Consider the following 43,146-nt stretch of genomic DNA (forward strand, 5'->3'; position numbering starts at 1 on the left):
CCCCCGCCGCCGTACAATCCCGGGCGGTCCCCCGAGGGCCCGTGGGTGGGAGTGGCACGGCCACCTGGTCCACCCGCTTCCCGCCTAACCTCAAGGCATGGACACGGACCACCGGCTCGGCCGGCACGTGAGAGCCAGGCCCGAGCCGGTCCCGCCGGGCGGCATCGCCCCCGGCCGTCCGAAGACCCGCTGACCGACCTGTGCCCCACGTGGCCGGCGATCGCCGGCCCGCCATTCCGCCATGCCCGGGAACCGGCCACGCCGTCCCGGCGTGCCGGAAACCTTCGAGGAGAACGCATGACCAGCAAAGTCGTCCTGATCACCGGCGCGAGCAGCGGCATCGGCGAGGCCACCGCGCGGCGGCTGGCCGCCGAAGGACACCGGGTGGTGATGGGCGCCCGCCGCGAGGACCGGCTCACCGCGACCGCCAAGGAGATCGAGTCGGCCGGCGGCTCGGCGGACGTCCGCCGCCTGGACGTTACCGACCGGCGCGACGTCGCGGCGTTCGTGGACGCCGCCGTCGAGCGGCACGGCCGCGTGGACGTGATCGTCGCCAACGCCGGCGTGATGCCGCTGTCCCGGCTCGACGCGCTGCTCGTCGACGAGTGGGACCGGATGATCGACGTCAACGTCCGCGGCCTGCTGCACGGCATCGCCGCGGCCCTGCCGCACTTCCAGCGTCAGGGCTCGGGCCACTTCGTCACCGTCGCGTCGATCGGCGCGCACCAGGTGTCGCCGACGGCCGCGGTCTACTGCGGCACGAAGTACGCCGCCTGGGCGATCACCGAGGGCCTGCGTCAGGAGCTCGACCCGGGCATCCGCGTCACCACCGTCTCTCCCGGCGTCGTGGAGTCGGAGCTGGCCGACTCGATCAGCGACCCGGCCGCGCGGGAGGCGATGCGGACGTACCGGGCGAACACCATCCCGCCGAGCAGCATCGCCGACGCCATCGCGTACGCGATCGGCCGGCCTCCCGCCGAGGACGTCAACGAGATCATCGTCCGTCCCGCCCGGCAGCGCTGAGGTCACCGCAGCAGCACCGGCAGCTCCGTCGGCCCCTCGGTCGAGATCGACGAGGTGTAGTCGAGGTCGCCCGCGTCCACGGCCAGGCGCAGCCCGGGAAACCGGGTGAACAGCATGGACAGGGCGATCCCGACCTCCAGCCGGGCCAGCGGCGCGCCCAGGCAGAAGTGCTCGCCGCGGCCGAACCCGAGGTGCGCCTCGGGCGCCCGCGAGACGTCGAACCGCTCGGCGTCCTCACCGAACCTGGCCGGGTCGGTCCCCGTCGCGCCGAACCCGATGACCAGGGCCTGCCCCGCCGGCACGCTCACCCCGCCGATCCGCACGTCGCGCAGCGGATAGCGGCACAGGGCGTTGACCACCGAGCCGCGGCTGCGCAGCGTCTCCTCGACCACCTCGGCCCAGCCGTCCCCGGCGATGGCCGCGTCGAGCTGCGCCCGGTCGGAGCACAGGGCGACGACCGCGTTGGTGATCAGGTGGACCGTGGTCTCGTGACCGCTCATCATCATGGCCCAGAGGACCCACACCAGCTCGTCGTCGATGAGCCGGTCGCCGTCCTCGTCCCGCGCGAGGCAGAGGGCGGTGGTGAGGTCGTCGCCGGGCTCCCGGCGGCGCCACCGCACGTGCGCGCTCAGGTACGCCCCCAGCTCCGCGCCCGTCTTCGCCAGCTCCGGAGAGGCGGTGCCGAACGCGACGAGCGTCTTGATCCAGTCGCGGACCTGGCCGCGGTCCTGCGCGGGGACGCCGAAGAGCTCGCAGATCACCGTGACCGGCAGCGGCTCGGTGTAGTGGCGGACGAGGTCGACCCGGCCGCCCTCGGCCGCCATCCGGTCGAGCAGCTCCCCGGCCAGCGTGCGGATGCGGGGTTCGAGCGCGTGCACGAGGGCGGGGGTGAAGGCCCGGTTGATCAGGCCGCGCAGCCGCCGGTGCTCGGCGCCGTCCTTCATCAGCAGATGGTCGGCCTGGACCATGTACCGCAGGGGCCAGTCGGCCGCGATGGTGCCGTCGTGCAGGGCCGTGAAGTTGCGCGGGTCGTTGCTGTAGAGATCGCTGTCATGGGCCAGGATCTCGTTGACCGCGTCGTAGCTGGCGACGAGCCAGGCCGCGACCCCGCCCGGCAGCTCGACCGGCACCACCGGCCCGGCCTCCTCGCGCAGCCGGCGCACGGTCTGCGACAGCCGCTCGCCGGGCGACGGCAATGGGTGCATGTCCAACGAAGTCTCCTGGGTAAGGGGATTCCCATTGTCGCGTACGCGTTCGAGACGGCGACGCCGTCACCGCGCCCGCCCCCTCCACCACGTGTGTCTAGACGAGCGGGCCGCCGTCCGGCAGCAACCCCTCTCCCTCCGGCCGCAGCGCGTACGCGATGCCGGCGTCGACGTCGCCGTCGAACCCGGTGCGGTACGCCACCCGGTAGGCGTCGTCGCCGAGCGCGTCGCGGGCCTGCCGTTCGCACGCCCGCCTGGCCGCCACCCACGCGGGCACGCCGGCCTGCGCCTCGCCGTGAGCGCTCCACAACCGCTGCGCCAGCCCGAGCAGCCGGGCCGCCCGCAGCGCCCGCCCCGCCGCGCCGGCCGCGAGGGCGAGCAGGTCGACGGCCAGGCAGACACCGAAGCTGTCGTGCAGCCGCCACTTGGTCCGCAGCGCCGCCTGCCCGTGGGCGGTGGCCGCGTCCGGGCGTCCCGAGCAGAGCTCGGCCTGCCCGCGCATGAGGTCGCCGTGGGAGCGCATCGACTGCTCGCCCCGCGCGTCGCAGAGCATGCGAAGCTCCTCCAGTACGGCGATGGCCTCGCCGACGCGCCCGCCGACGGTGAGCGCGTGGGCGCGGCACAACGACGTCACCAGCTCGGCGATGGTGGGATCGCCGTCGCCGCGGGCCTGGCAGACGGCCTCGGACGCCGCCATGACCTGCGCCAGGTCCCCGCGGACCGCCCCGGCCAGGGCCCGCAGGGCGGCGACGCACGTCCGCGCGTACGCGTCGCCGCTCCCGGCCGCCGCCTCGCACTGGGCGGCCCTGGTCTCGGCGCCGTCGGCGTCGCCCTGGGTGGCCGCCAGCAGGCCGTCGGCCCACAGCGCCTGCACGAGAGCCGGGCCGGGCGTCGCGTCGAGTGCGAGGGCCTGGCCCAGGTAGTGGCGGCCCTCCTTGACGTAGCCGCAGCCGTACCAGAAGAAGGCCAGGGTGCCGGCCAGCTCCAGCGCGGGGACGGCGTCCTGCGCGGCCAGGGCGTTCTCCAGGGCGGCGCGCAGGTTGTCGTGCTCGCCGATCATGCGGTCGTACCAGGCGATCTGGCCGGGCCCGAGCCAGCCGTCGGCGCCGCGGCGGGCCAGCGCCAGGAAGTGGTCGCGGTGGCGGCGCCGGACGAGCTCCTGCTCACCGAGGTCGCGCAGCCAGCCGGCGCCGTATTCGCGCAGCGTGTCGAGCATGCGGTAGCGCTCGCCCGCGCCGGCCGGCAGCCACGTCAGGATCGACTCCTCGGCCAGCGCGTCGAGCAGCAGCCCGATGCCGGCCTCCGGCAGCCGCTCGTCGGCGCACACCGCGCGGGCGGCCTCCACGTCGAAGTCGCCGCAGAACACCGACAGCCGCGCCCACAGCAGCCGCTCGGCCGGCTCGCACAATTCGTGACTCCACCCGACGGTGGTACGCAGCGCGCGATGCCACGGCGGCTCGGCCTCGTGCGGCGCGCCGGCGTCGTCGTCGCCGAGCGCGGCGAACCGGTCGTCGAGCCGGTCGACCAGGTGCCGGACCGGCAGCTCCCGCAGCCGGGCCGCGGCCAGCTCGATGGCCAGCGGGATGCCCTCCAGCCTGCGGCACAGGCGGACGACGGCCTCCCGGTCGTCGGCCGGCTCGAAGCCGGGCACCGTGTCGGCGGCCCGCAGGGCCAGGCGCGACTTGCCGACGCCGCCGACGCCGGTGAGCGTCACCAGCCGCGACCGCCGGCAGGCCCGGCGCACCTCGTCGAGCTCCGCACGGCGGCCGACCAGACTCGTCGGCTCGGACGGGAGGTTTCCTGCATGCCACTGCCTTGACATCGTGATCACCACCCATCGAGTACCGGCGTGACAGCAGCTTGCCGGATTCCCCGGGGGTCGGTCCCGAAAAATGAGAAAGTCACGAGTCACTACCGGAACATCGTTCACCTGCGTGTTCCGGCCGGTTCGCGGCGTCGCGGGGCGGTGCCGCGCATCCGTCGGCGGGATCGAGGAACCACCCGGCTCTTCACGAACGTGCCACCGCGCACAAAGATCCGGCCAAAGCCGCAGGTCACCTCGTATTTCGTCCCATGGTCGCGCGCACGGTCTTCGTAGCATCGGCGACATCCCCGTGGTTCCCCGGAGAAGGAGCGCTGTGGGACACGATCACGAAGGTCAGCGGGTCAGCAGGCGCCGGCTGATCACCGGCGTCAGCTCGATCGGGCTCGGCGGCCTGCTGGCCGCGTGCGCCAAGGCCGAGGGCACGACGACGGTCGCCACCGCCGCCATCACGCCGCGGGCGGCCACGGCCGGCGACGTGACCGCCCTGTTCGCCGAGGCCCGTACGTGCCGGATGACCGCCGACGTCACCCAGGGCCCGTTCTACTTCGACGCCGACCTCGTCCGCAGCGACATCCGCGAGGGAAGGCCGGGCGTACGGCTGCGGGTGGCGATCAAGGTGCAGGACGGCCGGACGTGCCGGCCGCTGCCGAACGCGGTGGTGGAGATCTGGCACTGCGACGCGAACGGGCTCTACTCCGGCGCCGAGGCGCTGTCCGCCGCCGGCCCCCTGAGCGCCGGCTTCAAACCCTTGGACAACGGCGAGTTCGCCGACATGAAGCCCGCCGACGGCACCCGCTACCTGCGCGGCGCCCAGGTCACGAACGCCGACGGCATCGTGGAGTTCACCACCGTCTGGCCAGGCTGGTACCACGGCCGCACGATCCACATCCACGCCATGGTGCACATCGCCGACCAGCGGGCCCTGACCACGCAACTGATGTTCGACGAGACGCTCAACCGCGAGGTCATGGCGACCCGGCCGTACGCGCGGCGCACCGGCCGCACGGTCTTCAACGAGGCGGACGAGGACTTCGACCCGAGCATGCTCATGAAGACCGTCCCCGACGGCGACGGTTACCTCTCCGCCATCACCCTCTCCACCTGAGGGTCAGGCCGCCGAATCCTCCTCCTCGCACTCCTCCGCGTCACCCCGGTCCAGCGCCAGCTTGGCGATCCGGAAACGGGCGCAGCGCGCCTCCAGCTCGTGTTCGTCCTCCAGGACCCACTGCTCGATCATGGGCACCAAAGTGATCACACGCGGGCCGGCGGACGGGCGGACTTGGCGCAGACTTTTCACCCCGGCGACTCGACCGTGCCCCGCTCGCCGTCCACCCTGATCAGGTCGCCGTCGCGGATGCGCATCGTGGCGTTGCCGGTGCCGACCACGGCGGGGATGCCGAGCTCCCTGGCCACGATCGAGGCGTGCGACAGCGGCGCCCCCAGGTCGGTCACGACGGCGGCGGCCCTCGGGAACAACGGTGTCCAGCCGACGTTCGTCAGCGTGGTCACCAGGATCTCGCCCGGTTGGAGGCGTTCGCCCTCCTCGGGCCCGGAGAGCACCCGGGCGACGCCCTCGACCACGCCGGGCGCCCCGGGGAAACCGGTCACGGTGTCGCTCACCGGCACGCCGGTGCCGCGCGCGTCGTAGAGGTCGGAGCGCCGATCGGGATCGGCCGCCCAGCGCGCGGGGTCGAAAGGGCCGACGATCAGCGTCGGGTATGGCGGCAGGGCGGCGTACCGCTCGTACGCGGCCCGCCGGGCCGGCACCTTCTCCAGCACGCCCGCGTCGCCGCGCAGCAGCGCGAGCAGCTCCTCCACGTACAGGTGGAACACGTCGTCGCCGCGGCCGGTCAGCTCGCCCGCCCGCACGGCGAACGCCCGCAGCGCCCAGAACGCCCGGACGACCTCGGAGCGCGCCTGCTCCCGGTCGCGTACGACCGCGTTCCAGCGCCGGACGCGGTCGCGCATCCTGGCCTCCTTGCGCGGGTGGCGCCGGGCGAAGCGCGCCCACGCCTCCTCACGGGCCCGGCGCTGGCGTTCGAGCAGCGCCTCGGTGCCGGCCGTGATGTCGCGCAGGCCGGCTAGCTGCGCGTCGATCCACGCCGGGTCCTCGCCGGGCCGCGGGATCGACACCTCGAACTCGTGGGGGCCGCGGTGACCGTACGCGCGGGCGAACTCGTCCCTGGTGATCTCGCCGCGCGACAACCGGGCCAGGCCCATCACCGGCCCCAGGCTGGCCAGCTCGCCGTCGCCGTTGACGCCGGTCAGCATGGCCTCGGCGTCGATGTCGCCCATCAGCCTGCGCAGCCGGTCGCGGGTGAAGACCAGCGTGGAGCCGCCCTGGCGGCCCGCGGCCTCCAGCATGCGGCTCGCGGTGACGAGGTACGGCAGCAGCTTCCGTTCGCACACCTCGGCCAGCTCGGGGGCGGAGCCGGCGGCCTCGACGCGCCCGCGCACGTCCTCGAAGGTCTGCCTGGCCGTGGCCAGGAAGGCGGGCAGGCCCTTGGCGTGGCGGCGGACGCGGCGCAGCATGCCGACGGCCACCGGCGTCACGCGCCTGATGACCTGCCGGCGCGTCAGTCCCACCAGCGGCACGTCGAGGCCGGGCGGCAGTTTGCCGAAGACCTGCTCGATCGCGCCGATCCTGCTGCGCATGCCGAGCGCCCCGGCGATGGTGTAGACGGCGCTGAGGTTCATGTAGAAGCGGCCGCCGATGTTGCCGACCAGGTCGACGCCGGGCAGCGTCGAGGACGACATGGCCTCGCCGATGAAGATGCGCACGAACGACCACGTCAGCGGCGTCATCACGCCGGGGATGGCCTCGCCGAGGTTGCCGGCGCTCCACAGGTAGTCGCCCTTGAGGCTGTCGTTCCACTCCTCGGCCCGCGGCCGGAGGCCGGTGACGGGACGCGCCTGGACGATCGCGAAGGCGCCGTCGCGGCGGGTCCACTCGACGTCCATCGGGGTGCCGTACAGCTCCTGGACGCGCGCGCCGACGCGGGCCAGCTCGACGGCCTGGGCGTCGTCGAGCACCGGCGCGCCGCGCAGGCCGGCGGGGACGGGCCGCTCCTCGGTGCCGCCGGGGACGCGCACGGTCATGACCGTCTTGTCGCCCGTCCGCGCCTCGACGACCGCGCCGCCCGACACCACGATCGTGTCGGGGGTGACGTGACCGCCGACGACCGACTCCCCGAGCCCCCAGGAGGCGTTGATCACGATTCTGTCGCGGTCGCCGGTGACCGGGTCGGCGGTGAACATGACGCCGGCCGCGTCGGCGTCCACCAGTTCCTGGACGACCACGGCCAGCGCCACGTCGTCGTGCGCGACGCCGTTCTGGTCGCGGTAGGCGATGGCGCGGGCGTTCCACAACGAGGCCCAGCAGCGCCGGACCGCGTCGAGCAGGCCGTCTCCCCTGACGTTGAGGTACGTGTCCTGCTGCCCGGCGAACGACATGCCGGGCAGGTCCTCGGCCGTCGCGGACGAGCGCACCGCCACGGGCACGTCCGGGCCGAGCGCGGCGTACGCGGCCATGATCTCGGCGGCCAGGTCGGCGGGCAGGTCGTGCGCGGCGAACAGCCCCGGGATGCGCGCGGCGTCGCCGGAGGCGGCGGCGCGCAGGATCTCGTCGCGGAACCCGGCCACGAACGAGCGGTAGGCGTCCGTCGTGACATGGAAGCCGCCGGGGACCGGCAGTCCTGCCCTGGTCAGCCGGGCCAGCGAGGCGCCCTTGCCGCCCACGGTGGCGAGGTCGGCCGTGGCGTCGTCCAGCGGGAGCACGGCCTTCATCGCACGGCCTCCTTGGTGCCGAGGGAGGCGGCCAGCTTGGCGCGGGCGGCCTCCTCCATGACGTCGAGGAAGCCGAGCGTGGCGCGGGCGACGGCGTCCCTGGCCGCGCGGGAGAGGGGCCGGCCCGTGGTCAGCGCCCGCTCGATGGTGTCGGCCACCAGCTCAGCGAGCCGGTCGCCGGAGGGCCTGGCCTCCTGCGGCATGCCGTCGGGCAGGAAGAGGAACCCGTAGACGATCGAGGTGACGACCACCACGTGGTCGCCCGGGTCCTCGCGCACCGCGCCGTGCTCGACCAGCTCGTGCATGTACGCGGCGAAGCCCTCGCCGAGCGGCAGGCCACCGCGCATCTTGCGCCTGGTCAGCTTGCCGAGCACCTCGGAGTCGCCCGACAGCACCGCCTTGAGCAGCGGCCGGCGCAGCAGCGCCCGGGCGAACGCGCCGAACAGCTCGCTCAGCGTGGCCGGCGCCTGCTCGCGCACCTCGGCCAGCATGAGCAGACGCTCGCGGCGCAGCAGCGCGGCGAAGATGTCGTCGCGGGTCTTCCAGTGCAGGTAAATGGTGCCCTTGGCGACGCCGGCGCGCTTGGCGACGTCGTCGATCGTGGTCTTGTCGTAACCCCAGCGCAGCACCAGCTCGCCTGCGGCGTCGAGGATGCGGTGCGCGCGTTCGCGCTGGCGCGCCGGATCCTGCGGCGGACGCCCGACCCTGGCCATACGTCTCACCTCTCATTTGTTGACCAGATGAGACTATTCGGTCATTTAATTGACGGCAACCCTCCGTTCACCGGAATCTGGCCAGCAGGGCGCCGGCCTCGGCGGCGTACACCGGGTGGCCGGTCGCGACCGCCTGCTCCAGCAGCCGCCTGGCCGGCTCCAGGTCGCCGCGTTCGTAGCGGATCTCGCCCAGGCGGCAGGCGGCCTCGGCCACCAGCTCCTCCTGCTCGGTGAGCCCGAGCGCCAGCGCGTAGAAGCGCAGCGCGCCGTCGCGGTCGCCCAAGGCGTGGCACAGCGCGCCGAGGCGCGCCGCCGCCGGGCCCGCCTGCTCACCGCCCGCGTCGATGACCCGCTGGTACCAGGTGAGGGCCTCGGGGAAGTCCCGGTTGCGCGCGGCCAGCCCGCCCAGGTGCATCGCCAGCAGCGCGGCGGGCGCCTCGGCGGAGCGCCGCCCGGCCTCCGTGCGCCGGGTCTCCAGCGCGGCGACGCCGTCGAGGGCCGCCACCCAGGACGCCAGCGCCGGATGCCCGCCCGTCCTGGCCCGGCGCAACAACCTGGCCCCCTCGCCGGGCACCCGCCTGCAGACCACCGCCGTGTACGACAACGCCAGCGGATCGCCGCCGGCCGCCGCCGACCGGAGCATCGCGACCGCGACCGGGAGGTCGGAGCCGGTCGCGGCCAGCGCGTGCCCGTACACCGCGGCCCCGATCGCGGAGACCGCCGGGTCGTGGTGCTCCGCGACCGCGCGCAGCCGGGCGAGCCCCTCCTCGCGGCCCAGCCGCCGGCGGTCGAGCAGCGCCTCCAGCACGGGGTGCGGCTCGCGCAGCAGCTGCAGCAGGAACGCCGCGTGGAAACCCCGCACCGGGTCGTCGCCCTCGGCCACGTACGTCAGCAGCTCGTCGGCCTGCTCCCGGTCCCCCTCGCCGAGCTCCAGCTCGGCCAGCGCCACCATGGCGCGCGGCGACCGGACGGCCGCCCCGGCGTCGGCGGCCAGCCGCAGCAGCCGCCTGGCCGCCGCCACGTCCCCGGCCCGGAGGAGGCCGAGGCCCGCGTCGAGGTCGCGCAGCGCCCGTTCCTCGGCCGGCCCGGCGGGCGGCGGGCCCAGGGCGTCGTGCTCCAGCAGCAGCGCGCCCTGGAACGCGGTGTCGCGGTCGGCGTGCCGGGAGGCGAGCACGGCCAGCTCCGCGATCTCGTCGCGGGCGTCCGGGTCCCGGTCCAGCAGCTGCCCGAGCAGGCCGACGCAGCCCGCCGCCCATGTGTGCTCGCCCTCCTCCAGCACCGCCCACACCGAGGCCAGCGCGGCGTCCGTCTCACCCGCCTCGGCGTGCGTCCTGGCCAGGCAGGCCCAGGCGTGCACGGCGTGCGCCGGGTGCCCGCTGGCGACCACCCGGCGCAGCAGCGCCTTGGCCTCGGCGTCCTCGCCGAGCCGGGCGCACACCTCGGCCAGCCCGATGAGCGCGGGCAGCCGCACCTCGGGCCTCGGGTCCTCGGAGGCCTCCCGGTAGGCGGCGGCCGACTCGGCGTGCTCGCCCAGCTCGTCCAGCGCCGCGCCGAGCAGCCGGTACGCCATCGCCCGGTGGTCGGGGTGACCGACGGCGACGGCGTGCTCGCAGACCTCGCGGGCCGCGGCGAATCGGGCCTGCTCGGCGTACATGCCGTGCAGCCGGAAGGCGGCCAGCGACACCACTTCCGGGTCGCCGCACGTCAGCAGGGCGCGCAGGTCCTCCTCGTCCTCGGCGGCGTCGTACAGCTCGCGGGCCGGGACCGGGTCGTCGGGGAACCGGGGCACCTCCAGGCGGGCGGCCAGCTCCGCCACGGACGGGCTGTCGCACCTGCGGGCCCGCTCCAGCGCCGCCTGCGCGCCCGGCGCGTCGCCCAGCTGGGTGCACACCAGCACGAGCGCCGTGTCGGCCAGCGCCGCCACCTCGAAGTCGGCGCCGTCGGAGGCGATCGAGAGCACCCGATGGGCGGCGGGCCACTCCTTGGCGTGGATGAACAACATCCCCATGGCCATGGCCGAGCGTTGCCCGAACACCGGGTCGCCCGACCGGACCACCGAGCGGTGCGCCGCCTCGGCGCCGTCCAGGTCACCGCGCTCCTGCAGCAGCCCGGCCAGCAGGTGGGAGGCCTCCGGGTCGCCGGTGGCCGCGATCTGCCGGAACAGCGCGGCGGCCGCGTCGAGATCTCCCGCCTTCCAGTGGTTCATGGCCGCGTCGAGCTGTTCTGACGCCATTCTTCACTCCAATGTCATAGATCAATGTGAAAAAGCTACATATGTGAGACGCCTGTCACAGGGCATTCTGAGATCTCCCGACCTGCCCCGGCCAGGGCCGCGAGCGCCGTAGCGTAGGGGGCATGGGCAAGGCGTTCTGGATCGACCAGGAGTTCGACAGGGATCGTGACGGGCGCTACGCCGTACACGTACGCAAGAACCTCGACGAGTTCGAGTGGGGCGACATCGCGCCGGTGCGGTTCGCCTGCACGGCCTGGCGCCTGGCCACGCCGCCGTGGCTGGACCCGGGCCTGGTCCGGTGGGACCGCCGCGTCCTGGAGGCGACCTGCCACCGCAACACCTGGGACGGCACGCTCTACGCCCGGGTCCGCATCGTCTCGCCGCTGCCCGACGAGCTGCGCCGCTCGCGCACCTGGTGGCGCGACCGCGGCTGGCTGGGCTGGCAGGAGACCTTCGGCCAGTATGTCGAGCCCTCCCAGCAGGACCTCGCGCGCAGCCCGTTCCTGCGCGCGTCGCTGCTGGTCGAGGCGCCGCTGCCGCTCGACGACCTGCCGCCGGAGCCGGAGGGCCCGCACGAGGAGGTCGAGCAGAGCGCCCACCGCGCGGTCACGGTGCTGGTCCGCGAGCTGAACGCGCTGGTGTCACCCGTGCTCGACCAGCTCGGCTGAGGCGCCCGCCGCCCGTGCCACGGCGCGGCATGCATAGGGGGCAAGTGGGTAGCACGCCCCCATGAGGTTGCCGCTCATCGTACTGGCGTCGGCACTCGCCGTCACCGGCTGCGCCCCCGACACCGGCTCCCCCGCGCGGGCCGCCGAGCGCTTCCACGCGGCGGTCACCGCGGGCCAGACCCAGGCCGCGTGCGCGATGCTCGCGCCCGTGACCGCCGAGAAACTTCCCGACCCCGGCGAGAGCTGCGCCGACGCGCTGCGCGCGCTGCGGTTCGGCCCCGGCGGGCGGGTCACCGAGGTGAGCGTGTGGGGCGAGGACGCGCAGGTGCGGCTGGCCGGCGACACGCTCTTCCTGCACCGCTTCGGCGACGGCTGGCGGATCAGGGCGGCGGGCTGCACGCCAGTGCGCGACCTCCCCTACGACTGCGAGGTGGAGGACTGATGCGGGTGATGTTCACCCTGACCCTGCTGGTGATCGTGGCGGGGCTGGCGTGCTTCTTCGCGATCGGATGGTCGAGACTGTGAGATGGCTCAGGGAGAACTCCCTTTCGATGGCGTTCCTGGTGCTGTTCCTGCTGTCCGTGGGCGGCCAGGCGGTGGCGGGCCTGCACGACTACAACGACCAGCAGCTGGCGCAGGGGCTGACGCCGATCTCGTTCCTCGCGTACGTGACCTCGTCGTCGTACGCGGTCGACGTGGCGGAGAACTGGCAGTCGGAGTACCTGCAGTTCTTCCTGTTCATCATGCTGACCGTCTGGCTGGTGCAGAAGGGCTCGCCGGAGTCGAAGGAGCCGCACGCCGCGGGGGCCGAGACCGACGAACGCCAGCAGATCGGGCCCTACTCCGACGAGGACTCCCCGAAGTGGGCGCGGGTCAAGGGGCCACGGTTGTGGTTGTTCAGCAACTCGCTGGGGCTCGTGATGGGGACGATCTTCGTGCTGTCGTGGCTGGCGCAATCGGTGGCGGGGCAGGCGGCCTACAACTCGGAACGGCTGATCGACCTGCGCGACCCGGTCTCGTGGGGGTCGTACGTGACCTCCGCGGAGTTCTGGAACCGCAGCCTGCAGAACTGGCAGTCGGAGATGCTGGCGGTGTTGTCGATGGTGGCGTTGTCGATCTACCTGCGTCAGCGGGGCTCGCCGGAGTCGAAGCCGGTGGGGGCGGCGCACACGTCGACCGGGGTCGAGGGCTGACCGGTGACCACGGCGACGATGCGCGTGCCGGGGGCGAAGGCGCCGCGGCGGGCGAGGTCGAGGATGCCGTAGAGCATCTTCGCCACATACACCCCTTCCACCCGATATTTCGCGATAAATGCGTCCAAAGTGGGGGTTGTCTTGGCGTACCCGCCGAAGTGGTAGTCCAGGTTGATCGCCCAGTTCGACCACGTACGCCCGTACGTCTCCCGCTGCAGCCTGGCCACCTCGCCCTCCAGGAACCCGGCCCCCTTCAGCACCGCGAAGCCGAGCGCCCGCCTGCCCTCCGGCAGCCCGGCCGCGATGCCGGCCAGCGTCCCGCCGGTGCCGACCGGGCAGCAGACGACGTCGTACTCGATGGGGATCTCTCCCGGCAGCTCGGCGCAGCCGCGCACGGCGGCGGCGTTGCTGCCGCCCTCGGGCAGGATCGCGATGTCGGCGCCCCAGCGGGCGCGCAGCGCCGCCTGCACCTCCTCGGTGTGCTTGCGGCGGTAGGCGGCCCGGTCGAGGTAGGTCAGCGTCATGCCGCAGGCCGCCGCGCGGGCGAGCACGGGATTGAGCGGCAGGTGTTCCTCGCCGCGGATGACGCCGACGGTCTCGATGCCGTGGCGCGCCCCGGCCTCGGCGACGGCCCTGATGTGGTTGGAGTACGCCCCGCCGAACGTCAGCAGCCGGCGATGCCCCAGGTTGTACTTGAGCTTGCGCGGCTTGTTGTCGTCGTGCATCAGGAACACCCGGACCCGCCCGAGCCCTGGATCCAGGAGCTCCTCCATGGCGCTAGTCTACGGAGGGGTCCCTGTTGAGGAGTGTTGGTTTATGCGCGTTGTTGAAGCTTTTCGTGAAGCCTACGCCGGGTCGCCCCAGACCGTCTGGCACGCCCCCGGCAGGGTCAACCTCATCGGCGAGCACACCGACTACAACGACGGCTTCGTGCTGCCGTTCGCGGTGCCGTGGGGCGTCACCGCCGCCGTCACCCCGCGCAGCGACGGCGTCATCCGGGTGCTGTCCCTGCAGTCCCCCGGCGAGCCGGCCACGTTCACCAGCCACGAGCAGTCGACCGGCTGGACGCGTTACGTCGTCGGCGTGCTCGACATGATGGGCGCCGACGTGGCGGGCGCCGACATCGCCGTCGACGGCGACGTGCCCCAGGGCGCCGGCCTCAGCTCCAGCGCCGCCCTCGAGGTGGCCGTCGCCTCGGCGCTCAACGACGCGCTCGACCTCGGCAGGACGCCCATGGAGCTCGCGCTGCTCAGCCAGAAGGCCGAGAACGACTTCGTCGGCATGCCGTGCGGCATCATGGACCAGGCCGCCTCCGCGCTGTGCGAGGAGGGTCACGCGCTCTTCCTCGACTGCCGCTCGCTCGCCTCCCGGACGATCCCGCTCGACCTGGCCGCCCACGGCCTGAGCATGCTGATCATCGACACGCAGGTGCACCACGAGCACGCGGGCGGCGAATACGCCAAGCGCCGTGCCGAGTGCGAGTCGGCCGCCCGCAAGCTCGGCGTGGCCGCCCTGCGCGACGTCACCGACCTGGCGGGGGCGCTGGAGCGGCTCCAGGGCGACGAGCGCAAGCGCGTGATGCACGTCGTCACCGAGAACCACCGCGTCGAGGCCCTCATCGGCCTGCTGCGGGCGGGCGCCGTCACCGAGATCGGCGCCCTGCTCAACGCCTCCCACCTGTCGCTGCGCGACCAGTACGAGGTCTCCTCCCCCGAGCTCGACGTGGCCGTGGAGGCGGCGATCAGGGGCGGGGCGCGCGGCGCGCGGATGACCGGCGGCGGCTTCGGCGGCTCGGCCATCGCGCTGGTGCCGGTCGACCGCCTCGATGGCGTCAAGGAGTCGGTGTCGAAGGCGTACGAGGAGCGGGGCTTCCGCGCGCCGCGCTTCCTGCCCGCCACCCCGGCGGCGGGCGCCCGCCGCGTCGAGGTGGCCTGACCCGGCTACCGGGGCGGGAAGTCCGGCGGGCGGCGCTCCAGGAAGCTGGCGACGCCCTCCTGGAAGTCCGGCCGCTGGAACGACGCGACCATCTCCTGGGTGGCCGCCTTGGCCGACTCCTCCAGCGTGACGTCCCAGTCGTGCCAGACCTGCCGCTTGATCACCGCCATCGACGCCGGGGAGCTGTGCACGGCCAGCTCCCCGGCGTACTCCTGCGCCCGCGCGAGCAGCGACTCCCCCGGCACGGCCCGGTTGACCAGCCCCATCTCGTACGCCTCCCGCCCGGTGAACGTCCGGCCCGACAGCAGCACGTCCATGGCCCGCTGCTGGCCGATGAGCCGGGGCAGCACCCACGACAGCCCGTACTCGGCGATCAGGCCGCGGCGCGCGAAGGCCGTCGTCCACTTGGCCTCCTCGGCCGTGAAGACGAGGTCGCACATGAGGGCGTGCACCATGCCGAGGCCGGCGCAGGCGCCGTTGACGGCGGCGATGATCGGCTTGCCGATGGTCGTGGGGAACGTGTTCGGCCGCGGGTCGGGGACCTCCTCGTACGAGCCGGATTGGATGGCGGTGAGCGTCTTGAAGTCGGCGCCGGAGCAGAACCCCTTGCCCGCCCCGGTCACCACCACCGCCCGCACCGCGGGGTCGCCCTCGGCCTCGGCCAGGAGATCGAAGTAGCGCCGCCCCATCGCGCCGGTCCAGGCGTTGAGGGTCTCGGGACGGTTGAAGGTCAGCGTGAGCACGCCCTGGTCGAGCGTCGAGAGCACGAGTTCCGCCATACCGCCAACCGAATCATGTTCTAGCCTGGGAAGGCAAGGACGCCTCCGAGCGGCTAACGGTGGTGGACGAAGTTGGGGCTCAGCACGCGGGTGTCGTAGTAACGGTGGAAGACGGGCGTGGCGCTGCCCGACAGGGGTGGCACGATCCACGACCAGTCCGCCGGGCACACCCGCCCGGCCTTCTCCTCCTTCGACAGGTGGGTGAGGAAGCGGCGCGCCTCGGTGTGGTGGTCGGTGATCGTGACCCCCGCCCGCTCGAACGAGTGCAGCACGGCCACGTTCAGCTCGACCAGGGCGTGGTCGCGCCAGAGGGTGCGCTCGGTGGAGGTGTCCAGGCCGAGCCGCTCGGCCACCGTTCTGAGCTGGTCGTAACGGTCCACGTCGGCGAGGTTGCGGGCGCCGATCTCGGTGCCCATGTACCAGCCGTTGAAGGGGGCGCAGGGATAGCAGATGCCGCCGATCTCCAGGCACATATCCGAAATAGCCGGAACGGCGTGCCAGCGCAGCCCCAGCTCCTCGAACCACGCGTACTCGGGGTGCGTGAGCGGCACCTCCAGCACGGCGTCGCCCGGCAGGTGACACAGCAGCGGCTCACCGAGGGCCGGCTGGATGACGACGGGCAGCACGTCGAACCGGCCGCCCCGCCCCCGCCACCCCATCTTCAGGGCGGTCTCGGTGAGCTCGACGTTGCGCGGGTCGCCCACGACGCCGTCCTCGGTGCGGTACCCGGCGTAGCGGATGAGCTGGTCGTTCAGGATGCGTGGGCCGGGCAGCGACGGCGCGTCGGGGGCCATGACGGTGATCGTCGGGCGGATCTTGCCCTTTCCGGTGGCCTCGCGCAGGTGGGCCACGCACTCCAGGGCCACGCCCTCGGCCGCGCTCACCTGCCGCCGGTCGCGGACCTTCAGCGAACGCCAGTACAGCCGGCCGATGCACCGGCTGCTGTTGCGCCAGGCCACCCTGGCGCCGAACTCGAGCTCCTCGTAGGTGTGGGTGTACGTCCCGTAGCGGGACACGTCCCTGGCGATGTCGCGCAGGCGGGCGTGCAGTCCTCCAACGGAGGGGTTCTCGGCGTGGAAGAGCCTGATGAAGCGCTCCGCCTCGCGGAGGTCGGTGGTGCGCTCGGCCACCGCGTGAGCGGTGGGCATCTCGAAGGGACGCAGGGACCTGATCCAGGTAGGCACGCGGCAACCAGCACTTCTCCGTCATCGGATCGCCCCGCCGATTCCGGGTCGGCGACACGTCCTGGCTGGCGGCGCCCTCTCCACGCCACCATCACGACATTCCCGCGGCTCCGGCCCACGAAGAACCGGCGCACTCATCTTTCCCTGCCGCACCCCAGGTTGTCCCGGAAATCCCGAAATCATGTGATGAGCACACTACATAGCGTGAAATCCCACCTCTTCAGCCGACGCGATAGTGAGATGCACGGCGTAGCGGCTGTCCCTAGAGTCTGCTTTCGTGCCGGAAGCCGTCTCGACAGACGAGTTGCTGGAACGTCTCGTCCCCGTCGTCCGTCGGGGTGTGGTCACCTCGCCGCCCTGGCCGTTCGACGACCCCATGTCCCTCTACGAGGAGAGCCCGGAACGGGAGTGGGCTTGGCTGCGCGGGATCTGGGCCGGCCGCGCGCGGGTCAACGACGACTTCTGGCGGCTGTACTTCGTCGTCGTGGTCGACGGGGAGCCCGTCGGGATGCAGGATCTGATCGGGCTCAGGTTCGGAACGTTCGGCACCCTGAGCACCTTCTCCTGGCTCGCCCCGGACGCACGAGGGCTCGGCCTCGGCAAGGAGATGCGTCAAGCCGTGCTCCACCTGGCCTTCGAAGGGCTGGGAGCGAAGGAGGCGGGCAGCGACGCGTTCGACGACAACGTCGCTTCCAACCGGGTCTCGCAGGCCCTGGGTTACGCGCCCAACGGTTCCGACCGGGACACCCGGCGCGGCGAGCCCGCCCTCTTGAACCGGTGGAAACCGCCAAGGGAACGCTGGGCCGAAACCCGTCGCGACGACATCGACCTGTTCGGCGTCGCAGAGTGCCTCCCCGTTCTCGGAATCCAGCCGAACGAAGCCTCGCGGTAACCGACCCTCAGTCGGCTCGTATCCACGACCGGTGCCGGCGGCTCGTGCTCTTGACGACCGACGCCTCACGCTCGTCGGCCGGCCAGATCCGCAAGAGGTAACGCTCAGGAGCATGCTCCTCGTAATGCTCGGCGTGGCCCTCGTCCAGGCCATGAACGTGGCAACGCAGGCGGTACCACCCGGGCCGGAAGCGGCGTGAGCACGTGGACGTCCTCGTGTCAGCAGAGCGACGCCGTCCGCCACGCTGATGAGCCCAGACGGTGCGCACCACATCGGCGGCGGTATCCGGGTACGTCATGGGTCGCGATCATAAGCCTCCTCACCGACACTCCGAGATGACGTCGGAACGGGTTCCCATGGACGCTTCCAACCACCTGCGGAACGTCTCCTGACGAACGCGCGGGGCAGGAGTGTCAGGGCCCCCGCGTACCTTCCACCCCGTGATCTCTTACGTGACCGGCGACGCGACCCATCCCCACGGCCAGGGACCAAAGGCCTCAGCCACGTGTGCAACGACGTCGGCGGCTGGGGCAAGTGCTTCGTCCTCGCCCTCTCCCGGCGCTGGCCACAACCGGAAGACGACTACCGAGCCTGGCACCGCTCGGGCGACGACTTCCAGCTGGGCGCAATCCGCCTGGTACAGGTCGAGCCCGCGCTATGGGTAGCGAACATGATCGCCCAGCACGGCATCGCCCCACCAAGGACGGCCCGCCCATCCGCTACGACGCCCTGTCCCGTTGCCTCGCCACTCTGCCGACAAATCCCTGACCCTCCACGCGAGCGTCCACATGCCCCGGATCGGCGCCGGCCTCGCAGGCGGCTCCTGGGACCAGATCGAACCCCTCATCCTCAACCACCTGACCGAACGCGGCATCCCGGTCACGATCTACGACCTCCCCTGAAACCCGCTGTCCGCCGTTTGGATCAATTCACGCCGGGTCGGGACACGATGTCGGCCCAGCCACCCGAGCCAGTTCCGTTGAGGCCCGTTCACCTGGCCCGGCTCCCGACTTGGCTCCCCTTCAACCCCTCGGCCAATCACGCACCGATGTGCCACTGCTGGGACGAACCGGCGGACAGATCTGTACCGTCGCACGGCGGCCCCCTCCACTCGTCCGCGCCAGCCGTCCGGCCTGCTTTTAGCCGTCGCCGGGAGCGCCAGCGGGAGGCGGCGGCGATCCTGAGCGACGGGGACGTCTCGGTAGAACGCATCGCCGATCTTGTCGGGCACTCGACGCCCACCACTACACAAAGCGCCCACGGGCACCAGATCAGGCCGGTCATCGTCCACGGAGTCGAGGCCATGGATGCCGTCTTCGGCAACGGGTAGTGGCTTCCGGAACGACTCAGGCCCCTCGTCCTTGGGCTAGGACCAGGGGCCTGAGTGTTAACGAAGCTCCCGCGATAGGACTCGAACCTATAACCTGCCGGTTAACAGCCGGCTGCTCTGCCGTTGAGCTACGCGGGATCGATCGTTTGCGCACTTGGCTGGGGCTTTGTGGCCCCCGCTTGGCGCGCAGGAATAGATTAGCGCACTCCTGGAGTGCGTGTCGCATCGTGAGCGGGGTAGGCCCGGAGACAGCGGAGGTGCAAGATGCGTTATCGGATGACATTCGCTGTTGGTATGGCGGTCGGCTATGTGCTCGGCAGCCGCGCCGGACGCGAACGGTACGAGCAGATCAAGCGGACGGCGCAGCGCGTCGCCGACAACCCGCGGGTGCAGGAGATGGCCGGGGTGATGGGCGCGCAGGCGTCGAAGCTGGCGGGGATGGCCCGCACGAGGATGGGTGACACGCTGCAGCAGCGCATCCCGTTCCTCGGATCTCATGAGCACGACACCGGCACCGGCTGGCCTGACGAGGACCTCGCGGAGAAGAAGGCCCGCGAGAGCGGCATCCCCTACTGACGGCGGGCGAGGCATGGGGCCGCGCGCCCCATGCCTCGTCACACCCAGCCCTGAACGCGAACCCATCCGACGCCGCACCCCGCTGAGCGCGGCCCCAAGGCGACGCCGCCCGCAGAGCGCGGCCCAGGCGCCGCCGCAGAGCGCGGCAGCATGCGGAGTCGCAGCGGCGTGGCTCATACGCCCATGCTGCGGCGTACGCCCTCCAGGACCTGTTCGGCCTGGGCGCGCAGGCCGGGGTCGTCGGGGTCGAGGCCGTCGTCGAAGACGAACGTCCAGCCGAGCACCTCGCCGCCGGGCGGCCGCCGCGCCACCAGCCGCACGCCGCCCCTGCCGGGCAGGCTCACGTGTTTGTTCACCACGATCGTGGAGTTGACCCGCTCGCGTACGGTCTCCGGCAGCATGCGCGGTTCGGCGATTCGTTCGATGTGCCAGCGGCCGTCGGTGGTGAGCACGCGCACGCCGTCCTCGTCCCACGACGCCTTGTCGATCTCCTCGTACGGCACCCGCGTGCCGTCGGACAGGTGGAGGGCCAGGTTGGTGGCCACCACGTGGCCGTTCTCGGCGCCGGCGAACGTCAGCACCCGCTCCCCGCTCTCGGTCTTCAGCGATTTGCGCGCCTCAGCGGGCAGGCGGCGGAAAAGACTCATTCCACCACGGTATCGGCGAGCAGATCGAGGGTGAGAGCCGCGCTCCAGGAGAAGTCGCGGCAGCCGCGCCCGCTGCCGTCGAAGGGGTCGAAGCACTCGCGGAAACCGGCCTGCCGGACCAGCCTCAAAGTGCCGTTGGTGAGCTGGCGGGCGAGCTGGTCGAGGGAGTGCACGGCGGCGGCCCGGCGCAGCAGCCAGTTGGTGTTCACCCAGGAGGGGCCGCGCCAGTAGCGGGTGCGGTCGAACTGGGGGGCGCGGATCTCACAGCTCGGCACGGGGTAGCCGGTCGCCCCCATGAACCTGGCCGACTCCAGGATCTCCACGGCGGCGCGTACGTGCTCGTGGGGCAGCCCGGCGTCGAGCAGGGGGCCGAACGAGCCGACGGTGCCCACCCTGATGAGCCGGTCGGCGCGCAGGTCCCTGGCGTAGAAGCAGCCGTCCCACAGGCGCTCGACCAGCGCCCGCCTGATGCGTTCGGCGCGTTCGGCGTGGGGTGCGGGGTCGGCGCCGGCCAGCGGGGCCAGGTCGGCCATGGCCTGGCAGGAGGCGAGCCAGATCCCGTTGAACATCGGGTCCTCGATCGCGAACGGGTGCTCGTCGCGCAGGTATCCGGGGCTGTAGCCGGCGTCCCGGTAGCGCAGGGCGAGCCAGACGTAGCGGTCGTGGTCGCTGTCGGGGTGGCGTTCGGCCATCTCGACGCCGCGCTGGCCGTACCCGATGGCGGGAAGTGCGGCGAGGGCGTCGTCCCAGGCGGGGCTGTCGTCCATGCCGGACTCCCACGGGTGGACGATCGCCGCCAGGCCGGCGCCGCCGAGGTCGCGCGTGGCGGCGAGGTAGTCGTGCTGGGCGGCCAGCGCCGGGTAGGTCCGCCGGACGAACGCCACGTCTCCGGTGTACCGGTAGAGCCACCACAGCGCGAGGCCGTGCAGCGGCGGCGCGGTGAGCCCGGAGGTGAGCACCCGTGGCGCGGCGTCGTGCTCCTGTGAGCGCCACACGGAGGGCCCGGGGAAGTACGCCTCGCGCGTGTGGAAGACGATGTGCGGCACCATCCCGGTCGCCCACTGCCCCCGCAGCAGGCTGAGCAGCTCGTCCCGGGCCCGGTCGGGGCGATGGCGGGCCAGGCCGATGACGACGAACGCCGAGTCCCAGCTCCACTGGTGCGGGTAGAGCCCTGGCGCGGGCACGGTGCCAGAGCCCGTCCAGTTCGCCTCGAGCACGGCCATCGCCTCGCGCCCGAGCGCGGCATCGTCGACCGCGGGCCGCGACTCCATCACCCAACTATGACTGGCGTTGCCTCATGACGCTATGTCCGGGTGGCCCACTTCGACACGAGCACGACGCCGAGCGCCACGAGACCGATGACGAGCCCCCACTTGAGCAGCGTGAGCACGAAGCCCACGAGGGGCCCGAGGAGTACGAGCGCGGCCACGACGGCCGCGATGATCAGAAAAATGCGTCCCATACCTCTGGACGCTATGAGATCTTTTAAGCGGATTGCAGGCGGGCCGGGGTTGAATCAGGGACAAGTCAGGGTTCCCCCGCCGCTCCGGTCAGGGGGCCCGCTCGCACGGGAGCGTGATCAGCCTGGGACCGCCGATGAGCAGGGAGGCCGCGGAGCACGCGCTGCGCATCCGCGCCGACGAGCGCGACCGCATCTCCGACGACCTGCTCGACCTCGAATCCCACACGACGTACCGGCTGTTGAAGGGCGCCGCCCTGCGGGGGGCGACCGAGCGGCGGTGGGCCAGGGCACAGGAGTCGCTGGCCGTGCTGTGGTCGCTGCACGACGCCTACCGCGCCGTGCTGCGGGAGGCGGAGCGGGTGCGGGATGAGCGCGGCAGGATGGGCGCCGAGCGGCTGACGGAGCTGCTGTCCGGCCCGTCCGTGGTGCTGCGGGCGGCCACGCAGCCGGTCGAGCGGCGTTCGCTGCTGCCGCAGGCGGACGAGCGGCTGACCCTCGACGCGGCCGTGGCCCGGATGGACGGCGCGTTCCAGGAGGTCACGTCCGCGCTCAACGACATCGACGCGGTGTGGAACGCCGTGCTCCCCCGCCTCGACGCCGCCGAGGCCGACCTGCGCCGGATCCGCGAACTGGAGGGCGAGCTGGGCGAGGAGTCCGGCGTGGACGCGCAGGAGCCGGCCCGGCTGCGCGCGGCGGTGGTGCGGGACCCGCTCGGCGCGGCCGTCGAGCAGGACCTCGACCGGCAGGCGAAGCTGCTCGCCGGCACGCGGGCTGAGCTGGAGCTGGCGCTCACGGTCAGGGCCGAGTACGCCGGGCGGCGGGAGAACCTGTCGGCGGCGCTCGACGACGTGCGCTCGGCCGAGAGCGAGGCCCGGCTGGCCCACGGCGCGGTCGTCGTCAAGATCGCCCTGCCGCCGCAGGCACAGCCGCGTGGCCGCGCCGACGCGCTGGCCGCCGGCCTGGACGCCCTGGACGTCTCGGCCGAGCCGTGGGTGCTGCGGGCCAGGCGGCTGTCGGCGCTGGAGGACGAGATCCGCACGGCCGCCGAGCAGGCGCGGGCCACCGCCAAGGCGCTGTACGGGCTGATCGGCCGCCGCGACGAGTTGCGCGGCCGGCTCGGCGCGTTCCAGATGACGGCGGCGCGCAAGGGCCTGGCCGAGGACCCGGACGCCGTCCGGCTGTACGAGCGGGCGCGCGCGCTGCTGTGGACGGCCCCCTGCGACCTGACGAGGGCGGCCGCGGCCGTCGAGGACTACCGGCGCGCGTTACATGGAGACACACGGAGGCCAGGATGACCCGCTGCGCGCAGCCCGGCTGCACCGGGACGATCGAGGAGGGCTACTGCGACCTGTGCGGCCTGGCGGCGAGCGCGCCGCCGCTGCCGTCACCGTCGCAGCCGCCGGCCTCGCAGCCCGTCCCCGTGGAGACCCGGCCGGTGAGCAGGCCGCCGAGCTCGCCGTCGGGCAGCGGGCGGTCGCGGGCGGGCGTGCCGGCCACCGTCGCGGACCTGCCGTCGGTGCCGGAGCGCGACCCGGCCGGCGCGGTGCTGCCCGACCCGGAGGTGCCGGAGTCCAAGCGGTTCTGCGCGAACCCCGACTGCGGGCAGCCGGTGGGGCGCTCCCGCGACGGGCGTCCGGGGCTGACGGAGGGGTTCTGCCCGCACTGCCGTACGCGGTTCTCCTTCAGCCCGAAGCTGAAGAAGGGCGACCTGGTGGCCGGCCAGTACCGCGTGCTGGGCTGCCTGGCGCACGGCGGGCTGGGCTGGGTCTACCTGGCCGCCGACGAGAACCTGGACGGCCGCTGGGTGGTGCTCAAGGGCCTGCTCAACACGATGGACGCCGAGGCGCTGGCGGCGGCGGAGGCCGAGCGGAAGTTCCTGACCGCGGTCGACCACCCCAACATCGTCAAGATCTTCAACTTCGGGCGCTCGGCCGGGCTCGGCTACATCGTCATGGAGTACGTCGGCGGCCAGTCGCTGCACGACCTGCGCCGCCAGGGCCCGCTCCCGCTGCGCGAGACCCTCGTGTACGGCCGGGAGATCCTGCAGGCCTTCGCCTACCTGCACGAGCACGGCCTGGTCTACTGCGACCTCAAGCCGGCCAACGTGATCAGGGTCGGCAGGCGGCTCAAGCTCATCGACATGGGCGCCGTTCAGCCGATCGGCTCGCCGGCGGGGTCGTCGTGGGTCACGCCCGGCTACCACGCCCCCGAGCTGGGCAACCGGCCCTCGTCGGTGGCGTCCGACCTCTACACCGTGGCCAGGACGCTCGCGGTGCTGGCGATCCCCGGGTTCAGCCCGTTGCGGGGCGGGGCGGCCGCGCCGCTGCCGGTGGACTGCGGCCATCCGTCGTTCACCCGGCTGCTGCGCAAGGCGACCGCGCCGGACCCGGCCGACCGGTTCCAGAGCGCGTGGGAGATGGAGGAGCAGCTCGTCGGGGTGCTGCGGGAGGTGAGCGCGCTCGAGGAGGGCGTGCCGTACCCGGCGTCCTCGGGGCTGTTCGGGCCGGAGCGCACGGCGGTGGGCACGGCGCTGTCGGAGGACGGTCGCGAGGTGTTCGGGCCGCTCGACCCGGTGGCGGCGGCCGCCGCGCTGCCGGTGCCGCTGGTGGACCCGTCCGACGCGGCGGCGGGCGCGCTCGCGGGCCTGGCGGGCCGCGACGGCAGGAAGCTGATCGAGCAGCTCGCGGCGCTGCCGCAGACCCCCGAGACGAAGCTGACCCGGGCCCGGCTGCTGGCCGAGGAGGGCGCCGCGGAGGCGTCCGGCGAGCTGGACGCGCTGGAGGCGGAGCTGCCCGGCGACTGGCGGGTCACCTGGTATCGCGCGGTGCAGGCGCTGGCCGCCCGCCGGCACGACGACGCGGTGTCGCTGTTCGACGCCTGCGTGTCGGAGCTGCCCGGCGAGCTCGCCCCCAAGCTGGCCCTCGCGCTGGCGCTGGAGTGCGCGGGCAAGCCGGCCGCGTTCTGGCACGACCTCGTCTGGCGCACCGACCGCGCCTACGTCAGCGCGGCGTTCGGGCTGGCCAGGGCGGGGCGGGTGACCGTGCTGGACGCGGTGCCGGCCACGTCGGTCTACCGGGTGGCGGCGCAGGTGGCGCTGGCGGTCTCGGTGGTGCGGCGGCCCGACGTGAGCGGGTTGCGCCCGCAGGAGCTGGTGGAGGCCGCCGAACGGGTGTCCGCGCAGACCAATATCGACGCGCGCCGCCGTGACGAGCTCGTCGCCGAGGTGTTGCGCGGCGCGCTGGCCTGGCTGGAGTCGAACCCGCCGCCGAAGGGCGTGCAGCTCGGCGGGGCGCCGTTCACCGAGGCGGGGCTGCGCCGGCGGCTGGAGGGCATCTACCGCAGGCTGGCGGCGGCGGCCGGCTCGCGTCAGGAGCGCCACGCGTTCATCGACCAGGCCAACGCCGTACGGCCGAGGACGTGGCTGTGATGGCGGGCTGCCCGGTCTGTGAGGCGCCGGTGCTGGCGGGCGAGTCGTACTGCGAGGCGTGCGGGCACGCGCTCGGGGCGCCGGCCTGCGTCTCCTGCGGCGCGGCGGCCGTGGACGCGGAGGGTTACTGCGAGCGGTGCGGGCTGCGCCAGCCGACGGGCCGCGACCACGCCGAGACCGTGCTCGCCTGCGGCGCGGCGGCGGTGACCGACCGGGGCCTGCGCCGCCCGCGCAACGAGGACGCGGTGGCGCTGCTCCAGGCGGGCGGGGCCGTGGTGGCGGTGGTGTGCGACGGCGTGGGCAGCTCGCCGCGGGCCGACGAGGCGTCCGCGGCGGCGGCCGAGACCGCCGCCGCCGCGCTGGCCAGAGGGGCCTCGCAGGCGGAGGCGTTCGAGCTGGCCGCGCGGGCCGTGGCCAAGCTGGCGACCTCGGTGGACGACGCCCCGGCCTGCACGTACGTGGCCGCCGTGGCGGAGGGCGGGACGGTCACGCTGGGCTGGGCGGGTGACACCCGCGCGTACTGGCTGCCCCGGAGCTCCCCGGCGGCCACGCCGCTGACCGCGGACGACGCGGTGGAGACCGGCGAGCTGACCGCGTGGCTGGGCGCCGACGCCGGCGAGGTGCGCCCGCGCGTGCGGACGCTGGCCCCGCGCGAGCCCGGCCTGCTGCTCGTCTGCAGCGACGGCCTGTGGCGCTACCTGGACGGCTACGCCTTCCCGGCCTCCGGGACCCCCGTCGAGATGGCCCGTGAGCTGCTCCGGCACGCGCTGGACGCGGGAGGCCAGGACAACGTGACGATCGCCTTGATCCCCTTAGGAGAAGTGCATGGCTGAGCAGCCCGCTTTCACCCTGACCATCGACCAGAACAAATACCTGCCGCTCGACGGCCGCGAGGTGCACGCCGTTCTCACCATCGGCTCGACCGGCACGGCGACCACGCACGCCGCGCCCGCCGAGGCGGCCGAGGTGATCATCATTGACACGTCGGGCTCGATGAGCGGCGAGAAGATCCGCGAGGCCAGGCAGGCGGCGGTGACGGCCGTGCGGACCCTGCGCGACGGCGTGCACTTCGCCGTGGTGGCCGGTACGGCGGCGGCCAGGGTGGTGTTCCCCCGCGGCGACGCCGGCCTGGTCCCGGCGAACCCGGCCACCAGGGCCGAGGCCGAGCGGGCCGTCAACCAGTTGCTCGCGCACGGCGGCACCGCCATGGGCGAGTGGCTGAAGCTGGCCGGGAGCCTGCTGACCAGCCGCCCGTCGGCGATCCGGCACGCGCTGCTGATGACCGACGGCCAGAACAACGAGCGTGCCGGGGAGTTCGACGCGGTGCTGCGGCAGTGGAGCGGCACGTTCGTGTGCGACTCGCTGGGCATCGGCGCCGACTGGGTGCCGGCCGAGCTGCGCAAGGTGGCCGACGCGATGCTCGGCACGTTCGACTACGTCCGCGATCAAGGGGATCTGCCGGAGTACTTCAGGAGGCTCACGCAGGCGTCGATGAGCAAGACCGTGGCCGAGCTGTCGCTGCGGGTGTGGGTGCCGCAGGCCGCGCGGCTGAGGTTCGTCAAGCAGGTCTCCCCCACGCTGCTCGACCTGACCGGCAAGCGCACCGACGTCAACCCGCTCACCGGCGAGTACCCCACGGGTTCCTGGGGCGCGGAGGAACGCGAGTATCACCTCTGCGTCGAGGTGCCGCCGGGCCAGATCGGCCAGGAGATCAGGGCCGGCTGGGTCAAGCTCGTACGCCCCGACACCCAGGAGGTCGTGGCCAGCGGCAATGTGCTGGCCCAGTGGACCGACGACCTGGCGCAGTCCACGCAGATCAACCGGAAGGTCGCCCACTACACCGGCCAGGCGGAGCTGCACGAGCTCATCCAGGAGGGGCTGGGCGCCCGCGCCATGGGCGACGTCGACACCGCCACCGCCCGCCTGGCCAAGGCCCGCGAGCTCGCCGCCGAGTCCGGCCGGGAGGACACCGCCCGCCTGCTGGAGAAGGTGGTCGAGGTCGACCCGGTCACGGGGACGGCCAGGCTGCGCAACCAGGTCGACAAGACCGACGTCCTGGAGCTCGACACCGGCTCGGTGCGGACCAGCCGGCTGCGCAAGGAAGGAAGCTGACCGGTGATGGCCACCTGTCCGCAGGGCCACGCGTCGGCCGCGGACGACTACTGCGACGTCTGCGGCGCGCAGCTGGCCCCGGCTCCCCCGCCGAGGAGTGAGCCCGCGCCGCAGGCGGCGCCGGCGAGCTGCCCCGTCTGCCGGACGCCGCGCGCCGGGCAGTTCTGCGAGGTGTGCGGCCACGACTACACGGGGACCGGCGCCCCACCCTCACAGCCGGCCCACGTGACGGGGGTTCGGTGGGAGGCCGTCGCCGCGGCCGACCGGGCGTACTACGAGAAGGTCATCGCCGAGGGCGGGCCGGACGCCGGTTCGGTGGCGTTCCCGCCGTACTGCCCGCAGCGGTCGTTCGCGCTGTCCGACGAGCAGGTGCGGATCGGGCGGCGCAGCCGGGCCAGGAACCTCGCGCCGGAGATCGACCTGACCGGGCCGCCGGAGGATCCCGGCGTCTCCCACCTGCACGCCGTGCTGCTGGCGCAGCCGGACGGCTCGTGGCTGCTGGTGGACCCGGGCTCGTCCAACGGCACCCGGCTGAACGGCAGGCCGCTCACGGTGAACGTGCCGGTCCGGGTGGGCGCCGGTGACCGGATCCACCTCGGCGCCTGGACGGTCATCACCCTGAGGGAGGGAGCACCGTGACGATCGTGCAGACGCGGCCGGCGCCCGCGCCGGTGCGGCGCAGCGTCCCCGGGCGGATCCGGGTCATCTCCGGCGTCACGGCCGCCGCGCTCGCCCTGTTGTTCGCCGCGCTCGCGGCGGGCGCGTGGACCGTCGGCGACGGGCTGCGGGTGATCGGCCGCGACGCCGGCCCGCAGGTCGTCGCCACCGCCGGGCTCTACCTGGCGCTCAGCGACATGGACGCCCAGGTGGCCGACGCGCTCATCATGGGCGACTCCTACGACCGGGAGCGGCAGCGCGCCGTGGACCGGTACGAGCGGCGCCGGTCGGAGGCCAACCAGGCGCTGCTGAAGGCGTTCGAGTTGTCGGGCGACAACCCGGCCGAGCGGCGTACCGTGCAGTCGGTGCTGGACGGGCTCGGCCGCTACGAGCGGCTGGCCGCGCAGGCGCTGCTGCTGGACGAGCGGTCGCCGCACCCGCCGGGCCGGCCGCCGGACGACGTCGTCCTCCTCCACCGGCAGGCGACCGACCTGATGCGGCTGGTGCTGCTGCCGCAGGCGTACAACCTGACGCTGGAGAACGGCACGATCGTGCGCCAGACGTACGACGACAAGGCGCTGACGGTGCCGCTGCTGCGCGGCGCGGTCGTACTGGCCGGGCTGCTCGCCCTCGGCTGCCTGCTGGTGCTGCAGGTCTACCTGGCCAGGCGGTTCCGCAGGGTGCTCGGGCCGGCGCTGCTGGCCGCCACGGTGGCGACCGCGGTGGCGCTGCTGTTCGGCTCGAACGTGCTGGCGCAGGACGAGCAGGCGCTGCGGGAGGCCAAGACCGCCGGGTTCGACTCGGTGCTGACGCTGGCCAGGGCTCGCGCGATCAGCAACAGCATGCAGGGCGACCAGAGCCGCTACCTGCTGGACCAGGCCCGCGCCGACACCTACGAGCACATGTATCTGGACAAGTCGCTGTCGGTGCTCTACGTCGAGGCGGGCAACCTGGAGACGTATCACGCCAAGGTGACCGGGGGTTCCGGCGAAGGCTTCCGCGGGCTGCTCGGCCCCGAGCTGGTCGGCAGGAGCGGCAAGGCGGCCATGGACGCCTACCGCCGTTTCCAGGCCGCGGACATGGACTTCCGGGCGCGGGCGGCGGACGGCCAGGTGCGCGAGGCGGTCGAGGCGCGGCTCCGGCCGGTCGGCGAGGCGTTCGACGCCTACGACCGTTCGCTGGTGGCGCTGTCCGAGCAGCACGAGAACGCGTTCGAGCGGGCGATCGGCCGCGGCGAGAGCACGCTGGACGGCCTGTGGCGGCTGCTGCCGTCCGCGATCGGCGTGATCGGCCTGCTGGTGGTCGCCGGGGTGTGGCCTCGACTGAAGGAGTACCGATGAAGCGGGTGCTGGCGGCCGTCGTGGCCCTCATGGCCGCGGCGGTGGTCGCCGGGTGCGGGACCGGCTCCGCGGAGTCGATCGTGGACCAGGACGAGCTGGTCATCGCGGTGCGCCCCGACCTGCCGTCGGTCGGGTTCCGCCGGACGGACGGCACCTTCGAGGGCTTCGACGTGGACGTGGCCCGCTACGTCGCCGGGAAGCTCGGCAAGCCGTTCACGTTGGTGCCGGTGCTGGCGGCCGACCGGGACAAGGTGCTGGTGGACGGGCGGGCCGACATGGTGGTGGCGACGTACACGATCAGCATGGACCGCAAGGCCACGGTGTTGTTCGCCGGGCCGTACCACATCTCGTACCAGGACATCCTGACGCGGCCGGACGAGAGGATCGCGAACGTGCGCGACCTCGCGGGCCGGCGGATCTGCGAGGTGCAGGGCTCGAACGCGGTGCAGCGGGTCGTCGAGGAGCGGAAGGTGCCGGCGCGGGTCGTGCCGTTCGCCGACTACAAGGCGTGCCTGGCGGCGCTGAAGAGCGAGCAGGTGGACGCCGTCACCACCAACGATGTCATCCTGGCGGGCCTGGCCATGCAGGACGGTTCGGGGCTGCGGCTGAACAACGCGCAGTTCAACGAGCAGCGCAGCGGGATCGGCCTGCCGAAGGGCGACGTGCCGGGCTGCGAGGCGGTGAACCGGGCGATCACCGACATGTACCAGGACGGGACGGCGGAGAAGCTGCTGCACCGGTGGTTCGGCACGTCGGGGCTGGACCTCAGCACGATCGCGGTGCCCCAGTTCGAGGGCTGCTCGTAGCGCGTCAGGCGGGCAGGCGGTGGCCGAGGCGCCGGGAGGCGTCCTGCGCCGCCGCCACGACCCGCGGCGCGAGGTCGCCCACGTCGGCCGGGGTCAGCCGCTGCGTCGGGGCGATCATGCCGAGGACGGCGACGAGCTCGCCGGTGTGGCCGAAGACGGGCGCGCTGATCGAGGCCGCGCCGACGTCGCGCTCCTCGAACGTCGCCGAGTAGCCGCGCCTGCGAACCTCGGCGAGCTGCTCGTCCAGCACGTCGATGTCGACGACGGTGCGGGAGGTGTGGCGGGTCAGGCCGTGGCCGACCGCCGCGCGGCGGGCCGCGGGGTCGAAGGCCATGAAGACCTTGCCGGCCGAGCCGGCGTGCAGGGGCATCACCATGCCGACGGTGAAGATGCGCATGACGGAGTAGCGGGTCTCGGCCAGGCTCACCACGGTGCGGTAGGGCCCGTCGCGCACGTACAGGGCGGTCGACTCGCCGGTCTGGTCGCGCAGCCGGCGCAGCACCGGGCGGGTGAGCTGCACGATGTCGAGGCCGAGGGTGCCGGGCGCCGCCCAGCGCACCAGGTCGAGGCCGATGCGGTAGACGTCGTCGTTGCGGTCGAGGAAGCCCTCGCGCAGCAGGCTGTTCACCAGCCGCTGGCAGGTGCTGGCGGGCAGCCCGGTGGTCTTGGTGATCTGCTGGAGGGTCAGCTCGGGTCGTTCGACGGTGAAGCACTCGAGGATCTGGCGGATCTTCCGCAGGACCAGCACCTGGGAGGTGCCCGATTCTTCGCTCTTGCCCATCAGTGCCTTCCCGACGCGACTTCGCAAGATACCGTACGTCAGGGCGCGGCGGCCGTCCCGCGCACGGCCACCGGCTCGGCCGGCACGGCCGACAGCGCCGAGTCGAGCCTGCGGCCCAGCAGCGCCCCCACCTCGTCGCGGACGGCCACGAGCCGGCCGGGGTCGATCCCGGTGGCGAAGCCGGCCTGATGGCAGAGGTTGACCAGGTCGTCGGTGCCGATGTTGCCGGCGGCGCCGGGCGCGAACGGGCAGCCGCCGACCCCGCCCAGCGAGGCGTCGAAGCGCCGGACGCCCAGCTGGAGCGCCTCCCAGGCGTTCGCCGAGGCCATGCCGTACGTGTTGTGCAGGTGCAGCCCCAGCGGCGGCTCCGGGAATGCCGCGCGCACGGCGGTGACCGTACGCCGGATGTGCCACGGACTGGCCGCGCCGATCGTGTCGGCCAGGTGCAGCGCCTTGATGCCGTACGCGGTCAGCGCCCGCGCCACGTCCACGACCCGCTCCGGGGCGGTCTCGCCGTCGAAGGGGCAGACGAACGCCGTGGCGATGGTCGCCTCGATCCGCACCCCGGCCCCCGTCAGCAGCTCGGCGGCCGGGCGCAGGCGGGCGAGGGCCTCCTGGGTGGGCACTCCGGCGTTGGCCTTGCTGTGCCCGTCGCTGGCCGAGACGACGAACCGGACGTGCCGGGCCTCGGCCTCGATCGCCCGGCGCGCTCCCCGCTCGTTGAAGACCAGCGTGTGCAGGGCCACCGACTCCGCGGGGCGCAGCTCGCGCACCAGCCGGTCGGTGTCGGCCATCTGCGGCACCTTCTCCGGGTGGACGAACGAGCCGACCTCCAGCGAGGTGAGCCCGGCGGCCATCAGCCCGTACGCGAGCCGGATCTTGTCGGCGGTCGGGACGACCACCGGCTCGATCTGCAGGCCGTCCCGCAGGAGGACCTCTGTGATGAGGACCCGGTCGTTCGTGCCGGTCATTCAGATCACCCCCAGCTCGCGCAGCTGCGCGCGCCGCGCGTCGTCGATGCCGAGATCGGCCAGGACGGCGTCGGTGTGCTCGCCCAGCTCGGGGCCGAGCCACCGGGTGCGGCCGGGCTCCTCGGCGAGCTTCGGCACGACGCCGGGGAAGGCCACGTCGCGCTCGTGGCCCGGGGCGACGGCCACGCGGTGCCGCTCCAGCATGCCGCGGGCCGCGTAGTGCGGGTCCTTGGCGATGTCGGCCGCCGTGTAGATGGGGGACGACGGGATCTGCCCCTCGTCCAGCCGCTGGAGCACCTCTTCGTGCGGCAGCCGCGCGGTCCAGTCCGCGATGGCGGCGTCGAGGTTCTCGGCGTGCCGCACGCGGCCGGCGTTGTCGGCCAGCGCCGGGTCGTCGGCCAGGTCGGGGCGGCCGATCGCCCGCATGAGGCGTTTGAAGATGGAGTCGCCGTTGCCGCTGATCACGACGTACCGGCCGTCGGCGCACAGGTAGGTGCCGGACGGCGCGATGCCCGGCAGTGAGGCGCCGGTCCGCTCGGGCTCGACGGCGAAGGCGTCGTAGTCGGGGGTCAGGGACTCCATCAGGGAGTAGACCGCCTCGTACAGGGCCACGTCCACGACGTCTCCGCGGCCGGTGAGCGATCGGCGGCGCAGGGCGGTCAGGGCGCCGATGACGGCGTAGAGGCCGGCGACCGAGTCGGCGAGGCTGATGCCGACGCGGGTGGGGGGCCGGTCGGGGTAGCCGGTGAGGTTCCTGAGCCCGCCGACGGCCTCGGCGACGCCGCCGAAGCCGGGCCGGTCGCGGTAGGGGCCGCTCTGGCCGTAGCCGGAGATGCGGACGACGATGACGCCCGGGTTCACCTGGCGCATGCGCTCGACGTCCAGGCCCCAGCGTTCGAGGGTGCCGGGGCGGAAGTTCTCCAGCACCACGTCGGAGCGGCGGATGAGGTCGAGGGCGACCGTACGGCCCTCCGGGTGTTTCAGGTCGAGCGTGACGGAGCGCTTGTTCCGGTTCATCACGCGGAACAGCAGCGAGGTCTCGCCCTCGTGGAGTCGCCATCGGCGCAGCTCGTCGCCGCCGCGGGGGCGTTCGATCTTGACGACGTCCGCCCCGAAGTCGGCCATGAGGCGGCCGGCCGACGGGGCGGCGATGAAGTTGCCCAGTTCGAGCACCCGCACGCCGTCCAGGGCTCCGCTCAGATCCGCCATGTCCTCACCCTCCCATCCCGCAATGTGGGTCTCTATCCCAGAATGCGAGTTTCCCTTCGAAGCGGTCAATCCCCACCAGTAGTAAAGAAACGGATGAAAACCGCCAAAAGCCCCGTTACCGGACCCTTGACCGGGTCGCCGGCGAGGCTCATGATGAGTTGCCATCCCAGCGTCAACAGGCTGGGTCCCCGCCGTGACGACGCCGTTACGAGCCGCCCCCCTGCCTCCGAGCGAAGGAGCAGTGGATGTCCGACCTCGCAGTCCTCGCCAGTACGGCGGTGGCGATCGTCGCCACCGTGGTGCTCATCGTCCGCTTCCACGTGAACCCGGTGATCTCCCTCATCCTCGGGTCACTGGGCCTCGGGCTCATGACGCGCCTCGGCTTCGGCAAGACGGTGGAGACCATCACCAAGGGTTTCGGCGACATCATGGCCGACGTCGGCCTGCTCATCGCGTTCGGCGTGCTGACGGGCTCCATGCTCAAGGAGCTGGGCGCCATCGAACGGCTGGTCGACCGCCTGCTGCGAGTGTTCGGCCCCGAGCGGCTGCCGTACTCGATGGCGCTGACCATCGCCACCCTGCTCCAGTCGATCTACCTGGACGTGCTGCTGGTGATCTCGGCGCCGCTGGCCCGCTCCGCCTCACGCCAGATCGGCCCGCTGGGCACACCGCGCATGGCCGCCGCCATGGCGATCGGCCTGGAGTGCGGCATCGTGCTGATGGTGCCGGGAGTCGGCACGCTCGCCCTGGCGGCGCTGCTGCACGTCCCGCTCGGCACGATGTTGCTCTGGGGGCTGCTGCTGATCATCCCGACGGTCGTCTTCTCCGTGGCGATCATGACGTTCCTGTTCCGCCGGGGCTTCTGGAACACCGCCGCCGACGAGATCGTCGCCGTCGAGGAGGCCGGCGCCGCCGTCGCCGAGGTGATGGAGAAGGAGCAGGCGGCCCCGGTCGGCGTGGGAGCCACGCAGACGGCCGCCCCGGCGCGGCCCGTGACCCCGGCGCCGGGCGGCGCGCCCGTGGACGGCCCGGGCCCGGCCGCCCGGCCGCGCGCCGCCGAGCACGGTCCGAGCCTGCTGGTGAGCTTCGGCCCGCTCATCGTCGCCCTGCTGATGATCGCCAGCGGCGCCATCGCCCAGGCCGCGAACGTACGGAACACGGTGATGGCGTTCTTCTCCAACCCCGTCGTCGCCCTGCTGGTCGGCCTCATCGGCACCCTGGTCGTCACCCGGCACTTCACCGGCAGGGGCGGCGTGGAGAAGGCGATCTCCAGCGGGTTCAAGGAGAGCGGTCAGATCCTCATCCTCACGGCGGTCGGCGGCTCGCTCGCCGCCGTCGTGGCGGCCGGCGGCCTCGGCGACATCCTGCGGGGATACTTCACCGCCGGGACGTTCCTGCCGCTGGTGGTGGTGTGGCTGGTCGCCGCGGTCCTGCACGTCGCGGTCGGCTCCGTCACCATCTCGGCCATCACCGCGGCCGGCATCCTCGCCCCCGTCGCGCCGGCCCTCGGGATCGACCCCGTGCTCATCGCGCTGGCCGCCGGGGCGGGGTCGCTCTTCTGCGTGCACGTCACCAGCAACACGTTCTGGCTGCTGCAGTCGTTGCTCGGCCAGACCACCCGGGGCGCGCTCAAGACCACCACGGTCGCGGTGTCCGTCGCCTCGGTCGTGGCCATCCTCCTGCTGCTGCCGATCAGCCTGCTCTTCTGAACGGGCTTCACGCACGGGCTCTCACGGACGGGCCGGTGGCCCGGGGGCCACCGGCCGTACGTCGTCAGTCGAGATAGTCCCGCAGCATCTGCGCGCGCGTCGGGTGGCGGAGCTTGGCCAGGGTCTTCGACTCGATCTGGCGGATGCGCTCCCGCGTCACGCCGAACTCCCTGCCCACCTCCTCCAGCGTGCGCGGGTGCCCGTCGGCCAGGCCGAAGCGGAGCTGGATGATGCGCTGCTCCCGGTCGGAGAGCGTGGCCAGGATGTCGTCGAGCTGGTCCTGCAGCATGATGAAGGCCGCGGCCTCCATCGGCACGACCGCGTCGGCGTCCTCGATGAAGTCTCCGAGGTCGGAGTCCTCCTCGCCGATCGGCGACTGCAACGACACGGGCTCCTGGGCGATGCGCTGGATCTCCACCACGCGATCGACCGGGAGGTCCATCTCCTTGGCGATCTCCTCGGGGATCGGCTCGCGGCCGAGATCCTGGTGGAGCTGCCGCTGCACCCTGACGAGCTTGTTGATGGTCTCCACCATGTGGACCGGGATGCGGATCGTCCGCGCCTGGTCGGCGATGGCCCTGGTGATCGCCTGCCGGATCCACCAGGTGGCGTAGGTGGAGAACTTGTAACCCTTGGTGTAGTCGAACTTCTCGACGGCCCTGATGAGCCCGAGGTTGCCCTCCTGGATGAGGTCCAGGAACAACATGCCGCGGCCCACGTACCGCTTGGCGATCGACACCACGAGCCGCAGGTTGGCCTCGATGAGCCGCTGCTTGGCTCTGGTGCCCTGCCAGACGAGCTCCCGCAGCTCCGGGAAGGCCAGGCGCGAGACCCCGTTGGCCAGTTTGTCCTCGGCGAACAGGCCGGCTTCGATCGACTTGGCGAGCTCCACCTCCTCCTCGGCGGTCAGCAAAGGCACGCGGCCGATCTCGCGCAGATAGATGCGGACGAGATCGCTGGTTGGCGCCCGCTTGCCTACGTCCTCCTCATCGGCGCGGGTGGACTCCTCGTCGCCCTGGGGCTCGAGGACCTCCACGCCGTTCTCGGCGAGCATGCGCACGACGCGCTCCAGCGCGTCGGACGGCAGCTCGGATCGGTCAAGCGCGGCTGCGACGTCATCGACGGTTACGCTTCCGCGCTCCCTTCCCTTCGCGACGAGGTCCGCCACCTGATCTACCGATGGCGGTCCGCTTGACAGCACCGATGCACCCACGGGACACAGTCTGCAGTATTGGTTCCAGCAAATGGCAGACCCATTTTTGTCACCGAAGGTAAGGCGATCGTCCTTACCGAATTGAGATCGCAATAAGGTTTAGCCCGAGTTTGATCAGGAAAGTAAAGTCAATTACGCGATCAGGATTCACGCGCCCGGCGGGCGTCCAGAGCCGGACGCAACATTCTCCCTGCCCGGATACCCTCCGCCCCCTGCTGTGGCGCCCGTTGGACCGTGCCAGGTTCCCGCCTGAACCGCCTTGGTATACCGCCAGTAACGCATCCGAACTGTTACAAACCCACACGCCCTGGAGCCCCCGCCCCATGCGCATGGCGACGTCCGCGGGGCCGACAGGAAATACGGCTGCCCCGATGAGAGCCACCCTGAGTCACGCGGAACCCCGCCGGCCCCGCATCGCCCCGCGGGGTTGGTGACGCGGGTGATCAGTGGGCGGGCGCCGGGAGCCGTGTGGCATCGATGGAGGGTTCTTGCCGTCGGGGGCGGGAGGTCACTGCGTGCCGGTGGCTCGTTCGAGGAGGACCTTGCGTTGTTTCTCGAGGGCGAGGAGCTCGCCGAAGAGGCGGCGGTGCTCCTGGTCTTCGTCCACCGGGTTGATGCGCTGGAGCCGGGACTTGACCTGGGCGATGGCGCGGTCGACCGCCATCGTCTCCACGCGCGCGAGGATCCCCGTCGCGTAGCGCTGCTCGACCTCGGCGTCCGCCTGGAACGGCTCCACCGCGAAACGCGTCACCAGCGCCCGCGACCCCTCTTCGTAGGCGTGCTCCAGCAGCCGGTCGACCCACTCGCGCCCCCCGTGCGCGGCCGCCGCGAGGCCGCCCGCGGCGGTGATGACCTTGTGCAGGGCCGTGTGCTCGGGCGTGGTGAACGCCTGCGGGTCGAGGATGTCGAACTGGGGCCCCAGCAGCGCGGGACGCTGGACGGCCAGCTTGAGCAGCTCCCGCTCGACGCGCACGCTCGGGTCGACCGGCGCGGCGTGGGCGACGCGCCGGCGGCGGCCCTGCTGGGCGCCGGACACCTCGCCGATGCGCTGCATGACGAACCGCTCGTCCATGAAGCCGAGCCACCGGTCGAGGTCGATGGCGTAGCGCTTGCGCAGGCCGACGTCCTTGATCGCGGCCACGATGGGCGCGGCGGCGTCGAGGGCGGCGATCTTGCCTTCGTTGCTGCGCAGGTCGTAACGGGAGATCGTGCTCCTGATCGCGAACTGGAACAGCGGCTCGCGGCTGGCGATCAGGTCGCGCACGGCCGCGTCGCCCTGCTTGACCCGAAGGTCGCACGGGTCGAGCCCGTCGGCCTGCACCGCGACGTACGTCTGCGTGACGAACTTCTGCTCGTCGGCGAACGCCCGCAGCGCCGCCTTCTGCCCGGCCGCGTCGCCGTCGAAGGTGAAGATGACCTCGCCGCGGAACTCGGCCTGGTCGAACAGGAAACGGCGCAGGATCTTGATGTGCTCCTCGCCGAACGACGTGCCGCACGTGGCCACGGCGGTGGGCACGCCGGCCAGATGGCAGGCCATCACGTCGGTGTATCCCTCGACGATCACGGCCTGGGCGCGCTTGGAGATCTCGCGTTTCGCTAGATCAATCCCATAAAGGACCTGGCTCTTCTTGTAAAGCGGCGAGTCAGGAGTATTGAGGTATTTCGGACCGTCATCGGAATCGAGCAACTTCCGCGCCCCGAATCCGATCACGTCGCCCGTGGCGTCGCGGATCGGCCAGATGAGCCGCCCGCGGAACCGGTCGATCGGCCCCCGCCGGCCCTCCTTGGCCAGCCCGCCCTTGACGATCTCCTCGGAGGTGAACCCGCGCGCCAGCAGATGGCGGGTCAGCGCCTCCCACTCGGCGGGCGCGTAGCCGACCCCGAACATCTCGGCGTCCGCCCGCTCGAAGCCGCGCTCCGACAGGAAGCGCCGCCCGGGCGCCGCGTCGGGACTCATCAGCTTGTCGGCGTAGAACTCCGCGGCCGCCCGGTGGGCCTCGATCAGCCGGGCCCGCTCGCCGTGGTCACGCCTCGGGACGTAGCCGCCCTGCTCGTACTGGAGCTGGATGCCGGCCCGCTGGGCCAGCCGCTCGACGGCCTCGCCGAACGACAGGTGCTCGATCTTCTCGACGAACGTGATGACGTCGCCGCCCTCGGAGCACCCGAAGCAGTAGAACATCCCCCGCTCGGGGGTCACGTTGAACGAGGGGCTCTTCTCGTCGTGGAAGGGGCACAGCCCCTTGAGGTTGCCGCCTCCGGCGTTGCGCAACTGGATGTGCTCGCCGATGACCTCGGCGATGGGGGAGCGCTCGCGCACGAGTGCGATGTCGACATCACGGATCCGGCCAGCCACGTCGGTGAGTCTATTCCGCCCCGCCGACGGTTCCCGACGTCCCGGGTGTTCCGGGCATGAGGCTTCGGAGGGATAGGCGACGGTTACCCGCGGGCTGCTAAAGCCGGAAAGCGGCAATGCGGGGGTCCCCGGTGGGCTACAAAGGTAAAAGTTGTCGGGTGGAACCGGCGGAAACAGTGACACAGGTGGAGACCATGCAATCGGGGCGTATCGGACGATTGGCGGCCGTCGCGGGCGCCGTGCTGCTGACCGGTGCCTGCACCCAGGCCACCGGGGTGGCGGGTGTCGGCGCCACCTCCCCCGCCACGCCTCCGGCGACGACCGCCGCCGCCACCCCCGCGCCGACGCCGGAGCACCAGGCCGCCGCCGAGCAGCCGCCCGCGGCCTCGGCCCCGGTCAACGTGCCGCCGCCCACATTGTCGAAGCACACCTACACCTTCCCGGTGAAGGACTGTGAGACCACCTACCAGCGCAAGCTGCTCGTGCTGCCCAAGACCACGATCTGGGCGCAGGAGGGATGCGCGTTCGTGGCGCCCGTCGGCGGGGTGGTGGACGAGGTCAACACCCAGGACCGGTGGAACCCGGCCACCGACGCCGGGCCCGACCGCGAGGGCAGGTTCGTCACGATCATCGGCGACGACGGCGTGCGCTACCTGGGCGGCCACCTCGAGTCGGTCGCCGAGGGCATCGAGCCGGGCGTCCGCGTCAAGGTCGGCCGGCTGCTCGGCCGGGTGGGCCGGTCGGGCAACGCCCGCGACACCGGCTCCAACCTCTACTTCGCGATCTCGTGGAAGACCGGCCCGGCCTACTGGTGGGTCCGCCGCGGCATGGTCGAGCCGTGGGACTACCTCGACGCCTGGCAGAGCGGCAACCGTACGTTCTCTCCTCGAGAGCAGACGCTGAAGCTGCGCAAGAAGCTCGGCGAGACGCCGCCGTGCACCGTCCTGTGCGCATCGAGGCAGCAGCCGGCGGAGCCGTCCAAGACCCCGAAGCCGCGCCCCACCCGGGGGAACGACGACAACAGAGGCAGCGACGACGTCGTCACGATCAACCCCGAGATAGCTCCGTTCGACTGACGACGACGCCCGACCGGATCAGCTCCTGGATCTCGTCCACGACGTCCCAGACGTTGACGTTCATGCCCGCGATCACCCGGCCGCCGCGCAGCCAGAACGCGATGAACTCCAGGCTCTCGGGGTCGCCGCGGTAGACGATCTCGTCGTGGCCCTCGATGTCGCCGGAGAACTCCATGCCCAGCTCGTACTGGTCGGTGTAGAAGTACGGGAGCCGGTCGTGGACGACCTCCTGGCCGAGCATCGACCGGGCCGCGACCGGGCCGCCGTGCAGGGCGTTGGCCCAGTGCTCGACGCGGATGCGCCGCCCGTACACCGGGTGGAGGAACTCCGCGACGTCGCCCGCGGCGAACACGTCGGGGTGCAAGGTGCGCAGCGCCGCGTCCGTGAGGATGCCCTGCCCGACGTCGAGCCCCGCGTCGCGGGCGAGCCAGACCTCGGGGCTCGCGCCGATGCCGGCCACGACGAGGTCGGCGCTGAGCCGCTCCCCCGAGCTTAGCCGCACGCCGGTCTGGGTGATCTCCGCGGCGGCCGTGCCGAAGCGCAGGTCGACGCCCTTGCTCGCGTGCAGGCGGGCGAACAGGGCGCCCAGCTCGGGGCCCAGCGCCTTGTTGAGCGCGGTCGGCTCGGGCTCGACCACGGTGACCTCGCAGCCGGCCGTGCGCGCCGCCGCCGCGGTCTCCAGCCCGATCCAGGACGCGCCCACGACGAGCACGCTCACGCCCTTGGCGAAGCGCTCCTTGAGCGCCTCGCTGTCCTCGACGGTCCGCAGGTAGTACGCGGGCCCGGGCAGCCGCCGCGGCACCGCGCCCGTCGCGATGAGCAGCCGGTCGTACGGCAGCCGCGAGCCGTCGCCCAGCCTGACCAGGCGGCGGTCCGGCTCGATGCGGGTCACGCGTGTGCCGAGCCGCAGGTCGACCGCGTGGTCGGCGTACCACTCCGGCGGGTGCACGTAGATCGTGTCGCGTTCGCTCCTGCCCTGCAGGAACTCCTTGGACAGGGGCGGCCTTTCGTAGGGCCGTTCGCTCTCCGCGCCGATCAGCACGATCTCGCCGTCGAAGCCCTCCTCGCGCAGCGTCTCGGCTGCCTTCGCCCCGGCGAGCCCGGCGCCGACGATCACATAGGTGGCCATGGGCGCAGTATCCGCCCGGCGCGGTCCTCGGGCCAGCCGGTTGTGCCAGTTCAGACGAACCTTTGTCAGCGGGTGAGCCGGCGGTGCCAGGCCACCGCGGAGGTGTCGGTGAGCGAGGCGATCTGGTCGATGACCACGCGGACGCGGGCCGCGTCGTCGGGCGCCTTGCCGAACGCGGGGCGGAAGGCCGGCTCCAGCGTGCCGGGCGCGCCGAGAGTGATCAGCGAGGCCAGCTCGGTGATGAGCTCCCGCTGCCTGGCCTGGTTGGCGTGGTGGCCCTCCGTGGTCATCACGTAGTGCGCGGTGACCCCCTTGAGCAGCGCGCACTCCAGCCTCGTGGTGCGCGGGACGACGAGGTCGGCGCGGTGGCGGGCGCCGTGCACCTCCATCGTGGCGGCCTGGGCGGAGGTGCAGAACCGGCCGATGAGCCCGCTGGTGAGCGCCTTCAGCCCGGCCAGGTCGGCGAGCGTGGCCTCGAAGTGACGCGGCCACAGCGGGTGGGTGATGAGCCGGGCGAAGACCTCCTCCAGCTCGCCGAGGTCGGCGCCGGGGGCGTACCAGGTGCGGGTGGTCCGGCACACCTCGCGGCGCTCGCCCGGCGACAGCAGCGCCTCCGGGACGACGTGGCCGGAGTGCAGGGCGTCCTCCAGGTCGTGGACGGAGTAGGCGACGTCGTCGGCCCAGTCCATGATCTGCGCCTCGAAGCTCACCCGGCCCTCTCGCGCGCCCTCCCGGACCCACCGGAACACCGGCAGGTCGTCGTCGTACACACCGAACTTGGGCGAACCGCCGTCGCGTGTCCACGGGTACTTGATCGAGGCGTCCAGGGCGGCGCGGGTGAGGTTGAGCCCGGCGCTGCGGCCGTCCTCGGTGAGCACCTTGGCCTCCAGCCTGGTCAGCAGGCGCAGGCTCTGGGCGTTGCCCTCGAAACCGCCGCACGGGGCCGCGAGCGCGTCGAGCGCCACCTCCCCGTTGTGCCCGAACGGCGGATGCCCCAGGTCGTGCGCCAGGCAGGCGGTCTCCACCAGGTCGGGGTCGACGCCCAGGGCGGCGCCCATCTCCCGGCCCACCTGGGCGCATTCGAGCGAGTGGGTCAGCCGGGTGCGCGGGATGTGCTGGCCGCCGCCGAACGTCTCGCCGGGGCCGACGACCTGGGTCTTAGCGGCCAGCCTGCGCAGCGCGGCGCTGTGCAGCACCCTGGCCCGGTCGCGCTCGAACGCCGAACGCCGGGGATTGCCGGGAGGTTCCGGAACCCAACGTTCCTGGTCGTGCTCGTCGTAAGTGGGCATTGGTCCAGTGATTTTATCCAGTTTGCGGTGTTCCGCTAAGGTCAGCCTCGCGAGAACCCCTTCCCCGGGAGCGACTCCCCCATGACGACAGCGTTACGAGCGGTGCTGGCGTTCGCCTTGCTCGCCGGCTTCTACGTGCTGGTCGGCCTGGTCCTGGCGGCCGCGATCTTCTTCGATGTCTGGCTCTTCGTCGACTTCCGTCCCCGGCTGATCGAGTTCGCCGTCGTGCTCACCCTCGCCGCGGTGACGCTCGTCCGTACGCTGATCATGGTGAGCCGCGGCGGGAGCGGCGAGCAGCCCGGTGTGGCGGTGGGACGCGAGCACGAGCCCGTGTTGTGGCAGACCGTCGAGGACCTCGCCCGGACGGTGCGCACCGCGCCGCCGGACGAGATCCGCCTGATCGCCGACGTGAACGCCGCCGTGTCGGAGGACACCCGCCTGCTGGGGCTGCGGGCGACGCGGCGGCGGATGTACATCGGGCTGCCGCTGCTGCAGACGCTCACGGTCGACGAGATGCGCGCGGTGCTCGGGCACGAGCTCGGCCACTACAGCGGGGCGCACACCCGCCTCGGCGCGCCGGTCTACCGGGGCCGGGTCTCACTGATCGCGACCGTGCAGAGCCTCGGCAAGCACCCGGCCATCCAGCGCGTGTTCCGCATGTACGCCCGGCTCTACCTCCGCGTCTCGCAGGCCGTCTCACGCCGGCAGGAGCTGGAGGCCGACGAGTTCGCCGTCATGATCGGCGGCCGCCAGGCCATGGCGAACGCCCTGCGCAAGGTCCACACCACCGCGCTGGCCTGGGAGGTGTACACCTCCGGCTACCTCTCGCTCGCCGGCGCGGGCGGGGCGCGGCCCGCGACCGTGTTCGGCGGGTTCCACCAGCTGATGAGCGACCCAGTCCGGCAGGCCCAGCTCGCCGAGCTCGGCCGGCAGCCCGAAGAGGTCTCCCCGTACGACTCCCACCCCGGCCTGGCCGAACGGCTGGCCGCGATCGAGCGCCTGCCCGAGCCGCCGCACACGCCCGACCCGCGCTCCGCCCTGACGCTGCTGGTCGACGCGAACGTGGCGGTGCAGGCCGTGGAGCAGACCATGTGGACGCCGGAGGCCCTGGAGAGACTGCGCCCGGTGCCGTGGGAGGAGCTGGTCGCCCACGGCATGTACGCCGGCCGCAACGCCGAGGCCCTGCACGACCTGGCGGTGGCCGGGCAGCGGGTCATGGGCTCCGCCCGGCCGTACCTGGACGCCGCGTTCGAGGCGATCGCGCGGGGGCGGCAGGCGGAGCTGGAGGCCCGGCTGCTGGAGCTGGGCTGGAACCCGTCCGAGAACATGCTGGCCGGGGTGCTGGGGCAGGCGCTGGAGGCGGTGCTGATCCAGCTCGGCCAGGCCCGGTGGACGCTGTCGTGGTCGGGGCCCGCGCGGCTGCTGTTCCACGACGGCGAGGAGGTCTCGCTGTCGGAGTACGCCGCCCAGGTGGCGGCCGACCCGGCGGCCGTGGCCGGGTTGCGGAAGTGGCTCGGCGACCACGGGATGCGTCACGACTACGTCCCCACCGAGGAGCCCACCCCCGCCGTCGCCCGCTAGCCCGGCTCAGCGCAGCGCCCGCTCCAGGTCGGCGCGGTGCTC

37 protein-coding genes and 1 tRNA gene are annotated in these 43,146 nt (G+C 72.5%); 18 read left to right on the plus strand and 20 right to left on the minus strand.

The window, feature by feature from the left end; genetic code table 11:
• The first annotated feature begins 297 nt into the window (after positions 1–297).
• Entirely contained in the window at positions 298–1,023 is a 726-nt protein-coding gene (locus C1J01_RS13700) for an SDR family oxidoreductase (RefSeq protein WP_111179337.1), read from the plus strand.
• A 2-nt stretch (positions 1,024–1,025) separates the two neighbouring features.
• Here the strand turns inward: C1J01_RS13700 and C1J01_RS13705 are convergent, their stop codons facing one another.
• Positions 1,026–2,228: a cytochrome P450 family protein gene (locus C1J01_RS13705; RefSeq protein WP_111179338.1), complete on the minus strand. Its 1,203-nt coding sequence runs from the start codon at positions 2,226–2,228 to the stop codon at positions 1,026–1,028.
• Between the two features lie 97 nt (positions 2,229–2,325).
• The gene (locus C1J01_RS13710; RefSeq protein WP_146615585.1) at positions 2,326–4,050 is read right to left on the minus strand and encodes an ATP-binding protein; all 1,725 of its coding nucleotides are present in this window, start codon (positions 4,048–4,050) and stop codon (positions 2,326–2,328) included.
• Positions 4,051–4,366: 316 nt separating this feature from the next.
• Between C1J01_RS13710 and C1J01_RS13715 the strand changes: the two genes are divergently transcribed.
• A complete protein-coding gene (locus C1J01_RS13715; RefSeq protein ID WP_111179340.1) occupies positions 4,367–5,158 on the plus strand; it encodes an intradiol ring-cleavage dioxygenase in 792 nt (263 codons plus the stop codon).
• Positions 5,159–5,161: 3 nt separating this feature from the next.
• On the opposite strand, the gene C1J01_RS53040 is transcribed toward C1J01_RS13715, so the two are convergent.
• The 4 genes from C1J01_RS53040 to C1J01_RS13730 form a co-directional block, all read right to left on the minus strand.
• Positions 5,162–5,290 carry a hypothetical protein gene (locus C1J01_RS53040; RefSeq protein ID WP_268958664.1) on the minus strand — a complete coding sequence of 43 codons (129 nt, stop codon included), beginning with the start codon at positions 5,288–5,290 and terminating at the stop codon, positions 5,162–5,164.
• Positions 5,291–5,346: 56 nt separating this feature from the next.
• Positions 5,347–7,839 (minus strand): PEP/pyruvate-binding domain-containing protein, encoded by a 2,493-nt coding sequence (locus C1J01_RS13720; RefSeq protein WP_111179341.1) that lies wholly within the window; start codon positions 7,837–7,839, stop codon positions 5,347–5,349.
• A complete protein-coding gene (locus tag C1J01_RS13725; protein WP_111179342.1) occupies positions 7,836–8,552 on the minus strand; it encodes a TetR/AcrR family transcriptional regulator in 717 nt (238 codons plus the stop codon). Before C1J01_RS13725 ends, C1J01_RS13720 begins: the two co-directional genes overlap by 4 nt.
• Before the next feature lie 67 nt (positions 8,553–8,619).
• Positions 8,620–10,785: a tetratricopeptide repeat protein gene (locus C1J01_RS13730; RefSeq protein ID WP_111179343.1), complete on the minus strand. Its 2,166-nt coding sequence runs from the start codon at positions 10,783–10,785 to the stop codon at positions 8,620–8,622.
• Positions 10,786–10,907: 122 nt separating this feature from the next.
• Between C1J01_RS13730 and C1J01_RS13735 the strand changes: the two genes are divergently transcribed.
• The 3 genes from C1J01_RS13735 to C1J01_RS13745 all read left to right on the plus strand — a co-directional run bounded on the left by C1J01_RS13735 (position 10,908) and on the right by C1J01_RS13745 (position 12,646).
• Positions 10,908–11,453 (plus strand): hypothetical protein, encoded by a 546-nt coding sequence (locus C1J01_RS13735; RefSeq protein ID WP_111179344.1) that lies wholly within the window; start codon positions 10,908–10,910, stop codon positions 11,451–11,453.
• Between the two features lie 61 nt (positions 11,454–11,514).
• Positions 11,515–11,895, plus strand: a complete 381-nt coding sequence (locus C1J01_RS13740; RefSeq protein ID WP_111179345.1) for a hypothetical protein — start codon at positions 11,515–11,517, stop codon at positions 11,893–11,895.
• 79 nt (positions 11,896–11,974) lie between these two features.
• The gene (locus tag C1J01_RS13745; RefSeq protein ID WP_220039903.1) at positions 11,975–12,646 is read left to right on the plus strand and encodes a DUF6766 family protein; all 672 of its coding nucleotides are present in this window, start codon (positions 11,975–11,977) and stop codon (positions 12,644–12,646) included.
• Here C1J01_RS13745 and C1J01_RS13750 read toward each other — a convergent pair.
• Complete coding sequence (locus C1J01_RS13750; RefSeq protein WP_111179347.1) at positions 12,580–13,419, minus strand: 1-aminocyclopropane-1-carboxylate deaminase/D-cysteine desulfhydrase; 840 nt, start codon at positions 13,417–13,419, stop codon at positions 12,580–12,582. The two genes, C1J01_RS13745 and C1J01_RS13750, sit on opposite strands and share 67 nt — an antisense overlap.
• Before the next feature lie 43 nt (positions 13,420–13,462).
• Here C1J01_RS13750 and galK point away from each other — a divergent pair, with 43 nt between their 5' ends.
• On the plus strand, positions 13,463–14,581 hold the full coding sequence (gene galK, locus C1J01_RS13755) for a galactokinase (protein WP_111179348.1): 1,119 nt from the start codon (positions 13,463–13,465) through the stop codon (positions 14,579–14,581).
• Positions 14,582–14,586: 5 nt separating this feature from the next.
• Here the strand turns inward: galK and C1J01_RS13760 are convergent, their stop codons facing one another.
• Positions 14,587–15,360: an enoyl-CoA hydratase-related protein gene (locus C1J01_RS13760; protein WP_111179349.1), complete on the minus strand. Its 774-nt coding sequence runs from the start codon at positions 15,358–15,360 to the stop codon at positions 14,587–14,589.
• A gap of 53 nt (positions 15,361–15,413) precedes the next feature.
• The gene (locus C1J01_RS13765) at positions 15,414–16,544 is read right to left on the minus strand and encodes a nitric oxide synthase oxygenase (protein WP_235854425.1); all 1,131 of its coding nucleotides are present in this window, start codon (positions 16,542–16,544) and stop codon (positions 15,414–15,416) included.
• Positions 16,545–16,821: 277 nt separating this feature from the next.
• Here C1J01_RS13765 and C1J01_RS13770 point away from each other — a divergent pair, with 277 nt between their 5' ends.
• Positions 16,822–17,436 (plus strand): GNAT family N-acetyltransferase, encoded by a 615-nt coding sequence (locus C1J01_RS13770; RefSeq protein WP_235854426.1) that lies wholly within the window; start codon positions 16,822–16,824, stop codon positions 17,434–17,436.
• A 1,396-nt stretch (positions 17,437–18,832) separates the two neighbouring features.
• Here the strand turns inward: C1J01_RS13770 and C1J01_RS13780 are convergent.
• A tRNA-Asn gene (locus tag C1J01_RS13780) sits at positions 18,833–18,904 on the minus strand.
• Positions 18,905–19,030: 126 nt separating this feature from the next.
• On the opposite strand from C1J01_RS13780, the gene C1J01_RS13785 reads away from it, so the two are divergent.
• The gene (locus C1J01_RS13785) at positions 19,031–19,342 is read left to right on the plus strand and encodes a YtxH domain-containing protein (RefSeq protein WP_111179352.1); all 312 of its coding nucleotides are present in this window, start codon (positions 19,031–19,033) and stop codon (positions 19,340–19,342) included.
• Between the two features lie 173 nt (positions 19,343–19,515).
• Here C1J01_RS13785 and C1J01_RS13790 read toward each other — a convergent pair whose 3' ends face one another.
• Genes C1J01_RS13790 through C1J01_RS49805 form a run of 3 tightly spaced genes read right to left on the minus strand, consistent with a single transcriptional unit; the run spans position 19,516 to position 21,451 of the window.
• Entirely contained in the window at positions 19,516–19,989 is a 474-nt protein-coding gene (locus C1J01_RS13790) for a hypothetical protein (protein WP_111179353.1), read from the minus strand.
• Positions 19,986–21,260 (minus strand): amylo-alpha-1,6-glucosidase, encoded by a 1,275-nt coding sequence (locus tag C1J01_RS13795; RefSeq protein WP_181448736.1) that lies wholly within the window; start codon positions 21,258–21,260, stop codon positions 19,986–19,988. The genes C1J01_RS13790 and C1J01_RS13795 overlap by 4 nt, the downstream gene beginning before the upstream one ends.
• Before the next feature lie 32 nt (positions 21,261–21,292).
• A complete protein-coding gene (locus tag C1J01_RS49805) occupies positions 21,293–21,451 on the minus strand; it encodes a hypothetical protein (protein ID WP_181448737.1) in 159 nt (52 codons plus the stop codon).
• 134 nt (positions 21,452–21,585) lie between these two features.
• Between C1J01_RS49805 and C1J01_RS49810 the strand changes: the two genes are divergently transcribed.
• The 7 genes from C1J01_RS49810 to C1J01_RS13830 are packed head-to-tail and all read left to right on the plus strand — an operon-like array spanning position 21,586 to position 29,793.
• Positions 21,586–22,746 carry a hypothetical protein gene (locus C1J01_RS49810; RefSeq protein WP_111179355.1) on the plus strand — a complete coding sequence of 387 codons (1,161 nt, stop codon included), beginning with the start codon at positions 21,586–21,588 and terminating at the stop codon, positions 22,744–22,746.
• Positions 22,743–24,878, plus strand: a complete 2,136-nt coding sequence (locus C1J01_RS13805) for a serine/threonine-protein kinase (protein ID WP_111179356.1) — start codon at positions 22,743–22,745, stop codon at positions 24,876–24,878. The genes C1J01_RS49810 and C1J01_RS13805 overlap by 4 nt, the downstream gene beginning before the upstream one ends.
• Positions 24,878–25,711 carry a PP2C family protein-serine/threonine phosphatase gene (locus C1J01_RS13810; RefSeq protein ID WP_111179357.1) on the plus strand — a complete coding sequence of 278 codons (834 nt, stop codon included), beginning with the start codon at positions 24,878–24,880 and terminating at the stop codon, positions 25,709–25,711. The genes C1J01_RS13805 and C1J01_RS13810 overlap by 1 nt, the downstream gene beginning before the upstream one ends.
• Complete coding sequence (locus tag C1J01_RS13815; protein WP_111179358.1) at positions 25,704–26,990, plus strand: vWA domain-containing protein; 1,287 nt, start codon at positions 25,704–25,706, stop codon at positions 26,988–26,990. Before C1J01_RS13810 ends, C1J01_RS13815 begins: the two co-directional genes overlap by 8 nt.
• 6 nt (positions 26,991–26,996) lie before the next feature.
• Positions 26,997–27,629, plus strand: a complete 633-nt coding sequence (locus tag C1J01_RS13820; protein WP_111179359.1) for an FHA domain-containing protein — start codon at positions 26,997–26,999, stop codon at positions 27,627–27,629.
• Positions 27,626–28,987 carry a GlnX family signal transduction membrane protein gene (locus C1J01_RS13825; RefSeq protein WP_235854427.1) on the plus strand — a complete coding sequence of 454 codons (1,362 nt, stop codon included), beginning with the start codon at positions 27,626–27,628 and terminating at the stop codon, positions 28,985–28,987. The genes C1J01_RS13820 and C1J01_RS13825 overlap by 4 nt, the downstream gene beginning before the upstream one ends.
• The gene (locus C1J01_RS13830) at positions 28,984–29,793 is read left to right on the plus strand and encodes a transporter substrate-binding domain-containing protein (RefSeq protein WP_111179360.1); all 810 of its coding nucleotides are present in this window, start codon (positions 28,984–28,986) and stop codon (positions 29,791–29,793) included. Before C1J01_RS13825 ends, C1J01_RS13830 begins: the two co-directional genes overlap by 4 nt.
• 4 nt (positions 29,794–29,797) lie before the next feature.
• On the opposite strand, the gene C1J01_RS13835 is transcribed toward C1J01_RS13830, so the two are convergent.
• Genes C1J01_RS13835 through C1J01_RS13845 form a run of 3 tightly spaced genes read right to left on the minus strand, consistent with a single transcriptional unit; the run spans position 29,798 to position 32,754 of the window.
• Entirely contained in the window at positions 29,798–30,574 is a 777-nt protein-coding gene (locus tag C1J01_RS13835; RefSeq protein ID WP_111179361.1) for an IclR family transcriptional regulator, read from the minus strand.
• 38 nt (positions 30,575–30,612) lie between these two features.
• Positions 30,613–31,545: a hydroxymethylglutaryl-CoA lyase gene (locus C1J01_RS13840; RefSeq protein ID WP_111179362.1), complete on the minus strand. Its 933-nt coding sequence runs from the start codon at positions 31,543–31,545 to the stop codon at positions 30,613–30,615.
• Positions 31,546–32,754, minus strand: coding sequence for a CaiB/BaiF CoA transferase family protein (locus C1J01_RS13845; RefSeq protein WP_111179363.1), 1,209 nt, complete (start codon positions 32,752–32,754; stop codon positions 31,546–31,548).
• 245 nt (positions 32,755–32,999) lie between these two features.
• On the opposite strand from C1J01_RS13845, the gene C1J01_RS13850 reads away from it, so the two are divergent.
• Positions 33,000–34,463 (plus strand): GntP family permease, encoded by a 1,464-nt coding sequence (locus tag C1J01_RS13850; RefSeq protein WP_111179364.1) that lies wholly within the window; start codon positions 33,000–33,002, stop codon positions 34,461–34,463.
• A 64-nt stretch (positions 34,464–34,527) separates the two neighbouring features.
• Here C1J01_RS13850 and rpoD read toward each other — a convergent pair whose 3' ends face one another.
• Positions 34,528–35,631, minus strand: a complete 1,104-nt coding sequence (gene rpoD, locus C1J01_RS13855; protein ID WP_438943116.1) for an RNA polymerase sigma factor RpoD — start codon at positions 35,629–35,631, stop codon at positions 34,528–34,530.
• A gap of 553 nt (positions 35,632–36,184) precedes the next feature.
• Positions 36,185–38,029 (minus strand): DNA primase, encoded by a 1,845-nt coding sequence (gene dnaG, locus C1J01_RS13860; RefSeq protein WP_111179366.1) that lies wholly within the window; start codon positions 38,027–38,029, stop codon positions 36,185–36,187.
• Between the two features lie 194 nt (positions 38,030–38,223).
• On the opposite strand from dnaG, the gene C1J01_RS13865 reads away from it, so the two are divergent.
• Positions 38,224–39,105: a M23 family metallopeptidase gene (locus C1J01_RS13865; RefSeq protein ID WP_181448738.1), complete on the plus strand. Its 882-nt coding sequence runs from the start codon at positions 38,224–38,226 to the stop codon at positions 39,103–39,105.
• Here C1J01_RS13865 and C1J01_RS13870 read toward each other — a convergent pair.
• Positions 39,077–40,234 carry an NAD(P)/FAD-dependent oxidoreductase gene (locus C1J01_RS13870; protein ID WP_181448739.1) on the minus strand — a complete coding sequence of 386 codons (1,158 nt, stop codon included), beginning with the start codon at positions 40,232–40,234 and terminating at the stop codon, positions 39,077–39,079. The two genes, C1J01_RS13865 and C1J01_RS13870, sit on opposite strands and share 29 nt — an antisense overlap.
• 65 nt (positions 40,235–40,299) lie before the next feature.
• Positions 40,300–41,523: a deoxyguanosinetriphosphate triphosphohydrolase gene (locus C1J01_RS13875; protein WP_111179368.1), complete on the minus strand. Its 1,224-nt coding sequence runs from the start codon at positions 41,521–41,523 to the stop codon at positions 40,300–40,302.
• Positions 41,524–41,604: 81 nt separating this feature from the next.
• Between C1J01_RS13875 and C1J01_RS53045 the strand changes: the two genes are divergently transcribed.
• Positions 41,605–43,104: a M48 family metallopeptidase gene (locus tag C1J01_RS53045; protein ID WP_111179369.1), complete on the plus strand. Its 1,500-nt coding sequence runs from the start codon at positions 41,605–41,607 to the stop codon at positions 43,102–43,104.
• Positions 43,105–43,146 lie beyond the last annotated feature (42 nt).

This window comes from Nonomuraea aridisoli (genome assembly GCF_003236395.1).
Classification (GTDB): domain Bacteria; phylum Actinomycetota; class Actinomycetes; order Streptosporangiales; family Streptosporangiaceae; genus Nonomuraea; species Nonomuraea aridisoli.

Excerpts from the sequence above, each read along its gene's own strand:
- C1J01_RS13700 (WP_111179337.1), top strand. The coding sequence starts at position 298 with ATGACCAGCAAAGTCGTCCTGATCACCGGCGCGAGCAGCGGCATCGGC.
- C1J01_RS13705 (WP_111179338.1), bottom strand. The coding sequence starts at position 2,228 with ATGCACCCATTGCCGTCGCCCGGCGAGCGGCTGTCGCAGACCGTGCGC.
- C1J01_RS13710 (WP_146615585.1), bottom strand. The coding sequence starts at position 4,050 with ATGTCAAGGCAGTGGCATGCAGGAAACCTCCCGTCCGAGCCGACGAGT.
- C1J01_RS53040 (WP_268958664.1), bottom strand. The coding sequence starts at position 5,290 with ATGATCGAGCAGTGGGTCCTGGAGGACGAACACGAGCTGGAGGCGCGC.
- C1J01_RS13720 (WP_111179341.1), bottom strand. The coding sequence starts at position 7,839 with ATGAAGGCCGTGCTCCCGCTGGACGACGCCACGGCCGACCTCGCCACC.
- C1J01_RS13725 (WP_111179342.1), bottom strand. The coding sequence starts at position 8,552 with ATGGCCAGGGTCGGGCGTCCGCCGCAGGATCCGGCGCGCCAGCGCGAA.
- C1J01_RS13730 (WP_111179343.1), bottom strand. The coding sequence starts at position 10,785 with ATGGCGTCAGAACAGCTCGACGCGGCCATGAACCACTGGAAGGCGGGA.
- C1J01_RS13735 (WP_111179344.1), top strand. The coding sequence starts at position 10,908 with ATGGGCAAGGCGTTCTGGATCGACCAGGAGTTCGACAGGGATCGTGAC.
- C1J01_RS13740 (WP_111179345.1), top strand. The coding sequence starts at position 11,515 with ATGAGGTTGCCGCTCATCGTACTGGCGTCGGCACTCGCCGTCACCGGC.
- C1J01_RS13750 (WP_111179347.1), bottom strand. The coding sequence starts at position 13,419 with ATGGAGGAGCTCCTGGATCCAGGGCTCGGGCGGGTCCGGGTGTTCCTG.
- galK (WP_111179348.1), top strand. The coding sequence starts at position 13,463 with ATGCGCGTTGTTGAAGCTTTTCGTGAAGCCTACGCCGGGTCGCCCCAG.
- C1J01_RS13760 (WP_111179349.1), bottom strand. The coding sequence starts at position 15,360 with ATGGCGGAACTCGTGCTCTCGACGCTCGACCAGGGCGTGCTCACGCTG.
- C1J01_RS13785 (WP_111179352.1), top strand. The coding sequence starts at position 19,031 with ATGCGTTATCGGATGACATTCGCTGTTGGTATGGCGGTCGGCTATGTG.
- C1J01_RS13790 (WP_111179353.1), bottom strand. The coding sequence starts at position 19,989 with ATGAGTCTTTTCCGCCGCCTGCCCGCTGAGGCGCGCAAATCGCTGAAG.
- C1J01_RS13795 (WP_181448736.1), bottom strand. The coding sequence starts at position 21,260 with ATGGAGTCGCGGCCCGCGGTCGACGATGCCGCGCTCGGGCGCGAGGCG.
- C1J01_RS49805 (WP_181448737.1), bottom strand. The coding sequence starts at position 21,451 with ATGGGACGCATTTTTCTGATCATCGCGGCCGTCGTGGCCGCGCTCGTA.
- C1J01_RS49810 (WP_111179355.1), top strand. The coding sequence starts at position 21,586 with ATGAGCAGGGAGGCCGCGGAGCACGCGCTGCGCATCCGCGCCGACGAG.
- C1J01_RS13805 (WP_111179356.1), top strand. The coding sequence starts at position 22,743 with ATGACCCGCTGCGCGCAGCCCGGCTGCACCGGGACGATCGAGGAGGGC.
- C1J01_RS13810 (WP_111179357.1), top strand. The coding sequence starts at position 24,878 with ATGGCGGGCTGCCCGGTCTGTGAGGCGCCGGTGCTGGCGGGCGAGTCG.
- C1J01_RS13815 (WP_111179358.1), top strand. The coding sequence starts at position 25,704 with ATGGCTGAGCAGCCCGCTTTCACCCTGACCATCGACCAGAACAAATAC.
- C1J01_RS13820 (WP_111179359.1), top strand. The coding sequence starts at position 26,997 with ATGGCCACCTGTCCGCAGGGCCACGCGTCGGCCGCGGACGACTACTGC.
- C1J01_RS13830 (WP_111179360.1), top strand. The coding sequence starts at position 28,984 with ATGAAGCGGGTGCTGGCGGCCGTCGTGGCCCTCATGGCCGCGGCGGTG.
- C1J01_RS13835 (WP_111179361.1), bottom strand. The coding sequence starts at position 30,574 with ATGGGCAAGAGCGAAGAATCGGGCACCTCCCAGGTGCTGGTCCTGCGG.
- C1J01_RS13840 (WP_111179362.1), bottom strand. The coding sequence starts at position 31,545 with ATGACCGGCACGAACGACCGGGTCCTCATCACAGAGGTCCTCCTGCGG.
- C1J01_RS13845 (WP_111179363.1), bottom strand. The coding sequence starts at position 32,754 with ATGGCGGATCTGAGCGGAGCCCTGGACGGCGTGCGGGTGCTCGAACTG.
- C1J01_RS13850 (WP_111179364.1), top strand. The coding sequence starts at position 33,000 with ATGTCCGACCTCGCAGTCCTCGCCAGTACGGCGGTGGCGATCGTCGCC.
- C1J01_RS13865 (WP_181448738.1), top strand. The coding sequence starts at position 38,224 with ATGCAATCGGGGCGTATCGGACGATTGGCGGCCGTCGCGGGCGCCGTG.
- C1J01_RS13870 (WP_181448739.1), bottom strand. The coding sequence starts at position 40,234 with ATGGCCACCTATGTGATCGTCGGCGCCGGGCTCGCCGGGGCGAAGGCA.
- C1J01_RS13875 (WP_111179368.1), bottom strand. The coding sequence starts at position 41,523 with ATGCCCACTTACGACGAGCACGACCAGGAACGTTGGGTTCCGGAACCT.
- C1J01_RS53045 (WP_111179369.1), top strand. The coding sequence starts at position 41,605 with ATGACGACAGCGTTACGAGCGGTGCTGGCGTTCGCCTTGCTCGCCGGC.